Here is a 52731-nt window from a genome sequence, read left to right as displayed (position 1 = left end):
GCCGCCGTGCTGATCACCGGACTCGCCGCGCCGCCGACCTGCACGGGGCCTCTGGTGATCGACCGTCGCGTCCTGGCCGCCCGCGGGGCCGTGGCCCTCCGGGCCGAGACCGAGGGCTTCACGGCGCATTACGCCCGCGACGGCGGCCGCTCCCTCCCCTGGCGCCCGCGCCCGGCAGAGCCCCCGGCGATCGCACGTGCGGATGGGAACGGTGCCGCGCGAGAGCCGGTGGCGGCAACTCCGTCAGAGGCCGACGCGTCCGGGGGCAGGATCATCCCCGATGACGGGCCGGCCGAGCCGCCTCAGTAGCGGCGGACGAGGCTGACGAGCCGGCCCTGGATCCGGACCCGGTCGGGACCAAGCACGCGCGTCTCGTAGGCCGGGTTGGCGGCCTCGAGGGCGATCGAGGAGCCGCGGCGGCGCAGGCGCTTGAGCGTCGCCTCCTCGTCGTCGATCAGGGCCACGATGATGTCGCCGGTGTTGGCCGTCTCCTGCTTGCGGATCACCACGAGGTCGCCGTCGAGGATGCCGGCCTCCACCATCGAATCGCCCCGCACCTCCAGGGCGTAGTGCTCGCCGCCCGCCAGGAAGTCCGGCGAGAGGGTGATGGCGTGGCTCTGGTTCTGGATCGCCGAGACCGGCGTACCGGCCGCGATCCGGCCCATCACGGGAATCGAGACGGCGCGGCCGGCCTCATCGATCATCCGCGTGCTGGCCGGCATCGGCGGCTGCTTGGACTTGCCGCCCTCGACCACGCTCGGGGTGAAGCGGCGCGGCTCCGCCGCAGGTGCGGCGGCCTGACCGGTCAGGCTCTCGGGGATACGGATCACCTCGATGGCGCGCGCGCGATTCGGGAGGCGCCGCAGGAAACCGCGCTCCTCCAGGGCCGTGATCAGCCGGTGGATGCCCGATTTCGACTTGAGGTCGAGCGCGTCCTTCATCTCGTCGAACGAGGGGGGGACGCCGCATTCCTGCATGCGACTCTGGATGAATCGCAGGAGGTCCAGCTGCTTGCGCGTGAGCATCGACGGGGGCCTCGCGGCTTGGCGGACCGCCTCGGGACGGTCTCGGAAACAAATCACGAACAGGCTAAACGTTCCGCAAGTGTTCCGCAAGCACAATACGGCCACGCTCGCGCTGCCGCGGCCCGGGCGTGGCGAGAAACGATTTGACGGCGCAAGCGGAGCCGTTTCAATGCATCCCGGTGTCCCGCCAGAGAGGGCGGCGGATCCGGGACGGGCTGGAATCGGGCTGGGATGACGAGGATGCGACGACCCGCGGCTCTGCTGCCCCTCGGCTTGGTCGCCCTGGGCTTGGCGCTGGCCGGCTGCACCACCGGCTTCGCGTACATCTCGCGCAACTACGTGGCCCTCACGCCGCAGGTGGTCACCATCGGCTGCAAGGAGCCCTACGAGGTCTATGACAACCGGCAGTTGCGCAGGATGCTGATCGTCTCGAACGCCCTGCGCGAATATGCCGGCTGCAATCTCAGCGAGGCCCGGATCGATCCCGAGCCGGAGGCGACCCGGGTGAAGCGCTTCCGCACGGCCGCCCGCGCCTATCTCGACGAGACCGTGCGCGAGGATTGCCGGATCACCGGCGAGACGGTGTTCGATCCGCTGAAGACCGAGTTCGCCTACGCGTGCGACGCGCCCATCGAGAAGCGCGGCACCGTGGTGCCGCGTCTGCCGGGCCGCAATCCGGGCCTGATCCTGCGCTGAACCGCGGCCCGGCGCTGCCGCGCCGGTCAGGCACCCGGCTTCGGGAAGGTGCGCTCGGCCGCGTCGCCGGCCGCCGCCAGCAAGGCGCGGGCGAAGGCGCGGGCCTCCGCCCGATCGAGCACGATCGCGGCCGTGACCGGGCTTCCGCCGAGATCGGACAGGGCGAGTTCCAGCCGCACCCCGTCGGGCACGGGACTCGCCTGGAGGCTCCAGCCGGCGCCCCGATCCGTGCTCTCCGCCATCACACATCCTCCCGCGCGCCCCGGGAAAACGCCGCAGGCTCCCGCCCGGAACTGCCCGCGCCCGGGACTGTTCCCGAGCCGTGCCAAGCGCTTCCCTGCCTCGCCTGAACGCGTTCCTCAAGACCGCCGGCCCTGGACTCCTCGTGATGCTCGCCGACACGGATATCGGCAGCCTCATCGCGGCGGCCTTCGTGGCGCTGGACGTGGTGGCCCTGGCGCTGGCCTGGGGCTTCGGCGACGTGACCGGCAAGCCGCACTCCCTGGAGCAGTCGCCCCTGGAGGCACCGGCCTTCTACGGCGCCTTCACGCCCGTGGTCGTGGCGGGGCGGTCGCCGTGCAGCTCGTGCCGAACCTCGTGGCCCGCAACGTCGCCGTGGAGGTGATGAACGCGCTGCTCCTGCCCCTGGCGCTCGGCTTCCTGATCCTTCTGGCGACACGGGCTCTGCCGGAGGGGAAGCGGGTGGCGGGGACCTACAAATGCGTGGTCTACACCGTCTCGGGGATCACCATCGCCTTCGCGCCGGTCGGCGTGCTCGACGGGGTCGGCCTGCTCTGAGCTCATTGACGCGGGCGGCGCGATGATGTCTCCCGCGGGCTCCGATCAGGTGGAGTTCGAACATGCAAGAGATCTGGTTCCGCGCGGGCGAGGCCACGGTGCTGGCGGCCGAGGGCCAGTACACCGACGCCATGCCGGAGGTGCTGATCGGCTCGGTGCGCGGGCCGGTGGGCCAGGCCTTCGCGTCGATGATGGGGCAGGTTCAGGGCCACACCCGGATGTTCGTGGTGCGCGACCTCAACCAGCTGGTGCGTCCGGCCACGATGATGACCACCAAGGCCACCATCCACACGGCCGAGTACGTCGAGCTGCTCGGCGGCGTGGTCCAGGCGGCCACCGGCGACGCGATCGTGGACTGCATCATCGAGGGCATCCTGCCCAAGGACGGGCTCGACGAGCTGTGCATGATCATCATGATCTGGCTCGATCCGCGCTGCGCCGAGGACGACAACCTCGACCAGAAGGACCTCTACCGGACGAACTACGAGGCGACGAAGCTCGCCATCGCCCGCGCCCTCAAGGGCGAGCCGACGGTGGACGAGCTGATCGCCAACCGGAAGACCGTGAAGCACTACGCCCTGGACGGCGTGATCGAGTACTGAGCGGCCCCGCTTCCGCACGCATCCTGCCGGGTCAGGCCCGCCTCATTCCGGCGGGATGCGCCCCACCGAGCACAGGGTCCGCATCGTGGTGCTGCCCGGGTCGGTGTAGCAGGAGGCCGACCAGCCGTTCTGCTGGATGAACGACTTGCGCCGCTCCGACAGCGAGGTCCGGTAGGCGTTGGCGATGATCGGCTCGACGGTGGCGGCGGACTCGCCGATCAGGATCTCGGAGGCCGTCGACAGGTCGCGGAAGAAGGTCGCTGACGGGGTCGGTTCGGCGGATGTGGCCTGCACGATCGGCTCGGCCCGGCAGGTCACGTCGAACTTGATCGGGCCGGCCATGCGGATGTCGATGCTCGGCCCGGCGCGCTTGCCGACCTTGCCGCCGATTGCGCCGGCGATCTGGCGGGCGAGGTCGTCGCAGCTGTCGGCCCTGGCTTGAACCGCCAGGAGCGGCAGGGCCGCGCAGGCGGCGAGGAGGAGGCGCGGGACGGCGAAGCTTGACATGCGGGCACTCTACGCGCGGCGCAGGGCCTGTCGAGGGGCGTTCATCAGTGGAAATCCCGGCTGCGGTACACGCGCCGGTCCGGCGGGACGCCGAAATCCGTGTTCTCGGGGGGCAGCTTCATCCCGGCCTCGCGCAGGTCGCGCAGGGACGCGGTGAGATCGCGAAACCCCTCCGCCACGATATGGACCACGCCGCCCGCCCGCTGGATCCGGCCGCGCACGGCGAGGAACCGGGCCTGCATGGCGACCCGACGGTTGGCCTCGAACACCGTCTTCCAGACGATCACGTTGGCGATGCCGGTCTCGTCCTCCAGGGTCAGGAAGACCACGCCCTTGGCGGTGCCCGGCCGCTGGCGGATCAGCACGAGGCCCGCCACCGTGACCCGCGCGCCCTGGGGCAGGGCCGGATCGAGATGGGCCCGGGCCGGGATCGCGCCGATCCGGGCGAGCCGTCCCCGGAAGAAGGCGGCCGGATGCCCCTGCAGCGACAGGCCGGTGGCGGCGTAATCCTCGGCTACCGCCTCCGACGGGGCCAGGGACGGCAGGTCCACCGCCGGCTCGTGCCGGAACAGGCCGTCATCGGCGTGCCACGCGAAGAGCGGCAGGGGCGCGTCCAACAGGTGGGCGCGGCGCTCGCTCGGATCGGCCTTGGCGGCCTTGCGGGCCGAGGTCCCCTCCAGGGTACGCACCATCCAGAGGGCGGCGCGCCGGTCGAGGCCGAGCGACCGGAAGGCGTCCGCCTCGGCCAGCCGCTCCAGGGTGTTGCGGGGCAGGGCGAGGGCCGCCTGCAGGCCCTCGATGCTGGCATAGCCGTTGGCCCGCAGCCGCACGAGCCGACGCATCGCGGCCTGGGGCAGGCCGCGCACCAGCCGCAGGCCGATCCGCACGGCGTGCAGCGCCGGATCTCCGGCCGGCTCCAGGGTACAGTCCCAGTCGCTGGCGTTGACGCAGACGCCCCGCACCTCGACGCCGTGGGCGCGGGCGTCGCGGACGAGCTGGGCGGGCTGGTAGAAGCCCATGGGCTGGGCGTTGAGGATCGCGGCCAGGAAGACGTCGGGGTGCCGGCATTTCATCCAGGCCGAGGCGTAGACGAGGAGCGCGAAGCTCGCCGCGTGGCTCTCCGGGAAACCGTAGGTGGAGAAGCCCCGGATCTGCGCGAAGCAGCGCTCGGCGAAGTCCTTCGGGTAGCCCCGGCGGGTCATGCCGCCGACGAACTTTTCCGCGAAGCCGCCGATCGAGCCGACATGGCGGAAGGTCGCCATCGCCCGGCGCAGCCCGTCGGCCTCGGCCGGGGTGAAGCCCGCCGCCGTGATGGCGATCTGCATGGCGTGCTCCTGGAAGAGCGGGACCCCGTAGGTCTTCTGCAGGACCTCCTTCAGCTCGTCCGCCGGCCCGTGGTCCGGGTGCGGCGCGGGGTACTCCACCGGGTCGATCCCGGAGCGGCGGCGCAGGTAGGGATGGACCATGTCGCCCTGGATCGGGCCGGGGCGCACGATCGCCACCTGCACCACGAGATCGTAGAACTCCTTGGGCTTCAGGCGCGGCAGCATCGACATCTGCGCCCGGCTCTCGACCTGGAACACGCCGACGGAATCGGCCTTCGCCAGCATCGCGTAGGTCTCGGGGTCGTCCTGCGGCAGGTCGGCCAGCGTCTCGTAGAAGACCCCGTGGTCCTTCTCCAGGAAATCGAGGCCGCGCTTGAGGCAGGTCAGCATGCCGAGCGCCAGCACGTCGACCTTCATCAGGCCGATCGCGTCGATGTCGTCCTTGTCCCACTCGATGAAGGTGCGGTCCGCCATGGCGCCGTTGCCCACCGGCACGGTCTCGTCGAGACGGCCCCGGGTCAGCACGAAGCCGCCGACATGCTGCGACAGGTGGCGGGGGAAACCGATCAGCTGGTGGGCGAGGTCCAAAGCCTGCCGGATCGCGGGGTTCGCCGGATCGAGGCCGGCCTCGCGCACGTGCTGGTCCGGCATGCCGCTGCCCCAGGAACCCCAGACGGTGTCGGCGATCGCCGCGGTCACGTCCTCGGAGAGCCCGAGGACCTTCCCGACCTCGCGGATCGCCATGCGCGGCCGGTAGTGGATTACCGTGGCGCAGAGCGCGGCGCGCTCCCGCCCGTAGCGGGCGTAGAGGTGCTGGATCACCTCCTCGCGGCGCTCGTGCTCGAAATCGACGTCGATGTCGGGGGGCTCGCCCCGGTTCTCCGAGATGAAGCGGGCGAAGAGCAGCCGGTGCTTCGACGGATCCACCGCGGTGATGCCGAGGCAGAAGCAGACGGCGGAATTGGCCGCCGAGCCGCGGCCCTGGCAGAGGATGCCCTGGCCGCGGGCGAACTCGACCACGTCGAACAGGGTCAGGAAGTAGCGGGCGTAGTCCATCTTGGCGATGAGCCGCAGCTCCTCGCGCAAAGTCGCCGCGACGGAGGCCGGGATGTCGCCCGCGTAGCGCCAGCGCGCCCGCTCCCAGGTCTTCTCCTCCAGGTATTCCTGCGGCGTGCGCCCCGGCGGCACCGGCTCGTCGGGATACTCGTAGCGCAGCTGCGACAGGCAGAAGTCGCAGGCCTGCGCGATCTCGACGGTGCGGGCGAGCGCCTCCGGATGATCGGCGAAGAGCCGCGCCATCTCGGCGGGGGGCTTCAGGTGGCGCTCGGCATTGGCCTCCAGGCGGTAGCCGGCCTCCCCGATCCGGCAGCCCGCACGGATGCAGGTGACCACGTCCTGGAGCGGACGCCGCTCGGGAAGGTGGTAGAGCGCGTCCGAGACCGCGACCATCGGGGCGCCTGCGGCCGCGCCCAGCTCGGCGAGGAGCCCGAGGCGGCGCCGCTCGTCACCGCAGCGCGCGTGACTCGCCCCGAGCCAGGTCCACCCCGGAGCCGCGGCGGCGAGCGCCTCCAGCCGCGCCCGGAACCCCTCCGGCAGGCGCCGGGCCGGCGGCATCGCGATGAACATCTGCCCCTCGGCGGCCTCCAGCATCTCGGCGAAGCTGAACCGGCAGTCACCCTTTCGGACGCGCCGGTTGCCCAGGGTGAGCAGCCGGCAGAGGCGGCCCCAGGCCGCCCGGTCCATCGGGTAGGTGACGGCCTCGAACCCCTCCTCGGTGACGAGGCGCACCCCCGGCAGGATCCGGATCCGCGTGCCCTCCGCTTCGAGCGCCCGCGCCGCCGCGTGCGCCCGCACCACGCCGGCCACGGTGTTGCGGTCGGCGATGCCGATGGCCGCGAGGCCGTAGGCCGCCCCCTGCACGACGTATTCCTGCGGGTGCGCGGCGCCGTGCAGGAACGAGAAGTTCGTGGTGACGGCGAGTTCGGCGTACGGGATCTCGGAGCCGCTCACGCGAACAGCCCGTGGACGTACCACGCGGCCGGACGGTCGGGGGCGTGCGGCCCGTCGCGGTAGAGCCAGAGCCGGTGCCCGGCCTCGCACTCGATGCGGTAGTAGTCGCGGTCTTCTCCAGGCTCGCGCCACCATTCGGCGGCGATCCGCTCCGGCCCCTCGGCATGGGCGACCCGGTGGACCTGCGCGCGCCAGCGGAAGCGCCGGGGCGGTCCCTCGGGCACGGTGGAGAGCACGTCGAGGGCGGCCTCGCCGCGGGGGAACAGAACCAGGGGCCGGGGCGGCAGGTGGTCGGGCCAGGATGGGTCGGCGCCCTGAGCCTCGGATGGCCTGAGGCGCGCAGGGTGGTTCACCTCGGCAGCGGCACGTGCCCTTCTCCCCTCTGCGGGGCTGCCGGATTCGCACATTGGGTCCGACAACACCGGCTCAGAACGGAGCGCGGGCCCCCTCTCCCGTACGGGAGAGGGGACCGGCCGCGCTTTGGCAGTGCCGATGTGTGAGTCCGGTAGCCCCGCAGAGGGGGGAGGGCGACGCGCACGTGTCCGGCCACTCTCTGTCGCCGCTAATCCTCGCCCCTCGTCGGCAACCCAGTCACGGGCGCAGGCCGCCCGCTCCGGGAGATGGCTCGCCCGCGGCTCCAGGCGCAGCAGCGTCCGCCCGAGGCGCTGCGCCAGGGCGTCGGCCAGGAACCCGACCCCGTCCCCTTCCATCGCGGCACCGAGATCCGTCTGGCGGGCCGGCAGGGCGCCCGTCACCGTGGCGGCGAGCGCCACCGTCTCGAAGCCGAAGCCGGCATCGAGGGCGGATCCCATCCTGTCCAGGCGCAGGGAGACGAGGGCCGCGACCCGCTCGGAACAGCGCTCGGGGCGGGACAGGCCGAGATCGAGGGCCCGCACGACCCCGTCGACCCGGTGGAGGGCGAGACGCAGGGCGCAGGCGCCGAGCCCGTCCCGCTCCAACCGGGGGGCGATCTCCGCCATCAGGTCCCGGGCGGTCCGGACGATGTCCGACTGCCGGCCGATCGGGTCGAGGAAGCCGCGGGCGGCGGCGTAGGCAGCCTCGTCCGGCAGGGACGCCAGCGGCTCGGGCCGGCGCGCCAGGGCCTGGTCGAGCCGCAACAGCAGGGCCTCCCCGAAGCGGCGGGCGAGGGGGCCGCGGGGGAGGGCATCGAGCTCGCCGATCCGGCGCAGGCCGAGCCGCTTCAGGCCCGAGACCGTGCCCGGATCGAGCCGCAGGGCCTCGACGGGGAAAGCCCGCAGAGCCTCGGCTGCCCCGCCCGGCGGCACGACGCTCCGGTCGACCCCGCCATGGCTGGCCAGCGCGAAGGCGGCACCGGGCGTGTCGGCGAGCGCGATCCGCGCGGGGATCTTCGCCCGCATGAGGCGTCCGGCGAGATCGTCGACGAGGTTCGCCTCGCCGCCGCGCAGGTGGCTCGCCCCGGCGACGTCGATGTAGAGGCCGTCCGCCGCCTCGGCCGGCCCGAACGGCGCCACGAGCGGCGCGTAGCCCCCCGCCCAGCGGCAGAGGCGCAGCAGGGAGTCCCGGTCGGCAGCCGGGTCGGCGGGATAGACCTGGAGCGGCACGCCGATCCGCGCCCGGACGCGGCCGAGGGGTTCGCCGGGCCTCAACCCCAGGGCACGGGCCTGCGGGTCGAGGGCAACCAGTCGCAGGCCACCGGCTCCCTCGGCCGTAACGACCAGGGGTCCCTCCTCAGGCGCGAGACCGGCCCGCCGCAGCCGCGTCACCGGCCAGTGGCTCAGGCAGATGCAGACGATGCGCGGCATGGTCCCACTCCAGAAGCCAGTCGCCGCCCCGCCCGTTGCGGCAGCGTTCGAGCCGGGCCCGCCAGCGCGGCCTGTCGAGGGTGCCGAACCGGTCCCGCGCCGCCGGCGCCGCGGCGATCCGCCAGCGGGTGGCGGCCCCGTTGGGCAGCCCGGCCGGCGCCGGCCGCAGGATGAGCAGAAGCGGCGGGGAGGGACCCTCCGCGGCGAGTTGCAGGCGCCGACCCGGTTTCAACGGCAGGCCGTCCCGCAGGAGGCCGACGACGGCCGTGAGGCTGCGCGCGTGCAGGGCCGACTCCAGCGCGCGGAACACCTCCGCGTCGTCGCCGGCTTCCAGCAGCAGCAGCCGGGCGGGGTCGAGACCGAGGCCGGCCAAGCCGTGGCCGTAGGGCAGGGGCTGGCCGGGCGCGGCGGCGATCAGTGCCTCCCCGGGCCTCGCGGCGAGGTGACGGGCGCAGAGCGCCAGGGCGAAGCCGAGGGCTGCGACCCCGTCCGCGGGCTCGGCCGGCGCGATCTCGTGGGGCGGCCCGAGGACGAGGCCTCCCCCCGGCAGGTGAGCGTCGAGGGCGGGCAGATCCAGCGGGAGGACCGGACGCAGGTCCCGGCCGCCGACCGGCGGCGCGAGGCGCGCCCGCAGGGCGGCCAGACGCGCCCGGGGATCGCCCTGCGCGGGGTCCCGCTCGGTCTCGTCCGCAGGGTCCAGCCCCATCTCCGTCAGCTCCGGTCATGGCGGACGATACGAACATAACAAGAACATATTCAAACCGTTTCCGCGGGGTGTTGGAATCCCGCGTCGGCGCAGCCGCTTGGCCTGTGGATGGGTGTGGACGCGTGTGGACTCGGCTGACCCACAGGGTCCGACAGCCACGGTTGACCCCAACCATGGCGCGAGACCAAAGTCGGGAGCCGCGTGCGTGACGCGGTCGATACGGACCGCGCATGCGCCCAGTTCTTGCCCTGACGATCCTGCTCGCCCTGTCGGGGGCGGCTTTCGCCCAGCAGCCGGCGGATCCGGGAGCCGCGGCACCGGACGCGTCCGCTGCGGCGCGGCCGCGCCCGGCCCGGCCGCGAGTCCGGCAGACGCAGGCCCCGAGCCAGCCGATCATGGTCTACGACGCGCGGATCGAGGCCGGGGACCTGCGGATCTCGGGCTCGGTGCGCAAACCGGGCGCGATCGTGGTGCTGGACGACGACATCTCGGTCCAGGCCGACCGGCGCGGACGCTTCACTTTCCGGCTTCCCTACCGGCCCTCGACCTGCGTGGTGACGCTGAAATCCGACCCGGACGAGCGCGAGGCGGTGGTGGCGAATTGCGCCCCCGAGGGACCGCCGGGACCGCCCGGTCCCCAGGGCGTCGCAGGGCCGCCCGGCGAGACGGGTCCCAAAGGTGAGCAGGGCGCCAAGGGTGAGCCGGGCGCCAAGGGAGACCAAGGGCCCAAGGGAGACCAAGGACCTAAGGGAGACCAAGGCCCCAAGGGTGATGCAGGCCCACAGGGCGAGCCCGGTCCGAAAGGGGAGACCGGTCCCCAGGGCTCGGTCGGTCCGCAGGGCGTACCGGGTCCGAAGGGCGAGCCGGGAGCCCCGGGCATCCAGGGGCACCCGGGTCCCAGGGGCCAGGCCGGACCGCAGGGTGCGCCGGGCCCGAGGGGTGAGGCCGCGGCCTCACCCTTGCGGCCGGTGCGCAAGAACGACTGTGCGGGCGGCTGCGCGGTGACCTGCGAGGCCGGTGAGACGCTGGTCACCGCCCACTGCCTCAAGGGCGGCGCGCCGGTCTATGACGGGGAGGGCGCCAGCTGCCCGGCGGAGGCGTCCGGCATCGTCGGGTTCTGCACGCGGCCATAGAGCATCGTCCCGAAAGGTGGCCGCCGGGTTTCGGGACAGGACGATGCGGATCGGAAACCTGGCGTCTCAGCCGCCGGTCTCGCGCAGCCAGTCGAGCATCCCGGCGGCGGCCGCCCGGCCGCCCGCGAAGGCGCCCTGGAGCAGGTAGCCGCCGGTCGGGGCCTCCCAGTCGAGCATCTCCCCGGCCAGGAACAGGCCGGGATGGCCGCGCAGCATGGACCGCCCGTCGAGGGCGTCGAGCCGGACGCCGCCCGCCGTCGAGATCGCCCGCTCGATCGGCGCGGAGGCGGTGAGGGTCAGGGGCGCGGCCTTGATCAGCCCGGCGAGCGCCTCGGGATCCGCCGGGAGGGCGGCGCCGGCCGCCTCGCGCAGCAGGCCCGCGGCCACGGGGGCGAGGCCCGCGGCCTTGCGCAGCCGGGTCGCGGCCGAGTCGCCGGGCCGGGCGCCCGACAGGCGGCGGGCGAGGGCGTCCCGGGTCAGGTCGGGACGCAGATCCACGACCAGCCGCGCGCTGCCCCGGGCCGCGATCGCCTCGCGCACGACGCGCGAGAGGGCGTAGATCGCCCCACCCTCGAGACCGGATGCCGTGACCACGGCCTCACCCCGCACCGTGAAGCCGTCGCAGGCGAGGGCCACCCGCTTCAGCGGCGCGCCGGGAAACCGCTCCCGGAACAGATCGGACCACGCCACCGCGAACCCGGCATTGGCCGGGCGCAGGGGCGCCACCGCCACGCCGAGCCTTTCGAGGAGCGGCACCCAGCGCCCGTCCGAGCCGAGCCGCGGCCAGCTCGCCCCGCCGAGCGCCAGGAGGGCTGCCCGGGGCCGGACGGAGAGGGGACCATCCGGGGTCTCGAACCGCAGGCCCTCACCGATCGCCGTGAGCCGGTGGCGGGTGCGGATCCGGACGCCGAGGCGGTCGAGCCGCGCGAGCCACGCCCGCAACAGCGGCGAGGCCTTGAAGCTCTGCGGGAAGACGCGCCCGCTCGAGCCGACGAAGGTCGGTTCGCCGAGCTCCGCGCACCAGGCCCGCAGCGCGTCGGGCGGGAACGCCGCGATGGCGGCGTCGAGGTATCCTGGCGGATGGTAGCGGGCGAGGAAGTCCGCCCGCTTCTCGCTGTGGGTGATGTTGAGGCCGCCGCGCCCGGCGATCAGCAGCTTGCGGGCGACCGACGGCATGCGCTCGTAGACCGCGACCGCGCGTCCGGCCTGGGCCAGCACCTCGGCCGCAGCGAGGCCCGCAGGCCCGCCGCCCACGATGGCGATTGCATTCGTGTCCTCCGGCATCCGCCCGGAGAGCGACAGGCCGCCGGTCCCTGTCAAGGGAGAAGGGCCGACACGCACCGCGCGCCATGGGCCGCCCCGCGGCGTTGCGCTAAGAACCGGGCACGCCCGACCATAGGTTCTTCCCGATCCCGGGCCGCGTGGATATCGGCGGCCCGACGCGCGGCCGCGGGCCGTCCGCGTCCCCTCCTCACGCCGCCCAGGCCCCGTCCGCCCCGGACGACCGGCAGGCGCGGCCCGGATCAGAGGCTCTCCGACACGTGGCCAGCCCCGTCGCCGTCACCGAGATCCAGGCGCAGATCAAGGCGCAGCCCGGCACCCCGCAGGACCGCCTCGGCCCCGCCGAGATCCGCGCGATCGTCTTCGGGCTGATGACCGCGATGCTGCTCGCGGCCCTCGACCAGACCATCGTGGCGACCGCGATGCCGACCATCGGGCTCGCGCTCGGCGACGCCGCCAACCTCCCCTGGATCGTCACCGCCTACCTGCTGGCCTCCACGGCGGTGACGCCGCTCTACGGCAAGCTCTCCGACATCCACGGCCGGCGGATCATGCTGCTGATCGCCATCACGACCTTCGTGCTCGGCTCGCTCGCCTGCGCGCTGGCTCCCACGATGGTGACCCTGGCGCTGGCCCGGGGCCTCCAGGGCATCGGCGGCGGCGGGCTGATCGCCCTGGCGCAGACCATCCTGGCCGACATCATGTCGCCCAAGGAGCGGGCACGCTACCAGGTGGTGATCGCGGGCGTGTTCGTGGCGGCCTCGGTGGCGGGGCCGCTGCTCGGGGGCTTCTTCGCCCAGCACCTGCACTGGTCGCTGATCTTCTGGATCAACCTGCCGATCGGCGTCCTCGCCTTCGCGCTGACCAACGCCAACCTGAAGCGCCTGCCGCGCCACGACCGCCAGCACCGGCTGGACTGGCCCGGGGCCGCCCTGATGGTGCTGGGCTCGATCACCCTCCTGCTCGCCCTGAGCTGGGGCGGCGTGCGCTACCCGTGGAGCTCGGCGCCGGTCCTCGGCCTCCTCGCGCTGGCGACGGTGCTGGGCGCCGGCTTCGCGGCGCGGCTCGCCACCGCGCCCGAGCCGCTGATCCCCACCGAGGTGCTGAAGAACCAAGTGGTCTACAGCGCGACGCTCGCCGCCTGCTTCGCCATGGGCACCTTCATCGGGCTCACCATCTACGTGCCGATCTTCCTCGAAGGCGTGATCGGCCTCTCGGCGAGCGAATCCGGCGTGGCCCTGGTGCCGCTGATGATCGGCACCGTCACGGGCGCCACCCTGTCGGGTCGGTCGATGATCTATTTCCGGCACTACAAGCGCGTGCCGCTGGCGATGATGAGCGTCAGCCTCGCCTGCTGCGCCCTCATCGCCTGGCAGGGTCGGGCGCTGCCCTTCTGGCTGATGGAGGTGCTGTTCGCGCTGCTCTCCATGGGGATCGGAACGATCCTGCCGCTCTCCACCATCGCGATCCAGAACGCGGTAGCGCGCCACCAGCTCGGCATCGCCACGGCCTCGATGAACTTCTTCCGCTCGCTGGGAGGCGCCCTGATCGTGGCAGCCTTCGGCACGATCCTGCTCGGCGGGGCCGCGGGCGGTGCGGCGGGAGGCCACGACGTGGAGAGCCTGATCCGCGGCGCCGATCCGGCCCGCCTCGCCCTGACCTTCCGCTACGTCTTCCTGGCCGCCTGCCTCGGCCTGCTGGCGGCCTTCGCGTTCCTGGCGCTGATGGAGGAGCGCCCCCTGGGGGAGCGCACGTCGCCGAAGCCCGACGCCCGCCCGTCCGCCGACAGCCACGCGTGAGAGCCAAATCTCGGCTTGGCTGATCCTGCGCGCGGCGGGTCTCTTGGAGGTGGTCTGGACCTGCGCGACGAAGCGCTGCCAGGGCTTCACCCAACCCGTCCCGAGCGTCGTCACGGTGGCGGCCGCGCTCGGCAGCTTCGTGCTGCCGGCGCTCGCCATGCGCAGCCTGCCGCTGGGCACCGCCTACACGGTTTGGACAGGCATCGGCGCCATGGGCGCCTACCTGCTCGGCCTCCACGGCGGTCCTGATCGTCACGGCTTGGTGCTGATGAAACCGTCCGGAGACGCGTGAGGCGCAGCGTGCCCGGCCCCGATCGTGCCCTTGATTCGCCCGGATCGCCTCTTACCTCGAACCCATCGGCTGCGGGCCCCTCTGGCGGGCGCTTCCCAGCGCCCGTGATGTCGGAGCCGATGCTTTCCGTCCGGAATCAGCATCAGGTCCCGCCCATGATGGACGTCCTCACCGTCGAATGGCTCGGCAAGCCGTTGTGGATGTGGCTCGGCTTCCACGTCCTGATCGCCTGCCTGCTCGCCTTCGATCTGGGGCTCCTGCACAGGGACAAGGAGCACGAGATCGGGGTGCGGGAGAGCCTCCTGCTCACCGGCTTCTACCTCGCCCTCGGCCTCGCCTTCGGCGGCTGGATCTGGTGGTACCTCGGGCATCAGGCGGGCGAGGAATACGTCACCGGACTCGTGGTCGAGAAGTCGCTGTCGATGGACAACGTCTTCGTCATCGCCATGATCCTCACCGCCTTGGGCGTCCCGCGGGTGGCCCAGCACCGGGTCCTGCTCTGGGGCATCCTGGGTGCGGTCCTGTTGCGCGGCCTGATGATCGGGCTCGGCGCGGCCCTGGTGCATCAGGTCCACTGGGTGCTCTCGCTCTTCGCCGCCTTCCTGATCTACGCGGGCCTGAAGATCCTGCTCTCGGGCGGCGAGGAGGAAGGTGACTTCCGCAACAGCGCCGTCGTGCGCTGGTTCAAGACGAGCTTCCGGGTCACCCCCGACCTGCACGGCCAGCGCTTCACGGTGCGCAAGACCGACCCGAAGACCGGCCGGGTGGCCCTGTGGTTCACGCCGCTGGCGCTCGCCCTGGTGCTGGTCAACGGCGCCGACGTGATCTTCGCCGTCGACAGCGTGCCGGCGATCTTCGCGATCACCACCGACACGTTCGTGGTCTACACCTCCAACATCTTCGCGATCCTGGGGCTCCGGGCCCTCTACTTCGCCCTCGCCGCGATGGTGGACCGGTTCGCCTATCTCAAGACCGCGCTCGCCTTCATCCTGATCTTCATCGGCGCCAAGATCGTGGTCGCCGACACGTTCGGGCTCCTCACCGTACCGCCCTGGGTCTCGCTGGTGGTGACCCTGGCGCTGCTGGCCGTCGGTGTCGCCTACAGCCTGTGGCGGACGCGCGTCGACGCGCTGCCCCTGGACGTCCCGGAGCGGGCGCCCCGGCACGAAGCTCGGGCCCACCGGGCCTGAGCGGTCACCTCGACCGTCGAGTCGCCGCGGACCCTCAGGCCGCCGGCAGGGCCGCGATGAGGTCGCGCAGGGTGGTGATGGTCGAGGCGTCGGCCACGCCATCCACGCGCGCCTGCCGGAAATGGCGCTGGAACGCCGTGACGACCGCGTGCGTGCGCGCCTCGAAGCTCCCGGACACCGGAAGGTCGTAGCCGTAGAGGGCGAACATCGCCTGCAGCGCCTCCACGGGCTGGCCGGCATCGCCCTGCGCGAGGAAGCGGCCGTCCCGGAGGCGGGCGGGTGGCACGAAATGGCCGACCCCCGCGGCCGCGAGGCGGTCCCACGGAAAGGTCTCGCCCGGATCCTCCTTGCGCTCGGGCGCGATGTCGGAATGGGCCAGCACCCGCTCCGGCGGGATCGGCCAGCGGCCGAGAATGTCCCGGGCCAGCGCGATGATCGCCTCGATCTGCGCCTCCGGGAAGGGCGGCAGCCCGCCGGCATGGCCCGGATGGACGATCTCGATTCCGATGGAGCGGGAATTGATGTCCGTCTCGCCCTTCCAGGCGCCCGCGCCCGCGTGCCAGGCCCGGCGGGCCTCCGGCACCATCTGGACGATCCCGCCATCCTCGAACACGAGGTAATGCGCGGAAACCTCGCTCAGTGGGTCGCGCAGCCGCGCCAGCGCGGCGGCCCCGCTCTCCATGCCGGTGTAGTGCAGGACCAGCATGTCGGGACGCGCCGTGCGGCGCGCGCCGTGGTTCGGCGAGGGGGCGACGCGGCGGGCGAGGGAGCTGTCCGGAACGAGGCTCACCGCAACCCGCGCTCCTGCGCGATCCGGTCGTAGGCGGCGTTGATCGCAGCGAGGCGCCGCGTCGCGATCGCCACGGCCTCCGCGGGCAGGCCGCGGGCCAGGGCCCGGTCGGGGTGGTGCTCGGCCACCAGGGCGCGGTGGCGCGCCTTCAGGGCCGCCTCGTCCACGTCGCGGTCGAGCCCGAGGACGAGGTAGGGATCGTCCGGCAGCCGCACGTGCCGGGCGGCGATGCGCTGGAACGCGGCCTCGTCGAAGCCGAAGATGCCCGAGACGGCGCGCAGGTACCGCTCCTCCGCCTCATGGAGCGCCCCGTCGGCGCCCGCGATCTGGAACAGGCCGTCGAGCACATCTTCGAGCAGGGCGGGCTCGTCACCGAAGGTCGTGGCCAGTTGGCGCGCGTAGGCCTCGAAGCCGTTCGTGGTCTTCTTCGCCAGATCGAACAGCCGCTCGACGCCCGGCCGCGCGGCGGGCTCGACCTGCACGACGCGGCCGAAGGCTTCCACCTCGGAGGGCAGCACGACGCCGTCGGACTTGGCCATCTTGGCGGCCAGCGCCACCAGACCGGTGGTGAACACGACGTCCCGGGGCGTCCGGCCGAAGGGGGCACCGACCCGGTCGAGCAGGAAATGCCCCGCGACGCCCCCGAGCAGCGCCCCGAGGGGGCCGCCGATCGCGAGGCCGATGCCGGCTCCGCCGATCTTGCCCCAGACCCCCTGAGCCTTGGTGCCCGGGGTCATCGGTCCGCCGATCCCGGCGTGAATCGTGGATTCGGTGCGGTCATCGTGGGCGGCATGCGTCCGGCACCGGGGACGCGCCCGGCCGAGCGCCGGGATAGCCGCTCCTCAAGCCGTGAGGAAGGGCCGGGACGCGCCCGGCCCCTCCCGCGGCTCAGCGGCAGTAGATGTTGCCGTAGGCGTCGCGGTAGGTCCCGTAGGGGCAGCGCGGCGCGGTCGAGGCGCCCACGATGGCGCCGCCGGCGCCACCGATCGCCGCGCCCGCCAACGCACCGCCCGCCCGGCCCGTGGCGGCCGCGCCGATCGCCGCGCCGGTGAGCGCGCCGAGGCCCGCACCGCCGAGCGCCCGGTCCTCCGGGGTGTTGCAGGCGCCGAGCGAGAGGGCGGCGATGGTGGCGAGGGCGGCGGCGGTCAGCTTCTTCATGGTCCCCAGGACTCCCTTGTGCATCCGGTCCGGCTCTTGGCCGTGATCGTGGCGGATCGCGCCGAGCTTAGCAGGAATCAAATGTCGACTATATGGCCAAGGTTCCACACCGCGCGTGCGCAGTTGCGCCCGGTTCCCGTCTCGCCCTATGCCACCGGCCTGAGGCGGTGCTCCTTGCGGGGCGCCGCGGCACCCTGTCCGAGGATCCCATGCCCACAGCCACCACGATCGTCCGCCGGGCCGCGGTGCGGGCCGACCGCGTCGCCGATACGGTGAGCCTCGACCATGCAGGCCGGACCGCGACCGCCGGATCGCTGGTCGCCGAAGGCGGGCTCGGCTTCGCGGTGGCGCTCGCCAAGGCCGCAATCCTTGAGGACGGGGACGCGCTCCGTCTCGACGATGGCCGTCTCGTCGCGGTGCGGGCTGCCGCGGAGGCGCTCCTTGAGGTGCGCGCCGAGAACCCGGCCCGGCTGATGCGGCTGGCCTGGCAGCTCGGCGGCAACCATGTGCCCGCCGAGATTGCCGCGGACGTCCTCTATGTCCCGGCCTCTCCGGCCACCGCCGAATTGATCCGCGGCCAGGGCTGTGTGGCGACCCCGGTCTCCCGTGCCTTCCGGCCCGAGCGCGCCGCGCACGACCACAGCACCTGCGGCCACGATCATGGCCATGACCATCACGGGCATGATCACCAGGCGCACGGTCACAGTCACGACCATGGCCACGCCCATGACCATGCGCCCAGCCACGTGCATGCCCACGACCACGATCACCACGGGCACGTCCACGGCCCCGGCTGCAAGCACGACCACTAGAGAACGTGCCACCGGAGCGCATGCCGTTCCGGCGCAAGACGGCACATCAAGGCTCAGGATTTGAGAGCGGCGCCCGATCGAAGTCCGATCGGGCGCCGCTCTCGCTTCTGCACCATGCCGTGCTGGATCGGCATCGGCGCCCTCGACGCCTCAGAATGTTCGTCCGACTCACGAACTGTACAATGTAATCATCAACCAGAATTATTACCCAAAATTAGAGGGATATTTGCGGAATTTAACCAAATATATAAGTTTACAGGCCTAATATTTTTCGAATATACTTCAGAATAGATGTTGCGCATGCGACACAGACTCTCGCGCGTAATTACCCACGGGGTGGATCGATCGTCGGTTGAACGCCCGCGGCTGCGCTCCTTGCCGAGCCGAGCTTGCCTCTTGCGCTGGTCGGCTCTTGTGCGCGTCGGATTTCGCTGATTCCCTTGTGAGATGGGCCGCAGCGAACTGGAACGGCTGAGCCGCGAGGAGCTAATCGAGCTGGTGCTGCGGCTGCAGCGGCCAGAGAAGACTTCGCGGACCTCGTCCAAGCCGCCCACGACGGATCGCAAAGAGCAGCGCGCGCAGTCCAAGCCCGGCGGCGCCAAGCCCGGTCACGAGGGTCACAGCCGGGTGCTGAGCACCGATCCCGGTACGATCGTCGAGCATCGTCCCTTGGCGTGCGCGTGCTGCGGCGGCAGCCTACACGCCGCTCTTCCGGCAGAGATCGTCAGCGTCTCTGAGCAAATCGAGCTGCCCGCGGTGGCGCCGCTCGTGACGCAGCACCGCCGGCTCGCGGTCCGTTGCCCGAGTTGCGGGGAGCGGGTCGTCGCACCGGTGCCGGAAGCGGCGCGCGCCACCCCGTTCGGCCCACGGCTGCACGCGGTGGCGACGTACCTGAAGACCTTTCAGGCGCTCTCCTACGAACGGCTGCAGGCGGCACTGTCCGACCTGTTCGGCCTGGCGCTGAGCCAGGGCGGGCTGATGAACCTGCTCCGCCGCGCGCAAGGCTGCTTCCGTGCCGGTCGTGACGCAGCCATCGCGACCCTGCGCAAGGCCGAGGTTGTCGCCTGCGACGAAACCGGCGTGCGGATCGAGGGCTCCACCGCCTACCACTGGCTCTTCCACTCGGCGCAAGCCGTGGTGCACACGGCCTCCCCGACGCGCGGCGCCGTCGTGGTGCGGGAGATGATGGATGGCCACCGACCGGCGGTGTGGATCTCGAACCGCTACACGGCCCAACAGGGCCACGCGGCCGAGCACCAGACCTGGCTGGCGCATCTGGCCCGCGATGTCGCCTATGTCGTCGAGGCCAGCGACGATCCCGTCCCCTGGCGCCTGCAACTCTGGTTGCAGAGCGTGTTCGCCCTGGCCGAACGCGTCACCGACTTGGCTGCCTCGACGCTCTCGGCCAAGCGCCGCAGCTTGGATCGGCAACTCGGCGCCATCCTGGCCACGCCGAGCCGCTGTGACCTGACCCGCGACCTGCAGGCCAAGATCAGCCGCGCGCGCGATCAGCTCCTGGTCTTCCTCGCCTATCCCGGAAAGGTCGAACCGACGAATAACGGCTCCGAGCGGCTGCTTCGTCCGGCCGTCGTGCAGCGGAAGGTGACCAACGGCTACCGCGCCATGTGGGCGGCTGAGGGCGAGGCCGCCATTCGCACCGTCGTCGACACCGCGCGCCTGAGCGGTGCCAATCCATTCGGCACCATCCTCAAGACCATCGGCGCTGGAACCCTGCCATAAAACGCGTGGGTAATTACTCTCGCGCAATGTTTCTGTACGTCGGCCCAGGTTTTGTGTTCCTGGAAGGTCAGACGTGAACAAAATCATTCCATCGGCGGCAATCTTTGCAGCCTTGACGGCCGCTGCCTCGGCCGCAGATCTGCCCCGCCGCGCTCTGCCACCGGCCCCGGTACCTGTTCCGGTCTTCACGTGGACGGGCGCATACTTCGGCCTCAACGCCGGTTACATCGCCTCAACCAAGGACGAGGCGAACACGGAAGGCGTGTTCCGGTGGTCCGATGGGTCTCCGATCGGCAGCTACACGAGCACGGTCACGCTGCCGCGCGACGGCTTCACCGGCGGCGGCCAGCTCGGCTACAATTACCAGCTCACGCCCGGCTCGGGCTTCGTCGTCGGCGTCGAGGCTGATGCGGCCTACACCGATCTCCGGCGCAACTACGGCTTCAGCAGCACCATCCCCGGCATCAATACCTACCGCCAGTCCGGCGACTATCTCGGGACCGTGCGCGGGCGCGTCGGCTACGCCGTCGACCGCACCCTGTTCTACGCGACCGGCGGCTTCGCCTATGCGGGCGAGACTTACCGCACCAGCCCCTTCCAGCTGTCAGACCAGCCGATCTTCCTCGGCAACCGCTCACGCACCGAGACCGGCTACGCAGTCGGTGGCGGCGTCGAGTACGCCCTGCCCACCGATTCCGTCCTGAATGTCTTCCGCTCCAACGCGGTGACGGTGAAGGGCGAAGCGCTCTACTACGATCTCGGCGGCCGCACGATCCCGGTCCTGCCGGTCGGGCGGGGCGCCAGCACCTTCGCGACGCGCTTCCAGAACGAGGGCGCGCTCGGCCGCGTGGGCGTCAATTACAAGTTCGGCAGCTACTGAGCGGTCCTGCCCTGGCCTTCGGCTGGGCATCCCCAGCCCGATCGAACCGGTCGCTCCGTCGAAAGCCGCCCCAGGCGCCGTCTCCTGGGGTGGCTCGCGTTTCGGTCCCGCCTCAGATCGCGTCGCAATCGGGACCGCATCACAGCCGCTTCGGCACCGGACGCCGGCAGTAGCGGCGCGCGTCCTCGGGCGAGAGGCCGTCCTGGGCGGCGGCACATTGGCTGAGCGTCAGCCCGATGCTGGCCGCGTAGGGCTCGTTCGGTGAGAGCGCGTCGCGGGCGAGGTTCGCCACGTAGAACAGGAACGCGGCGGCCGCGAGGACGAGGATCGCGATCACGGCACGGTTCAGCATCGCGCCCGGTCCCCCGTCGCGAGGCGGTTTCGGACGATCATGGGAGCCCGACCAGCAGCAGGGCGAGGGCGAGGATCGCGAGCCCCGTGCAGATCAGCGCGAGCGCGGTGCGGTCGAGCCCGGATCGACGCAGGGCGGCGCGACCGAGCCGGATCAAAATTCGCACTCCGCAGCGACATCCCGCGCCCAGTTCACTGCAGCAGGCCCCAGAGACCCGTGGCCAAGCCAAAGGTGAGCGACAGCATCGCGGCACCGAGCAGGACGCGGTCGATCATGCGGGCAGTCCGGTCCTCCGGTTGGATTTCGACCAATGTGGCGTCTCCTCTGCAGGAGACTGAGACGCGCCTGTTGCTGACCTGTGTCAGCCTGCCGGGCGGCACGCGATCTGAGTGTCCGCGCCGGGATCCCCATACCCGACCCCGGAACGACCGGGTCGGGCACGGCGACGCGGCATCGGAACACCCGGGGGACCCTGCCGTTGGACCGGCATTCCCACCGGAGACGACGCGTGACCACCGATCCGCTGCACAAGTACCCCCGCCCGCCGTTCGAGGCGCAGCCGCAGAGCTTTCCCGGCAAGACCGGACGCATGGCGCCCGAGCCGGATCACGGCGAGGCGAGCTACAAGGGATCGGGCAAGCTCACCGGCAAGGCCGCGCTGATCACCGGAGGCGACAGCGGCATCGGCCGGGCGGTGGCCATCGCCTTCGCCCGGGAGGGTGCGGACGTCGCCCTCTCCTATCTGACGGAAGAGCAGGCCGACGCGGAAGCGGTGGGCGGCTGGATCGAGAAGGCGGGCCGGCGCGCCCTGCTCCTGCCAGGCGACCTCAAGGATGCCGCCTATGCCCGCCAGATCGTCGCCCGGACCGCGGAGACGTTCGGGCGCCTCGACGTGCTGGTCAACAACGGCGCGTTCCAGCAGCCGAACGAGGACCTTGCCGCCATCGAGGATTCCATCTTCGAGGACCATTTCCGCACGAACGTGTTCGGGCCGTTCTACGTGACCAAGGCCGCGCTCGCGCACCTGAAGCCCGGCGCCTCGGTGATCTTCACCTCCTCGGTGAACTCCAAGCATCCGATGCCGTCGCTCATGGCCTACAGCGCCACCAAGGGCGCCCTGAGCAACATGGTGCTGAGCCTCGCGCAACTGCTCGCCGAGAAGGGCGTGCGCGTGAACGGCGTGCTGCCAGGCCCGATCTGGACGCCGTTCATCCCATCCGGGATGAGCCAGGATTCGGTGAAGTCCTTCGGGAGCCAGGTTCCCTTCGGGCGCCCGGGGCAGCCGGCCGAACTCGCTTCGGCCTACGTGATGCTGGCCTCCGAGGAGAGCAGCTACACGTCGGGCGCGCTCGTCACCGTCGCCGGGGCCATGCCGGTCTTCTGAGGAACCGTCCGTACGCGGGCGTGAGCCGTACCGACGGATTAGGACAACGCGCGGGGCCGCCCCCGCTGTCGGCGGATCTCATCGGCGGCGCGCATCGCTCACGGCCCCTTTCAGGCTACGGTCCCGGGTCCAGGCAAGCGTTTCCCGTTGCCGGAATGCCGTTCCAGCTCGGCTCCACCTTTTCAGCACCCTCGTCCTTGCCGGGACGGGGGTGTTGGCTTTTCAGGGTCTATCTCGCGGCGGTTGATCTCCTGAATGGCCGGCTCACGAACCACCGAAGCGGATCGGGCCGTGACCGCCCATGTCGGCCGGACAGCACGGTTAAGTCAACGTTGCGGGGCGATCAGCGCGTCCATGGCCGCCGAACCGCGAACCGCCGCCGAACTGCGCAAGGCTGGCATCATCAGCAGCCAAGAGGTTGTCGCGGCAATCGACGCCTACATGCACAATCCGAACGTAGGCCCTTACCACTTCGCCAGCGGCCACAGCCTCGACATCGCAGCCCTCGTGAATGCTTCGCATGCCTTCGATGCTGGAGCGGTCCGGGCCGCACGAGAGAGCGTTCCGGATAGCGTTGGCGGCCGCCATCATGACGGCTCATCCGACCAAGCCTTACCCTCGACTGAGCCGTGCGACTTCGGCACGTTCGCGCAAAGGGTCACTTCCGCACGCTGGGGTCGCAATTCGCCTGGGCACGTTGACGATCAGGAAGATCGCTCGATGCAGTGGTTCTGGCTCCTTGTGATCTTGGCTGTCGTCGGAGCCGGGGCCCTCGTCTTAGGAACGGGACTGATCGAGATCGGCGGCGTGACGCAGCCCTCGAACTGGCAAGCAAAGTGAGCACCCGACTGAGCGGCCAACCGAGGAGGATGCGGTGGTCTACGTGCTCACCATCATGCTGGCGGGATCCGGCTCGGCAATCGGGTCGGTTGAATTCAACAGCAAGCAGGCGTGCGAAGCGGCGGCCAAGTCGATTGCAGAGGCTGGTCGACCCTCTGCTGGCGCCTCCGCGATCACCATGTGCGTAGCGAAGGGGTAGGCTCGCACCGCATGCTCTCGCGGCGTTCGTGAAGGGTATGCTCAGATCTGAGCGGACCACTTTGGCCCTGAGGCCGTCCGCCGCATTTCGTTGCTTCGAAGCTGGGACCACATCCCAGTCCGCTCGTCCTGAGCCTTCGACATCGGCCGCGGCGTGATCGCCGGTTCAACTCCATGGCTTCCATCAAAATTCGTGCGGCTGGTGACGGGACCTATGCGGTCTGTCGTAACGGAGCCGCCGTCGCCTCTGGCCTGACCCGAGCCCAGGCAGACCACTTAGTGGCGGTGCTCGGCTGGATCTCATAGGGCACCTGCAATTCCTACTGCCGCCCGCACCGGACGCGCGAGCGGCGTTCGTGAGGTCGGCGGATCAGGCGCATTCGCCACAGCTACAAGCGTCACCAATCAGCGTACCCGGCTGGTGTCGGCACGCCTGTGAGGGGGCGGTTTGTCGACAGTCCACGCCCGTCTCAAGCTCGCCCCCCAAGCAGTCAGGGCGGGCGTGGATGCCGAAGGCCCACCAATGCGAAACGGTTTCGCATTTGGCTGTCCCAAGCTTGGGGCCGCTACCCAGATCTGGGGGAGCGGCGGGCAGCTTAGGATTTTCGCCAACGGTTGAACCTACCGGCCGGCCGGTTGTACCGTCGCTGAGCCGGCACTTGCCGACCTCCGCGCCCTCTCGGAAGCTTCTCCCCCCCCTCAAGGCCGACGAGAGGGCGTGGATGCTGTCACTGAGAAAGTCTCTAGGGAGCCGACTGTCTCAGGTGCGCGAGTGGTGCAAGCGTGGCAGCATATTTCCGAGCCCGGCTTATCCTGCTGGCTCGAGGGTGACTGATGACTTCGCTGCCGTCCCTCCAGAGCCGAGGTTTGTCGGAGGCCGTCTATGGCACGGAAGGATCAGATATGATCGCCGAGCCTGCCTCACCTGAGCGGCTCTCCGAGGTTCTACGCCTCTGCACCATGCTCGCCGACCGGGCGCTCGACGCAAGGATCATGGACCGGGCGGTTCCGCCGGATCAGGCCGTCGCATTGGCGAAAGCCGCGCGCCTTCTGCAGGATCACGGCGTGGACTGGCCACCTCTTCTGACGCAGGTGCTGCACGAGCTGGCGGGCATGGACGGCCAAGATGTCACTGACGAGACCCCGTCAGACGCTCCGCGGACCCTCCCAGATGTCGACCTGCACGGTTTGACGCGCTTCTTCGCAGGCTTCCGCAAGGAGCGGGGATGACCGCCGGTCCGGAGGTGATCCCCGAGAATGGCGGCAGAGCGGGGTTCCGGTTCCAGGAGTGGGAGGGACAGGAATGATCGCACGTCGCCTGTCCGCGATGGGCGTCGCCATCGTCTTCGTCGGCACGACGAGGGCCCTTGAGGCGGCAGGCGTCGAGTATGCCGTGGGAGATTGCCTCGTGGCCGCGGCCGTGGCGACCCTGCTCACGGCAGCATGGCCATCCGCATGAACGCTGGCTCGGAATTTCTCCCCGAGAACGGCGCCGGGGCCGGGATCCGGTTCCGGGAGCGGAAAGGGTAGGCATTGGGGCCGTCAGGACGTACTACTGAACACCTGAAGGGGAAGGGCTCTCTGAAATGAGCGATCCGGAACCAGATACCATCTTTCGGAAGCGGCTAATCTGCCTCGCCTGCGATGAGCTGCGCCCCTTCGTCAGAATAGCGACTGGATCGGAGCTTGATGCCATCGGCCGCATATACGGTCGCTTCAGGACCGGCGTGCCGCTGAAGGGCTTCGACACTGGGCGGGATCGCCCGTGAGCCAGCTCAGATCCGATCTCGCCCTTGCATTCCAGGCAGCGGTGGCGCGCGTCCAAGGTTTCTCAGCCGCCGACGGTGACTTGCTCGAAGCGGTCCACCGAACGATCAGCGCTCCGATGCGCTTCGTGGATCCAAACCCCGACATACAGGACGCACAGGCTCACTTGGCCGAGCGGATTGATGCCCTACAGGAGCTTCTCAGATCGCCAGACGGAGCCAGCCAGAGGCTTCAGGATCAGACGCGGCGCGATGCGTATGGGGCTGTCGAGGCGCTACAGCTGGCAATCTTCGAGCATGGATGCGCGTCGGCCGCTGCTGATCGCGTGGGGCTTGGCGTTCAAGGCAAGCGGATCTGACCACATTCCCGCCTCGTGGAAGAGGCGCTGAAGCGATGTGCCAACCCGCGGAGGTTCAGTCCTGCAGGGGACCGAACTCTGCTTCGAGCATAGCTATGTGGGCGCGGGCTTCCAGGATGCGGATCCGGTGACAGCGGCATACCGCGCGCAGGGCTTCGATTTCACCGTGCCGGCCGTTCCTATCCTCCGCGTACGCGATACGGGCGAGCTCCGCGACCGTGACCTCATCAGCGACGATGCCGCCAACGAGAGCCCGGATCAGGGTCAGAGCTTGTTCCCGCATAGGTGGCCCCGGCGTTCCGCGCCCAGCTCTCTGCCAGATCAGGTACGACCTAGCGCGAGCGGCTGGAACTTATCGGGCTAACCTCAGCGCATCGTCTTGTGTTCTCGCAACCTCGCGTCCGGCGGCATGGCTTCCCGAGTTCGTGTGTCGTGGCTCGGCCTTATGTCTTCCGGCCTCACACTCACTATCCAGGAGCCATCGGTGATTAGGTTCTTGCAAGAACGCGTCTTAAATGACAGCGGCCCAGAGTTTTCTCGCTTTTCTGAGCGCACAGCATAGAGATCCTGCCGTATCCGCAGATGCAACTGACATAGCATATTTTGCGCCGCAGAAAGCCAGTTTCAGCCAACGGCTACGCCTGCCTCATCTCACACTTAATCGGCCAATCTATCGGCACTGAAAATCTCTTTCTGGAACGCACAGCGGCGTCGATGTGTTTTATGCGTCTTAGACAGACGGAGCCTGTGATGCGTACCTCTATCGCTGCCATCCTCCTCGTGAGCACGCTCGGCTCGGGCGCGCTCGCCCAAACGACGACGACAGGTTCGCCCGCCTCGCCGGATGCGAAGACCAGCCAACAATCCGGCGGTCAGCAGAGCGTCACGCGACCCAACACCGACAAGATGACCCCGGACAGCACCTCCCCTGGCAGCGCCGCCAACACGAAGCTGGAGAAGGGCGCAAACAGCTTCACGGAAGGCGAGGTCCGGTCGCGGCTCGACAAGGCCGGGTTCAAGGATGCCAAGGACCTCAAAAAGGATGCCGACGGCATTTGGCGCGGCACCGCCACGCATGGCGGCCAGCAGGTGAGCGTCGGCCTCGATTTCAAGGGCAACGTCGCCGCGCAGTGATCCAGAGCTCACCGAGGAGATTTCCCATGGCCCAACAGACCATCACCGCGCTCTTCGACCGCTACGAGGATGCCAGCACCGCCGTTGGTAAACTCGAAGCCAGCGGGATCCCGCACGCTGACATCAGCATCGTCAGCAACAACGAAGGAGATCGCCACAGCGCCTTGTTGAGGGGTAACGAGCATCACGTGAGTGACGATACCCGGGAGAAGGCCAAGGATGGCACCGGAACAGGCGCTACGCTGGGGACTGTGGTCGGCGGTGCGGCCGGTCTACTCGCGGGTCTCGGCTTGATCGCGATCCCCGGTGTGGGGCCGGTCGTCGCCGCGGGTTGGCTCGTCGCCACCCTGACGGGTGCAGGGATCGGTGCAGCAGCTGGCGGCCTCGCTGGCGGACTGACGGGTGCCGGTGTCAGCGAGAAGGATGCCCATGCTTACGGCGAGGGTGTCCGTCGCGGCGGCACGCTCGTCACGGTCCGTGCCGACGAGGCTCGCGGTCCGATGGTGATGGACATCCTGGAGCAGCATGGTTCGGTCGATCTCGACCGGAAAGCCAATGCGTGGAGGGCGGAAGGTTGGTCGCCGCCGGTGGCGACGGATGCCACCGCTACACCGGGTGCAGGTCTGACCGCCGGCCGGGGGCGTGTTCGCTCCTACCCAAACGCTGGCGGATCGTTCTGAGCCGGGGTTCAGGCACGTATCTTGGCAATGATGGCCAGCGCCATCCCTGCCCATGAAGGCATTGGCGCTACCGATGCGCGCGAAGGCCCCCAGCCGTAAAGCTATGGGGCCTTTTGCATTCTACGCCTCGGCAGGCTCGTTCGCCTTCCGCGTCCGACCGGCGCGGTTCGGCTTCTCAGAAATCGTCCCCTCGACGGCGGCAGCCTTCGGAGCCGCCTTCCGACGCCGATTACCCAGACCCAAGCTCTTGGCTAGCGCCGAGCGCTTCTCGGAGTAGCTGGCCGCCGTCATCGGGTAGTCGCGCGGCAGCCCCCACTTCTCACGGTAGGCTTCGGGTGTGAGACCCCTGATCGTCAGGTGACGGCGCAGCGTCTTGTAGGGCTTTCCATCCTCGAAGCTGATCAGCGCGTCGTGGGAGATCGACTTCCGGATCTGCGCAGGGGTCAGCTTCGGGGCCGGCTGAGTGCCGGTCGCGCTACCCTGTCCGAGCCCGGTGAGCGCAGCGTGCGTGCTAGCAATCAATGCCGCCAGTTCTGAGACGGGAACAGGGTTGTTCGCCACGTAGGCTGAGACGAGGTCCGCCGTCAGCCCGGTGTAGTCGACGCCTTCCGGCTCGATCCCCTCCACGACTGCGTCCACGATGCACCTATTTTCGAGAGAACAAGCACATTGCGCCGGCAGACCCGAGGATGCAATGCAATACCACCTGTATTGTTCATTTCTTTAATCCGCTAAGCTGAAACGATGCACGTCCCTGACGTTGAGACTGCCGCCATGATCATCGCCGAGAAAGTGATCTCGGCCTTCGAGCGCGAACGAGGAGGGGCGGGCGGGTTCATCGGCGCTGGTCGCGACATGGCCCTGGGCGGCTTGATGCGCGAGCTGTTGGGCGTCATGCCGACAGACGACAGCGACGTGCTCGCCGCGGCCTACAATCGCTTCTTGGACAGGCTCGCGGCCATGAGCACGCCGGGCCCGCGGGTCGAGGCCGTCGACCCTGACGATGGCTCCGTGACGATGCGGCAGGGGTAGGCGGCGGCCTCACTGCGCCCAGACCGACCCGCGCTCCGGTCGGATCGCGCGGCGCCGGTGGCGGCCGTAACGGTCATCAGACGCGCCGTGTTCTTGGGTTGGGTGCCCACGGCATCCAGGCTACGGCGAGCAGATGGTTGCCGGCTCGCCATGACAGGACCTATCGGCGGCGCTCCTGCGTTGAGCCCCACGTGTCTTCAGCAACGCGCAGGTGAACCATGGCGGTCGATGTCCGGTCCGAGCTGCGTCGCCCCGTAGCCTTCAGCTTCGCCGTGGTCGCGGCCGTGCTGCTGGTCTGGCTGCTCGTCGTCACCGCCGTCCATTCGAAGCACCGCAGAGCCTTCGAGCAGCAGATCAGCATGCTCCAGACGGAGCAGGTCCGGCTGCAAAGCGAGCTTGCGCAGCAGCAGCTGGCCACGGGCACGCTGTCGGCTTTGCAGGCTAAGATCGCGGCGGCGGAGCAGCAGGGGCGCCAAGCCACTCAGGAGGTCGAGCAGCTGCAGGCCCGCCTCGCGACACTGCGCCAGGAGCAGCAGGCGGCCGAGCAGAAGACGGGTGCAGCGACTAAGGAGCAGCAGGCGCAGACACAGCGCCTCAGCGAGTTGCAGACCCAAGTTCAGCAGGCCGAGCAGAAGATCGCGCCGCTGCGTGAGGCGGCGGACAAAGCCGATCAGGCTGCTAAGGCTCGCACCCAGGATTTGGCGAATATCGGTGCGCGGCTTGAGGAGGCGCGCCAGCAGGAGGCTAAGCTGCGCGGCGACCTCGCGGCCTTGACGCAGGAGAGCGCCGCCAAGTCGGCTGAACTCGCCCAGGCCGAGCAGAGCCAGCAGGCCGCTCGCGAGGGGACCGCAGCCGCACAGAAGGCCCTCTCGGAAGCAAAGGCTGAGACCGAAAAGGTGTCGAAACAGCGCGCTGACTTGGAGCAGGCGATCAGCGGTCTGAGCGCGAACCGGGACAAGCTGACGGCCGACGTCGCTCGAACCGACCAGCAGCTTCAGCAGGCACGCGACAGCCTCGCTTCTGCGCAGAAGGATGCGGCTACCGCTCAGGCGGACCGGGATCGTGTCACCGCTGAGCGCAGCCAAGCTGAGGCCGCGGTCAAGAAGCTCCAGGACGCCCGAGACGGATTGAACGCCGAAGTGACGGCTCTGCAGAAGCGGCAGGCTGACGCTCAGGCTCAGCTCTCCACTCTGAGCCACAGCTTGGCTACACGAAACAAGGAGCTGGCCGAACTCGACAGGCAGGTACAGTCGGCTCGCCAGGAGCTAGCAGACCTTCAAAGCCAGCTGGCGGGTGGTCGTAAGCGGCTCTCTGATCAACCTGCGCCCGCAGCGCCGGTGCAGGCTCCAGGTGCCGAGCCGAAGCCGCAGTGAGCTACTAGGGCCTGAACCCAATCAGCTTGACCGTGAGGTGTCTGCTCTCGACCCATTGCAGACGGTGCGTATGCCTCCAGAGAACTTACCCATCAGCTGGTTCAGTTGCGAAATTCGCCAGCTCGCGCGAGGCGAAACCCCAGTATCAGAACGCAGCCGCGGCCAGGAAGCAGAGGATGCCCGCTGCCAACATCACCAGCCCCGGCCAGTTTGCCCGTGGGCTGAAGCCGGCCGCGCTATCCGTCCGGCTCCTGGCTTTAAAGCGCCCACCCCAGAGTGCCGTAAAGGCCGTGAGCAGGAGGCCGCTGATGAAAAGCAGCACACCAGCCCAGACAAGGATCAGCCTTGGCTCAAGGGCAGCGGCCGCGCTCATCGCAGACACTCGTGCTTTGGTTTCGGTCCTCGCATGACTACAGGACCGCTGAACGGTTCAATCAGAACGCCCCATTCAGCCAGCGCCCGCGCCTGAACCCTCGAGCAGGAACGAGATTTTCACGTTGACCCGGAACTGGGTCACCTTGTCGTTCTCCACGACGGCTTCGAACTCCTTGACCCAAACGGACTGGATGCCGCGGAGGGTGCTGGATGCGCGCTCGACCGCTTGCTTGATCGCGTCTTCGTAGCCTTGCGGTGATTGAGCTGAAAGTTCGAGGAACTTCACCACCGACATGGTTGCCTCCCTTGCGGGTGAGACACGTGATGCTATGCCCGACCCAACAGGGAGGCAATCCTCTGCTGAACAGCGGCTTTCCACCCTTCTCGGACGTCGCCACGGCCAAGCTGATTGAGTTCAGACCCTAACGCCAAACCGTTGGCCCCCGCTGCGTCTCTGGGCCGCTTCACAGCATGCCCTTCCGGTGCATGACGCTGCTCGCCCATTCCATCCGGGCGGGGTCGACCGCCTCTCCGGCCTCGATCTGGCGCAGGACGCCGATCATGCCGTCCAGCTCCTCGTCGGTCATGCGCTCGGGACCGGGCTTCAGGTCGGGGTAGAGCTTCTCCAACCGCACCATGCGGGCTTTCAGTGTCGTGGACACAGCCGGGCCTCCATCTCGATGTAGTGCTCGCGAACGTCGCGATCATGCGCCCTGATCTCTACAATCAGGGCCCGCTCCTCCGGGTCGGTTGCGGCGTCCCACTCCGCCATCAGCTCGTCGATGCCGCCAGCCGCGGTCACCAGTCGGTGCAGCCGGTCGAACAGCAGCTGCTCGACCTCCTCGTAGGACAGGTGATCGTATCGGCCGGTACCACGCTGCGCCTCTAAGCGGGCGAGGCGTGCTTCTAGCGCTCGGAGCCTCATCTTCCCCGCGCCTCCAGTGCCGCCATCCGTCGATGCAGTTCGGTCGCCTCAATGGCTCGGACATGTACATCGAGGGTCTTGCTGATCTCGGCCGCTTCGGCGGGGGTCAGCTCGCCCGCAGCCACCGCAGCCACGATGGCGCCCGTGGCTTTCGGCAGATCGTCTGTGGTCACGATCTCTGGCAGGTCGAAGCTAATCGGCCGATCCTTGCGAGGCGGCAGTATCCGGTCGAGGCATAGCCGGAGCGCGGTCGGATCCCCGTCCTGCGCCATCTCCACGGCCTTGCGCAGGATGCTCTCGGCATCGCCGTCGAGGATCTTCTCCAGGGCCACGGTGGCGCGATTGCGCGAGCCCTTGGGGCGGCCGGCGGGATTGCCGCTTCGGCCCGGCTCGAACTGGGTGTCCTCTCGCGGCATCGATCAGCGTCCAGTCAGGGCGACCTGTAGACATCAAGCCAATATCAGGTCAGATATATAGCATATGCTATAATTTTTCACGTCCGGGTCCTCAGCTGTCAACGTCCGCAGCCTTTCGGTCAGCCATCGCCGTGCTGCAGCGGCCGCTTGCCGGCGGACCTCGTGGGTGCTGTACCAACCGTCCCGCCGCGCAAGCGTCACGTCAAAGCCCGCCGATCCCATCAGGTTGATGAACGAGCCAACCTGACTGGGTTCACCACGCCGGTCGCATCCTCCCCTCATCTGGTCCGACGGCTTCGGACCGAGGCTCTCAGGAGGTCGTGTCATGGTGCGGTCTAGGATGCTGGGAATGGCGGCGGTGCTCGCGGCGGGTCTCGCCACCGCCACGACTGCGAATGCAGCGCCGTTCGGGTACGGGCGGCCTGATGGCGACGGGCTGCTTGAGCGTGTGGCCGGCGGCTGCGGCCCGGGCTTTCACCCGAACCCGTGGGGTCATTGCCGCCCGAATGGTTGGGGGTGGGGCGGTCCGCGCGGTCCCTACGGTGGACGGCCGGGCTACGAACACGGCGGTTACGAACGCGGCCCTGGCGGCTACGAGGCCCGCGTCGGTTTCATGGCAGCTGGTGACCTCAGCGGTTGGGCTGGTCAGGGCGTCATCCTGACAGCCCACCCCTGACGCACGGGCGACGTTCGGTCGCCTACGCCGCGGATCAGCCGGCGATGGCGGCTTGGAACCGCGCTATGCGGGTGACCATCAAGAAGGCGAAGGCCGCCCTGCGCGTCATGGCCCGATTAATCCGGTTCGAGCTTTAGGTCCGGGGCAGTAAGCACCTCAGGCGGCAAGACGCCATGGTTAGGCTCAGCTCGCCGTGCGGTTGCCCGCCGTCCGTTTCATGTCGAGACAGTGATCGTAGGACGCGTTGAAGTCGTGCGAGGTCAGGCCGGGAAAGACTTTTCTCACCTCCGCGTAGAGCGCCTCGAAATTAATTTCGCCATCGCTGGCGTGAGGAAAGGGCCAATCCATCGTCAGCATGTGCTTGGCGATGTCGTCGATGGTGTAGGGCGCGGTCATCGCATCACTCCGTCAGGTGGGCGTCGAGGTGTGCGCCGACCACCATCAACAGATGGGCAGCCTCGGCGAATTCCTGAAGCGCCGCAACCGCCGCGTGATGCTGGAGGCGGCTCGCGTCATCTCCGACCTCGATACTCACAGCTGCTGTGGGCGCCATCTGCCGTACCGCTTCGATGCCGGCGGCCAAAGCGGCTTCCTCGCGCAGGGTCATCTTCCGCCCTCTGTGATGCCGGACCATGCCGCGGCCAGAACGGCAGCGCGGGTCTTGGCCCGGCGAGGATCTGCGGCCGTGATCTCCCGCTGTAAGGCGGCAAGGGTTGCCGGCCCGCCGGCCGCGTGCGCCTCGCGGCCCTTGCGGATGAGGGCTGACCGGAAGGCGAGGGCGGCCGGGGCCTCGACACCGTGACGCTCAATGCTCTCGACGAGGGCAAGAATGCTGGCGGCGGTCATGCGCTTACCTCATCAGCATGGCGTAGGACGGGAAACCAGAAGCCGTCTGGTCGGCATCTTGCCTTGGAGAGGATATCAAGCGGAGGTCGACCATGCTCATCCGGTGCGGCTACACCGTCGCCCTCGACACGTTCGGCCCCACGCCGATGGTGCTGCTCCTCAACGTGCGGCCGGAGCGGCAGCCCGACCTTCGCAGCCGCGAGGTCATCACCTTCGACCCGCCGGTCGCGGCCAGGGAGTTCCGCGACCCGTTCGGCAACGTGGCCACGCGCATCCTCGTCCCAGGCGGCCGCATCACCATGACCGCAGACTTCCAGATCGAGGACCATGGTCGGCCGGACGCGCACGCACCCGAGGCCACGCAGATCCCAGTGCAGGACCTGCCGGACGAGGTGCTGCCGTTCCTGCTCGCCTCGCGGTACTGCGACACCGACAAGCTCTCGCAGACCGCCTGGGATCTGTTCGGCGGCACGCCGGAGGGCTGGCCGCGTGTCCAGGCCATCGTCGATTATGCGCACGGCCGACTGCGCTTCGACTACATGCAGGCCGACGCCACCCGCAGCGCCTTCGACGGCCACGCCCAGCAGGTCGGTGTGTGCCGTGACTTCGCGCATCTCGCCATCGCCCTGTGTCGGTGCATGAACATCCCAGCGCGCTACGCCACTGGCTACCTCGGCGACATCGGAGTGCCGAAGGATCCCGCCCCGATGGACTTCTCCGCGTGGTTCGAGGTCTTCCTCGAAGGGCCGGAGGGACCGCGCTGGTACACGTTCGACGCGCGGCATAACCGGCCCCGCGTCGGCCGCATCGTCATGGCCTACGGGCGTGACGCCATCGACTGCGCGATCACGACGAGCTTCGGCCGGGCGCCGCTCGCTGGCTTCACCGTGCACACCGACGAGGTGACCAGATAAGATCATGGTGCGCAGATGGGCGCGCTGCTCGGCTTGATCGGAGTGGCTGCGGAACGGCCCCCAGGCTTCGGACGCGGGGATCACGCAGCGCTCTCCGGAGCCGGGCTACGACCCACACCACACGCACCTCGGATTTGCACACTCCCACACCACCCACACCCCCTAATAGGGAGGTGTGGGGCCTCATTCGCCGGCCCATGCGCCCACCTCCACGAACGGGGTTGGTCGGCCCTTCTCGTTGGTGCCGGAGACCACCGCGAACATGCCGTTCTCGATCCAGATCTTGAGCAGCCGCTTGATCTTCTCGCGGTGCGCCTTGTCGGTTGGGTCCAGTTTCAGGACGCGGGCAATCGGCTTGCCGACCCAGTCGTTGGCCTGGACGTTCTCGCGCCAAGGTCCCGTCGACCGGACCTCGGTCTGAACCGCTCGCAGGTCGGCCGTGGTGACGCCGGCCAATGGGTCTGGCCATTGCCAAGCCGTGACCACGCCCACGCTGTCGCTGTCCAACTGAGTGCCAATACCGATGCCGCCGACTGTGAGCGGTTGCCCGTTGCCGAGGTCGACCGACGCCATCTTGAACCAGGAGGAGCGGTCGGTGAGCGGCGGCGCGAGGTTGGCCTTGCCGTTGTCGACCCGGAAGTAGAGGCGCCGCTGCTCGACGCCGGCACGCTCAGCTTCCTCGTTGGAGATGGTGTTGAGGACACGGCCGGACCGGGCGGCCGAGAGCAGCGCCACCGCACCGCGTATGTCCTCCATCACGGTGTCGTTGCCGCCGGTCTTGCGGGTGTGGTGCACAAGCTCGATTGCGCAGCCAGTCTCGTCGGCAATCTTGCCCCAGAGCTTCGCAACCCGGTCGATGGCGCCGTTGTCGTTCTCGTTGACGGCGTGGCAGCTCACGAACGGGTCGATCTGCACCACGTCGATGCCGTTCTCTCGGATGGTCGCCTTGAGCGCCTCGACCACCGGCACGGCGATGGTCACGCCGTCACGCTTCTGTTCGGCCACGATGATCGGGTCGTCCCGGCCAGAGTTCACGAACAGGTGGCCTTCGACGTCCTCCTGGCTGATTTCGTACTGGATGCAGGCTGCCATGATCCGGCGCTGCATCTCCTCCAGCGGATCCTCGCCGTTCCAGATCAGCACCTTGAACCTGCCGTGCGGCTGGTGCCCGATCAGATTGCGGCCAGTCGCCATCGCAAGCCCGTCGGCCAGCACGAGCGACGACTTCCCGACGCCCCCCGGCGCGGCCGTCACGCTGATGAACTTGCGGATCAGGTGTCGCTCCAGCACCCACTGACGGCGTGGGATGGTGGCGGGGTCGGCCCAGACGAAGGGCCGGGCCTTGAAGGTCAGGGGCGGCGGGGCCGCAGTCGCGCCGTGATCCGCCCCCGCATCCATGTCCGGACCCGCGCTTGCGAAGTCGGTTCCCTCGTCCCGGCGGCTGCCGCGCCAGCCCAGATCTTCTGGGCGCACGCCGATCCGGTCGCACAGCCAGTGGGCGGCCTCGGCGGCCGTACTAGCGCCGCCGTGCTCCAACACGAGCGAGATGGCCGTGCGCTTCCCTTGGTTCGCGTCGCCCATGTCTCCGACGCCGAAATCCTTGGCGCCGGAAGGGCTGATCGACAAATCTTCTTCAAGGTCTCGGCCAAGATCGCGCGAGGACACGCGCCACGCACCGTTGTTCGACTGATAGGCGGTCGGAAAAAGCGCCGGCACCCACGCGCCGAGATTGGCGAAGGCGCGGTCGTTGACGTTCTTCCAGAAGGGGTTGGCCTCGTTGGCGCCGAAGAACGTGCTGTGGACCCGACCGCCGCTGGCCGCCTGCTGCGCGCGCTGGCTGGTCGTCCCGCGGGCCGCGTTGGCGGCTCCGGCCTGCTCCCGCTTCTCGTTCTGCTTGCGCTCCTGCGCCCGCACCATATCGGCGGCCGCTTGCTGTGCCGCTTGGTACTGTTCGGCACGTTCAGTCAGGTATGCGAGGCTGCGAGGCGCCTCACGGATCTCGGTCGGCGTGCCCGGGACGTGCTGGCCGGTGATCGTGAGATACCGGCCGTCCGCGTAGATCTCGACGCCTGCCGGGTGATTGACCACGCAGTTGGCCTTGCCCTTCACGATCAGGCGCAGGCCCTCACCTGATGGGGAAATCTCCGTGTAGGTTTCGGCGAAGTCGACCACGACTTGCGCCCAAGCCTGGATCTTGCCGGTTTCACGGTCTCGGCAGCCGTCGAGGTCGATCCCGCTAAGGGGCCTATCCTTGGTCAGGACGAAGCCGACGCCGGGCAAGCCGTCGCGCGAGGCTCGGTTGGCGGCCACGTCGTAGCTGGTCCAGGTCTCCGGGTCCGTTGAGGATCCGAATTGACCCGTCCGCGCGTTGAGCGGCGGCTTGTCCCACTTCGACTTCTTCTCCTTCCAGAAGTAGTCCCACGCGACCCAGTGGGGGAGCGTGCGCAGCTCCTGAAGGGCCGGAGTATCGGGTAGGCCGCGGAACGGCGGAAAGGTCGGCTTCGGCGGCCGGGTGGGCTGAGCAGATCCTGCCATCAAGCAGCACCTCCGAAACGCGGGGAAGGTTCGTTGAAGGCACCGCCGACCCGGTGGGGCGCAGAGTGTTCGCTGGGGTCGCCGCGCAGCTCGAAGTGACGGCACCAGTCTTCAGCGCCGACCACGGGCCACGCCGCATTCTCACCACCGAACGCCTCGGGATTGATCCGCGGCGGGTTGGCGCGACACTGGCCGGTCGGCCTGCGACCGGTGATGGTGAAGCCGCCAGGGCCGTTCCGGACGACACTGACGTGATCCCAATGGCTCCAGGCGGTGCAGTTCGCGCAGGCGAGCGCCCCCACGGGCGGGCGGATGATGCGCGGCTGTGTCATCGGCCGTCTCCATCAACAGGGCGCAGGGTCTCGGCGGCTTTGGTAGCGGCGAGGATCGCCCGGCCGGCGCACGCGAGCGCGTGAACCATCCCGGGCGTGTCGCCGGTATCCGCGAGGTTGCTGGCTGCAATCGCGTAGGACGCGGCAACCTTGGCGTACTCGGCGACCGCGTCTTGGATGAGCGGTTCTCCGGTCCAGAGGCGTGAGGGGGGATGAAGCGCCGACATCAACGCGCTTCCCTCACCTGCGGGCCGATCCCGGCGAGGCCGGAAAGGACGGCGGCCACGGGCACCGAAACGCCCCAGCGATGGGCAAGGCGCTCGTTGACGCGGGCCTGCATGGCCTCGGCGTCCGGGATGCTCTCTGTCGGCCGGATGACGATGGAACGGCTGTAGGTCTTGGATTTTACGATGGCTCTCCTGCGTAGGGAGCCGGTCGAAAATCAGTGGCGCGGAGCGCGCGGATGTCCTATCTGAGCGTTGTCCAGGCGCTGATAGCCATTCGCCGCCGGTCCTGATCTTCGGGGCCGGCGGTTTCGTTATGCGGCGAGGGTCTGCGGAGCCGGCGAATGTGCGGGCAGGCCAAGCATCTCGCGCAGCTTTGCGGTCGGGACGCGGTACTGCCGCCCGATCTTGATTGACGGGATCTCCCCAGTCTCACGAGCGCGATAGGCGGTCTTCCGGCTGATGCCGAGGACGCGGCCCGCCAGCTCCACATCCACTGTCGGCTCTGTCAGCACCCGCATGATGTCTTCGGACATCCGAACCTCGCTATTAAGCACGACATTTGCCGCGCAATTAATTGCTATCACACCTCAATGACCCTAGTCACTACTTCTTGCGCGGCGCGCATCGTGCGTATATTCGGCGACCACCAGATGGGAGCCGTTGTCATGAACGAGCCTGCGCAGAGGAAGAGGGGTCGGCCGCCGAAGCCCGCTGACGAGCGGAAGGGACACAACCTGACTTTCCGAACCCGCGCAGACTTTCGGGATCGGCTGGAACAGGCCGCAGCTCAATCTGGTCGATCCGTCACCGAAGAGGTTGAGCTTCGCGTCGAGCGGTCATTTGAAATTGACCGAATTATACGCGGCTACAACGATCTTATGAGCGTTTTCATTGAGAACGGAGAGAATGCACGTAAGCTTGCAACGTCGTTGATGGCTGTTGTCTCTATAGTACAAGACCAGAAATCAAAGGACGGCCGTCAAATCGGAAGTGAGAATTGGCTTAACAGCCCGGCGACTAGAGCCGGGGTGCGACTTGGTGCTATTTCGTTGATTGAGCACTATGCGCCAGCGATAGACGACGAGGAACTATCGAGGCTTGACGCCGAGACCCGCTCCGACATTGCTCGCGCCGAAACTATCGCAAAGCTTCAAGTGATGATGGCGACGGGTAGAGCCAGCGAAATGCTTGATCTCGTTGCGCATCAGAATGATACACTCACTTAATACCACAGCCAATCACTAGAAGATATTTGAGCTGAGATTGCATCATCTCAATTTCTTACGTTCTAGTATGCCTCCTTTACTCTGGTGAGTAGCAACGGAGGCATCCCATGCGCCCGCTCGTCTATTCCGATACGATCACGATCCGCACGGATGCGGATCTGCGCCGCGCGATTGACGCTGCGGCCCAGCGCGAAGGCGCCTCGGCCAGCGAGTGGGTAAGGCGGGCCTTGGGTCCATCGTGCGATCCGATAGCCCGCCCCGCACGCCTACGCCTGCCGCCCCGGCGACACGCCTGCCAGTGGCCGCCTGACCGATGGACCTGCGCTCCGACATCCTCACGGCCTGCCTGGATCGGGTCGACGGCGACGTAGAGCCGGCCACGCCGCTCCAAGTCCGGACGATTGCCCGCCAAGCCGAGAACGCGGCGCTGCTCCGCGCCCTTCGCGATACCGCGGAGGAGATCGTTGAGACCTGGAGGGGCCGGCGGCTCCAGCGGCTTACGAGTGCCTGCGCCGCCGCTTGCGTGGCGCGGACGACTTAGGCTCACCGGCCGCTATCGCCGCACGGCAGGCTGGGCTCACTCGCCCTCCTGCTCAGGAGGCAGGCTCTAACCCGCCCGGCATCGGGAATGTAGTCCTGACAGAGGCTCATGGCGTCGGGCGTGCAGGCTTGTTGCTGCTCGGGCGTGCCTTGGGAGAACGCCGGGCCCTGGGAGAACGCCGGAGAGGCCAGGGCAAAAAGGGATAGCCCAAGGCAGGTGGTCATCATCTTGATCTTCATGGCCCCTCACGCGCGGCGCTTTGTCGACGCAGGCCAGGATACGAAGCTTGAGCGCAAAAGCGAGGCTCGTGGCCCGTCAGCGTTGGAACGGAACCCGGTTTCGGGAGCGGAAAGGATGCTGACCGCTCTTGAACATTACAGCCACTGGTCGGCGGCAGAGAAACTGGGCCGAACGGGAAAAGCCCAACGCGTGTTGAGGTCACGGCAGGGCTTCCCAAGAGCGAACGGGAGGAGGCCAAGTCCGTTCAACCATTAGCCTGATGCGGCATAGTTAATTGGTCGCTGCCGCACGTGTTTCTGTCCTGACGAATGTCCCGTCCAAACGCTATGCTATACGCTGTTCGGAACAGCTACCTGCCGAGATTGTTGTCCGCTCTTATACGGGAGGACAACCATGAAGCATCTCCTCGCAGGCGCGCTGATCGCAGCCGGACTACTCAGCGTTCCAGCTCTTCCGGCAGCTGCGCAAAGCATCGACGTTGGGCCCGGTGGCGTGAGGGTTGATCCGCGCTCGTCGCGGGAGCGCGACCGGGACGAGATCCGTCGCGAGGAGCGTCGTGAGGAATTCCGCGACGGGCGGCGCGATCCGCTCCGCCGTGAGGAGCGCCTCCGTCGCGAGGATGACGACGATGATTGATCCGCATTGAGAGCGGACGACTGATCTATGTGCGGCGGGGTGAGTGCCCCGCCGTATCGATGTCAGTAGCAGCCCCGACGGTGGGGTCACTCAGTTCAAGCGCTTGCCCCTGCCCTGACCTCAAAAGCCGCCGCCTCCTATGCTGCGGTCGCAGGGCATCACTCGGTAGCGGCTCACTCCGCCGCAGCACCGACGCTGTCGGCCATCTTTGCTCCCCGCGTGCCGAGAGGCTGGGGCTCGCCCACAGTCGTGTCCTCGGCGGTTTGGTGCTCCATCTCGGCGTTCACCTGAGCGCCCAGCAGCACGATGATCGTCGAGATCCAGATCCAGGTCATGAACCCAATGGCCGCTCCTAGCGACCCGTAAGTTTTGTTGTAGCTGCCGAAGTTCGACACGTACCAGGAGAACAGCAGCGAGGCGGACAGCCACAGCACGGCCGCCAGGGCGCTCCCCGGCGTGGCCCAACGCCACCGCGGCGCGTCCCGGCTCGGGCCGTAGCGATAGAGCAACGCGAGGCCGCCCAGCACGGCAAGCAGCAGTACGGGCCAACGCAACAGAGAGAGCCACCACGCGCTTTTCCCGATGCCAACGAAGTCGAGTACAATCGGGAGCACGACGACCGCGCCGAGCGCGAGGATCAGAAACAGCAGCGCGCCCGCCGTGAAGCCGAGCGAGACGAGGTTCAGGACGAAGAAGTTGCGCTTCTCACGCTCGTTGTAGACGAGGTTCAGGGCGTCGAAGACGTGCTTCATCCCGCCGTTCGCGCTCCAGACGGACAGCCCGATGCCCAGGACCAAGCTGAAGCCGAGTGTGGCGTTGCCGTTCTCGTTCAGTCGTTTCACCTGATCGCCGACGATCTCCAGGGCACCGGACGGCAGGATACCCTGGAGACTGGCGAGCTGGTCGTTGATCGTCGAGGCATCTGCCAGGAGGCCGTAGACGGACACCAAAGCAGCCACAGCCGGGAAGATCGCGAGCAGCGCGAAGAAGGTGACGCCGGCTGACACCAGCATAATCCGGTTCTCACCGACGTCGCGGTAGGTGCGCAGGGCGATGTCTTTCCAGCCCTTAGCCGGGATCTCGGTCGGACGTGTAGCTTGGCGTCCCCGGTCGGCCTGAGTGTGGGCTACCTCGTGAGCATCGCTGCCAGTGTGAGAGGGTGAAGTCTGGCGCGCCGCTCCGGCCTCGCCGTCCGGTGCCCCTTTAGCGTCGGCGGATCCTCTGCGGGCCACACGCCGTGGCAGCGCTACGAAGCCAAGAAGGGCCGTGGCCAGTGCCAAGGTCCAGGCGAGGGAGTTCTCTTGCTTAACAGGAGCCGACCGCGTGCGGTCTGGGCGGGAGGATGTCATCGAAAGCTCCCGCGTATCTCAGGCTGTGCCGTATCGTCAGGTGTGACAACGAGGGATTGCCTCGGATGTTGCAAGGACCGGCTTCAGGGCGGGTCGACAGGGCCAAGGTAACATACGATGCCGGCTCCTCCTGCGGATCGTAGGTCTGGCCGTGCTGCGCGGGCATACGGTCAAGATGGCGAACGTCAGGGCCGGTGTCGAGGTTCACCCGCGCCTTAGGATGCCGGGGACAAGCCCCGAAATCCTCCTGTCTTTGGGGTTGGGTCACACCGGCGCAGTGCCCTGCGATTACCAAGGCCCGGCGGGATGCTAACCGTTAGGGCAGCTTCCAGGTCGCCTTGTGGGGCACGATGGCCATCGGGCGCGCGCCTTCCGGTACCTTCACCGGCTGGAAGGTGTAGTCGGCCGATCCGGATATGCCCTGGTATTTCCCTGTACCGCCGACGAACACATGGCGGCCGCTCTTGGCGTTTGCCTCGTAGGTGGAGAATACCTGATCGCCGTCCTTGTCGGTGTCGATGCAGCTGCCGCGGTTGACCACGTCGTTGCCGTTGGCCTCGCGCATGCCGATGCAGCGCGTACCCATGTCATTGAACGGGGCCTCTCCCGCGTCATTGCGTGTAATACCGGCACTCTCATAGATGGATGAACTCCGCTCACCCATCTTAATCGGCGTTGCAGAGACATTGACGTAGTTAGTCGTATACGACGCGGCGCCTTGCTTTGGAAAATCCCCTGCCATCGCACCAGAACAGGCGCCAACCATCACGATAACAGCCCATCTTATTTTTGTCACTAACCCCTCCCGTTATTTAGAAGACAATTATTTTATTGAATTACGGAATAGATTGGCTCGCTCCCACAAGGCGGCTACTGATCATGCACGGCACAGACAATGGATACAAGCCAGAAACATAGGCGCGCTCCTCCGCACTCGAACGCGCCGTCGGATCGTCCTTTGCCGCTCCACACCCGCGTGAATTCTCGTCTGGCCTGATCGGTCGAGGTCGCCCGCCGCCATTGCGGTGGCCTATCGCCAACACGACATGAGAGAATCCGCATCCGCGGGCCGGAGAAGCATCAGTGGTTCGTCTTGGTGCCTGCGGCGGGGGCCTGATCGTGGCCGCACTCCTCGCCCTTCCGGCGCTCGCGGTCGAACCCATCGTCGGCCGTGCCTCGGTCACCGATGGCGACACGGTGGTGATCCGCGACACCCGCATCCGCCTCCACGGGATCGACGCACCGGAGAGCGCTCAGTTGTGCCAAGACGCGGCGGGCAAGGACTATCGCTGCGGGCAGAAGGCGGCGCTGGCGCTTGCCGGCCACATGAGGGAAGCGCCAATCACCTGCGAGCCTCGTGACATCGACAGGTACGGGCGCACCGTCGCGGTCTGCCGAAAGGACGGCGAAGACCTGAGCGCCTGGATGGTCGAGCAGGGCTATGCCACGGCCTACCAGCGCTACTCCCGGGACTATGTGCGGGTTGAGATCACCGCCAGAGCGTTGAAGCGTGGCCTCTGGGCGGGCACCTTCGACCCTCCTTCGGATTGGCGACGCGCGAAGCGGGCGAATGGGGTCGAGACCCGACCCGAGATGGCAAAGACCGCCGTGCCCCCCGCACCGCTCTCGCGAACCACCTGCGCAATCAAGGGCAATGTCTCGCGCTCGGGCGAGCGGGTCTACCACCCGCCCGAAAGCCGCGACTACGCGCGTGTCGTCGTCGACGAGAAGGCTGGCGGGCGGATGTTCTGCTCCGAGGCCGAAGCGCAGGCGGCTGGCTGGCGAGCGCCGCAGCGGTAGCCACTATTGCGCTCCGAAGCTACAGCCGGCCGATGTCCGACAAGCTCAACGTCCTGCTCGAACGTCTCAAGGCGCACCAGCGCGACCTCATCCTCGCGATGGCCGAGCACGATGGCATGCCGGCCGGGAGCGTCCTTCGTCAGGTCGCCGAACTGGAGAACGTGATCGCCGCGGTTGAGGCGGTTGCGGCCGAGGAGGCGGACCGGGAACGGTGGTCATAAGGCGGGCCGGCGGTATGGCATTGCGGCCCCCATCAGCGGAAAGGGGCTCAAAGTGAGCCACGAGACAGTCAAGCAGGTGCTCGCTTCACGCGGTCACAGCCGCTGACCGACGGGATTGCCGCTAGGCGAACAGCAGCTTGGAGCCGCGGGACCTTTTCGCACCAACGTGGCAGCCCGGCAGCAGGATTGGTGCATCGATCCGCTTGCCGACGATGCTGAGGGTTGCGGTGAACACCACACGCTCAGCCTCGTCCCGCACCAGCGCCAGCAGGTTGCTGCAGCCGTTCTGGTGGGGATCATGCAGCGCGATCTCCGACAGGATCTGCGCCGCGCGCCGGCCAGCCGCGTCAGGGGTGGCGCACACCTCGCCCTCGGTGTCGCTCACCGCCGACACGTCGTCATGGATGTCGAAGAAGTAGCGCGGCATCTTGAGCGTCCTTTCGGTGGCCAAGGTGGCCGATCAGGCGAGACACGCCGTATGCGCGGCGGTCCGACGTTTGCCGGGCTGCAACCCGCCCCTCCGTCGTGCAGGACGGCTCGGCTTTGGATCCGCAGCGCAACTCCAACTCGGAGCCGGTCTGGCCTGGGCCGATCCGACCTGCTCCGAGCCGTGTAGGACGGCGCGCAGCAACGCGAGGCCGTCTGTGTCGCTGTCGAGCGCTGAGGATGTGAAGACCGGCATCGTCCTAACTTCAGCGCTGGGCAAGGGCGGGATGCATAGCCACCCGCACGGCAACCTGGGTGAGCTTGGCGGGATGAGCAGGGCTCAGTCGCACTCCTGGACGCGGCGGATCACGAGCTTGCCGGAGCGGCCGGTCTGGGGATCGTCGAGGTAGTAGCAGTTCGGCGCCAGCTCAGCCGAGCCGCAGCCCTGCATGCAGAGAGTGGTCGCCTTCGCGTTGCTGTCGGGCGCGCCCGCACGCGCCGCTTGGCTGACCAGCAGGGTGCCGAGCGCGGCGATGGCGAGTGTACGGATGAGGGTCTGGGCCGTCAGGATCATGGGTGCGCTCCTCTGAGCAACGGGAGACAGGGGCGAGAGCTGTCGGCGCTGTTGTTGTTGCGCTAACCGGCCTGCACCCTGACCGGCTGCCTGTGCTGCGTGAGCCCGGCTGCCTAGAGCACGGACGAGCGGCGGGGCAGCTGCCAGAGGTCGTCCTTGTTCGGGAACGCCTCCAAGCGCTCTCCCGCCGCCAGCGTTACCGCGGTCAGGAGAACCGGCATGAGGAGGAGCACAGCGGTCGTCATCATCACACCCGCCTCATCGCTGGGCGTAGTGGCCCGGGTAGACCACCCGCACCGTGCGCCCGGAGCGGTCCTGGGCGGCGGCCCCTTGAGGGTCGCGTGCGCTGGGAGCCGGCAGGGCGGGGGCGCGACCTTGGAGGGCCACCATGGCCGGGAGCGGCTTGATAATGAGCGTCTCAGCGTGGCCAGCACCGCCGAAGGCGAGAACCCCGAAGATGGTCAGGCCGATGCCAGCACCAGCGGCGGCAGCGAGCGTGAGCGGTCGGGCGGTGCGCGGCATGATCTGGTCTCCCTTGCATTTGACAACTAACGATTAGAACTCCAATCGTTAGTTGTCAAATCGTAAGATCGATATGCCTTAGTCCCCTCACCATGCTAGACGGAGCCCATGACCCAGACCGCTCGCCACCCTCAGACCCAGACCACCGCTGGCCAACCCGATGAGGGCCCGCCCAGTCCGGATGTCGTGCCGCTCGACCGGCAGCTGTGCTTCTCGGTCTACGCGGCGGCTCATGCGTTCGCGGCCGCCTACAAGCCGCTGCTTGAGCCGCTCGGCCTCAGCTATCCGCAGTACCTCGTTATGCTGGCGCTCTGGGAGAAGGACGGGCAGAGCGTGAAGCAGATCGCCGCTCGGCTCCGGCTCGACTCCGGCACGGTGACGCCGCTGCTCAAGCGCTTGGAGCGCAATGGCTTGCTTCGTCGTGGGCGGGATCCGGCCAATGAGCGGCTCCTGCGCGTGGAGCTGACCGACGCGGGCCATGCCCTGCGACGGAAGGCTGGTGCTGCTCGGGAGCAGATCGTGTGTGCGCTTGGCGGGACGGAGGAGCCCATCCAGGCGCTCAAGCGCGAGATCGACAGGGTCACCACCCTGCTGGAGCGCTCTGAGAACGGCTGAGACGCCGCGCCAAGTTGAGCGCTATCCGAACAGGCCCAGGGCACCCATGCGGCTCACCCTGCCCGCCGCGGTTGCTCTAAGACGGCGGCAACGGGGGGCCGCCGTCTCGGTGAGTTTCTCTGGGGCTGGCAGCGCTGAGAGATCTGTTCAGCATTTCACCACATCGCCGAGCGGCGAACCGGCGGCCACGAACGCCTGTTGTGACGACTGCGGACCGGCCGCCGAGATGGGAGGGGGAGCTTTGCTCGCCTGTCGTGGCGGTCGGTCTGCACCATCCTCGCGATCCATTTGGTGCAGGCCACACTGGGGCACGCCTCGGTGGCGACGCCGGGCCGGTATCTGCATGCTCGGCCGTCGGAGAGTTCAGCTCGGTTCCTGGGATTGTGAACGGGGCTCATCAGGGCGCGGTCTGTCTGCCGAAGCTCAATCTCCCGGCGTGACGCAGGTCCCCATGAAAGCCTTACGCTCTGGCCCTTCCTTGAGCTTCTGGTTATCCGCTCGTTGCCGACAGCGGTCCAGCACTGCCGGGTCAACGGCCGACGCAGCTTCCTCACCGGCTGAGGTCGTGCCCGAAGCTGGCTTCCGTGTCGGCTCGGACGTGCTCTGCGCGCCCCCTGCTGCAGAAAAGCAGGTGAGGGCGGCTAGAGCGGCAAGAAGCGCGAGAGAGCGTTGCATGGGTGTCCGCCAGTGCTTCGGGTGTCGAGCTGGCATCGTGAGCACCATCTGAGGCGAACGTATAGCGCCGCAATCGCGTCCGCATCATGGACCTGTCCGGCCACCGGGACCACGACACCTCGAACAACGCAGACGACAACACGGCTGCCTTCTGCCAACGCTGCCAAGCGAATTCTCATTCGAGCTGATCGGCCGAGGTCGCGGTTATCGAATGCTCCTTGATAGTAAAGGGCTGCCCGGCAGGAGCTTTGCTCTCAGCTCATGGCCGTCCTAGCGATTTGCTGTTGACGGATAGCTACATAGGCTGGCTGAGACCGAAGCTTAAGCATATACGTAAATTGCATTCGTGACGCCGTTCTGCCCCAATTCGAGAAAAGTTAATGACTTGTTAACCACTGCCGGCGCTGGTTCGGCGGGTTCAAAGGAGCCTGTTCCATGATCTCAACCGGCCTCCTCTTCGTGATCAGTGCAGCGCTCACAGCCGCTGCGGCGGGCGCCATAAGCGACCCAAACGCCCGCAACGAGCAGCAACATCCTAACCGCCCTAATCAAGTGTGACCGGCCCGCGACAAGCTCGGTTTCTTGCTCTCCTGACCCTTTTCAGCCCTCGAACGGGCATAGTTCAGCTGCCACACTGATCGGACCAAACGCCATCTCCGGTCCTCGCGATGATCGCCACAGCCCGCACCTTTTTCCTTCAGAACCGCGAGGGTGGCGCGGTGCTTGGGTCCTCCGCCTTGTTCATGACCGTGGCTATGACGCTGATCTGGTTGCTCGGCTGAGGTTACAGGTCCCGCCGATGTCGCAACCGTAGCGCCAGGATCAACGCACCCGGCCAGAACACGAGGCTGAGCAGAGCAACCGGCACGATGGCGCGGCCCTTCCACCCTGTGATCGCAACAGGCAGGAACAGCCCGAACACCGCGACGGCGAGAAACGCCCAGAATTCTAGGTCGGACAGGTCCACGGGTACTCCCTGCAGGCACCCAACCGCTACGCTTTCTTCACGGCCGGTGGCACAGTGCCGTCCCATGCCGATCCGGCGCGAGCATCGCTTCTTCTACCCCATTGACTGGCCGCAACTCTCGGCCGTGATCCGGTTCCGTCGCGCTCGGGGTCGCTGCGAGGGCTGCGGACGGCCGCACGGGCGGATTGGTCTACCATCTTGGTGACGGCCGCTGGTGGGATGCTGAAGCCGGGCGATGGCGCGATGGTTGGGGCAGGCGGATCCGGATCGCGTCGGGGACTGACATCCTCGGCCGCGCCCGCCGGACCCGGGTCGTCCTAGCCGCGGCCCACCGGGATCACGACACATCGAACAACGCGGACGCCAACCTCGCGGCCTTCTGCCAGCGATGGCATCTGATCCATGACCGGCCGGAGCATAAGCGAAGGCGCTGGCGGACGCTGTTCCGGCGCAAGGCACTCGGCGACCTGTTCGGCGGACCCTACGGCTGATCGCGAAGACCCTGGTGCTCACGTGATGGGGCCAGGACCAACCGGATCCCCTGGAACCAAGTCTGGACCCGCTGGATCGCCGGGCACTGGATCGGGTGATGGTGCCGGCATCGGCGGGTCGCCGGGTACGGGTTCAGTCGGTGGCGGCTCGCCGGGTGTGGGCAGGTCGGGACCGCCGGGATTGGGGGTGCCAGGATTGGCCATCGTGCAGAACCCATGAGGTGGGAGGTCAGCGGCGCACGCCGGGCGCGGTCGGTGCGCCCGGCAGGCGGTCGGGCAGCCGGCTCGGATCCGGGGGCTCGCCAACGTCGGTATCAGGTCCCGGCACGCGCGGTCCGGTCGGACCCGTGTCCGGATCGTCCTCAGGCTCATCTCCAGGCAGCGGGGGCGGTATCTCGCCAGGGTTGGGCGGTATCGGACTGCCGGGATCGACCGCATGCCATGATAGGCGGTGTACGGTCAGCTGGTCGCTCATGGCTGCCTCTCGACACGAAGCCCTGGATTATGACGCGGCGTCGGATTTTCTCGACAATTCAGGTCCGCGAGAATGGGCCGTCTCTGGGTTCAACCTCTTTTCGATCACCGAGGATATGACGCCCTGAAGCGATGATCTGGATTGCGTTCCGTGTAGGGTCTGGGGAGATCATTTCACCGCGGCCAGGGCCCGATCGATGCGGTAGTCCGGATGACGGATGCGCTCTTTGGCCGGGTTGAACAGGGCTTCCACCTCTTCTCGGAGCGGCGTCTGGTCCGAGCGTTCAGCCACCCGGTCGATGGGAGATGCGCCATCAAGCGCCGAATGGGGACGGTTCCAGTTCCAGTGGTGCTGCCACTCGGCCACGCGGTCGGCGATGTCGGCGGATTTCGGATCCATTGTGGTCCAGAACTCTTCGAGAACGGCGCGATGGCTCCGCTCGACCTTGCCGTTCAGATGGGGCGATCGTGGAGGGATCGGGCGGAACTTGATGCCCCAGTCGATCAGCCGCTGCTGCACAGCCTCGGCAAAGAATTCGCGTCCGCGGTCGGTCTGGATCCGCTGAATGGCAAACGGCATCTCCTCGATCACCCGATCGAGAAAATCGAGAGTGTTCGCGGCGGTCCGGCATGGATAGATCCCAAACACGGCGTAGCGCGAGCAGTCGTCTATGGCTGTGTACTGGTACACGCCCGGGCAGATTTTGCAGACGTCCATCTGCACCCAATCGCCCGGCACGGGTCGACTATAGCGGAGCTTTCCTCTGACGCGCCGCCGCGGCCGCTTGAGCACCTGCTCGCCGTGACGGACGAGCACGCGATGGATGGTGTCGAGCGACAGCGTCAGATCGTGTTGACGGACGAGCTCATTGCGGAGCTGCTTGATCCCGAGCTTGCGGTCGCGCCGGAGGCTGAGGATCAGCGTCTCGTGCTCTGCAAACACCTTCTGATACCAGCGGCGGGTTATGCTGACACGTTTGCCCATGTCCGGTTTGCGATGGCGGTGATGGTGTCTGGCGCGGCAATGAGCCAGTTCCAGGCGTCGCAGCACGCTTCGACAATGGCCTCGTAGCTGTCGTAGAGGCGATGGGCGAGTTTGTTGCGGCGTAAGTATTGCCAGATGTTTTCGACCGGATTGAGTTCAGGTGCGTATGGCGGCAGCATCAGGAGCGAGATGTTGCTGGGAACGACGAGATCAGTGCTCTTGTGCCAGCCAGCACCGTCCAGGACGAGAACGGCGTGGGCCCCCGGCGCCACGGTTCGAGCGAGTTCGGCCAAGTGCGCGTTGAGACCTTCGGTGTCGGCGCGCGGCATCACCAGGCCCGCGCCGACGCCGCGCTGCGGACAGACGGCACCGAACAGGTAGGCCGAGGCGTAGCGCGTGTCCTGCACGGCGCGCGGGCGCGTGCCTCGGCGCGCCCAGACGTAGGCCAGCGTGCCCTTCTGGCCGATCCGGGCCTCGTCCTGGAACCAGATCTCAAGCGGCTGGCCGCGGGCTTCCTCGGGGATCACCTGCGCGACCCGCGCGGCGAAGGTTTTTTAAAATCCGCCTGGGCCGCCGCGTCACAGTTCGGGTGACGCGGCCGCACCGAAACGTGGCGGAAGCCGCGGGCGTGCAGCAGATCCCCGATCGTGCGCTCGGCCATGACCACGCCGAAGCGAGCCTCTACCACCCGCTTGAGATCGCGGCGGCGCCAGCGCACCACCCCGTCCGCCGCCACGTCTGGACCCGCCTCGACGATCCGGTCGAACTCCGCCCGTTGCGCCGCACTCAGCAGGCCGGGACGTGCTGGACGCGGCCGATCCATCAGCCCTGCAACGCCGTCCACATTGTAGCGGTGCACCCAGTCCCGCAGGGTTTGTCTCTGCATCCCGGCGCTCTCCGCTGCCGCCGTACGCGATTGGCCATCCAGGACGGACGCAATCGCAAGACAGCGACGGGCTTGGGCAACACTCCGGCTCGACCGCGCCGCACGCCGAAGATCCTCGGCCGTCAGATCCAGGCGTGTGATCGCAAGTGTCATCGTACCGCTCCCGCCACTCAGCAGGACGCACAGAGTCACGCCAAACCCAGTCCGTCATTCAAAAAGGAGTCACGCCCGGCCGCCGTTGGTATGAGCTGCCAAGCGGCGCGGACGGCGGCTCTGTTCCACCAGCCCAGCTGGACCAGCGGCCTGATACCTCCGCCACCATTTGCGCAACGTCGGGCGTGAGATGCCGCAGCGGCGGCAAACGAGGCCGGCGTCGCCGGTCCGATCATAGAGTTCAACCCATCCCAGACGCGCCTTCGTCAGATCCATGGCCGTGTCTCGCGCGGGCTGGGGATCTGATGGACAGCGCGTGCCGCGCTGCCCACAGCTCCACAGCAGAAGCAGCAATCAGGATGCCAGATCGGCCGGGAGCGCGGGCGGCGAGGTTGAAACGATGTCGCCGAACCTCACACGTTCCGGCTGTCGCATTCGCGCCGGGCCAGGGCCTCCAGATCTCGCAGGTAGGCGATTATCGGTTCTCGGGCGCGCTGTTTCTGCCGCAGCGCCGGCTCGACCTTGGCGGCGACATGCTGGGTGACCGTGTCCCAGAACTGCCGCCCTTTCGCAACGCTTTCATGCATCGTGCCCACTCCATCGGAGAAGGGCGGTCCCGTCGATGGCGACAGGGGAACATCAAGATCACGGTCGACGGGACCGGCTGGGAGCTTCGAACACCCTAGTCTTGTCTAAAGGCAGCCAGCCTCAAACACATCTGGGCTAAGGGCATTGCTGCTCCAGATCGGGTTGCGCGTTCGACATACCGTCCGTCCACACAACCTCAGCGCATGGCTCTGACTGCTCTATCACCCGCGCGAATTCTCGCCCGGTCTGATCGGTCGAGGTCACCCGCTGCCCCTCGGCAGCCTTGTGTGCGTTCATACCCGTCGATGTCGGGCCAGAACGGGCCCCAGCACCCGGACGCTGGGATCATCGGCCGAACCACCTCTGGGACCTGGAATACGGTCGTTTTCTTTACAACTCCGGATAACAAAAAGGCGGCCTATAGGTCGCCTCTGGATCTCGCGTGTCCGCCGGTTACGGCTTCGGTGGCGCGTTTCCAGATCCCGTGTTCGCGCTGCCTGTGACTGGCAGCGACCGTGCCTTGTCGAGCAGGGTGGTGGCCGCGTCCACGCAGTCCTTCAGGGTTTCGCGCGGACTGCAGCGAACATGGATCTTCGCGTCGCCAACCCTCATGTGAAACGAGAAACCGCCCCTCGCTACATCATCCCCATTGCCGCGCCAGTAGTCCCGATCTCGATCCTCGTTGGGGTGATATCGTCCTTCGTCCTTTCCTCTGTCGCTGTGGTCGTAGGACCTGTCTCTGTCGTCGTCACGCCACGAGCCTTGTGCGAGTGCCGAGACAGGCAGCACAAGGAGGCATGCTGCGGTGATGAGAGCCTTACGCATCTGAGCGCTCCGCATATTGGGCCTGAGAAAAGACGTGTGCGTTAGCGGTAGGTCTCGCGATACTCACAGCATTTGCTGGGCTCCCTGCTCGGTGGTCCTTACGCCCGAAGGCGCCACTGCGGTTCGTGAACCTCGAACGAGAACCGTCCGCCCCATTTAGATCAGGCGCTTAGCTGCCCGCTGGGCGTTCAAGGCCCACTCTGGAGCGGACGTTCATCGGCACCGCTCGCGGTACCGTCGGCAGTTGCCCGCTCCCTCCTCGCCAAGCTCCTCCTTGTGAAGACAGGCTTGGCGCAGTTCGCGACACATCTCTCGGTAGCCGCCACCTCGGCGCTCCTCGTAGTAGCCGCGGCGACCATCATCGACACGCACGCCGCCGGGACCGACGGAGAAGCCCTGGGCAAAGCCCGTGTGAGGCACCGCGATCATGGCAGCCAGGGCTGCCGTGCTGAGGACGAGCTTACGCATAGGCGCCTCTCCGCTACTTTTCTGGATGTTGTTGGGCGAGCAACGCCCGGCAATGCCGAACCGTTCTCCGGCAAACGGCCTCGTTGCCGCCGAGCGGCCGCCTTGATGTGCCGCAACCAGAAGCGTCCGCGGACTACGACCGCCGAGCTGCTGAACTGGCTCCGCGGACTGGCCTCAATGCTTGCGGTCAGCTGGTGGATCTTCCTCCGGCGCTGGAGTGTACAAGCCTGCCACGATCTTCCAGAAATCCGGACACTCACCCGCATGCGCCTGCAGCCGCGCATCGATGATTTGTCGTGCCGCCTCTGCGAATTCTTCGACGCGCTCTGCGGGCACTTCCGGTGGCGATGTGGGACCGCTGTTATGCATAATCGTATCAACGCGGGCCCGCGTATTTTCGATCCGAGCACTGTTCGGCAGACTGTACGACCGCAGACCCTTAGCGCATGGCTCTGCCCGTTCGACCACCCGCGAGAATTCTCAATGGGTCGGTAAGACCGAGGTCGCCCGCTGCCCCTCGGCAGCCTTGCGACGGTTCCATATCCACAACCTGCCTCTGTGGATCTCCCTTATCCGTGGGGTGCAGCGTTTTGCACCCTATGCTGCCCAAGAGCGCGGGAGCTGCGGATCGCCCTCCCCGCCGGAGCCACGCCAGCCACTCCCGGCTGATAATGCGGAGCACGTTCGGGTCTGACTTCCGGCCCTGGTGGCGTCGCTCCTGGATGGTCAGCAACCCGTCGCCCTCGGCCAGCCGGATCGCGGCCTGTGCCAGCCGCCGGCAGACGCCAGCCCTCGCCGCGACGGCGTCCACAGGCAGCCCGCACGCCCCATGCCGGGCAACCTCGTCCCCGACGATGCGCAGAACCGCGAGTTGCCTGGTGGTGAACCTGCTGGCCAACGCGGGCGGCATCGGACCCGAGCAGGCCAGCCGGCGGCGGCGTTCGATGGCAACGGATCGCTCAGGAGCCCGCTGGAGGCGCTTGGGCGGGAACAGCGTCACACGGCCGAGCGGGATGCCGACGGGCACCACGGCCTCTCTAATCGCACTCCTGCGGTCGTGCAGCAGCTCGGCGAGGCTCTGCGCCTCGGCATCGGTCACGGTCACGGCGGCGTGGGCCTGCCAGATCCGGCGCGACAGGTCGTCGAGCTGCGCGAGCGTGCGCGCGGCGTCGACCGC

The 52731-nt window shown here is 67.9% G+C and carries 66 protein-coding genes and 4 pseudogenes (2 of these 70 cut by a window edge); 31 read left to right on the top strand and 39 right to left on the bottom strand.

Annotated features, from left to right (window positions below; genetic code table 11):
- Nucleotides 1-309, top strand: partial view of a ComEC/Rec2 family competence protein gene (locus tag ACYCO6_RS19710; RefSeq protein WP_459762458.1) — the end only. 1971 nt of this gene lie to the left of the window's left edge; only the last 309 of its 2280 coding nucleotides appear in the window; its start codon lies off the left edge, out of view; it ends in the stop codon at nt 307-309.
- On the opposite strand, the gene lexA is transcribed toward ACYCO6_RS19710, so the two are convergent.
- The gene (gene lexA / locus ACYCO6_RS19705) at nt 303-1025 is read right to left on the bottom strand and encodes a transcriptional repressor LexA (RefSeq protein ID WP_459762456.1); all 723 of its coding nucleotides are present in this window, start codon (nt 1023-1025) and stop codon (nt 303-305) included. The genes ACYCO6_RS19710 and lexA overlap by 7 nt on opposite strands.
- A 240-nt stretch (nt 1026-1265) precedes the next feature.
- Here lexA and ACYCO6_RS19700 point away from each other — a divergent pair, with 240 nt between their 5' ends.
- Nucleotides 1266-1721 carry a hypothetical protein gene (locus ACYCO6_RS19700; RefSeq protein WP_459762454.1) on the top strand — a complete coding sequence of 152 codons (456 nt, stop codon included), beginning with the start codon at nt 1266-1268 and terminating at the stop codon, nt 1719-1721.
- A 26-nt stretch (nt 1722-1747) separates the two neighbouring features.
- On the opposite strand, the gene ACYCO6_RS19695 is transcribed toward ACYCO6_RS19700, so the two are convergent.
- Complete coding sequence (locus ACYCO6_RS19695) at nt 1748-1963, bottom strand: hypothetical protein (protein WP_459762452.1); 216 nt, start codon at nt 1961-1963, stop codon at nt 1748-1750.
- 80 nt (nt 1964-2043) lie between these two features.
- Between ACYCO6_RS19695 and ACYCO6_RS19690 the strand changes: the two genes are divergently transcribed.
- From ACYCO6_RS19690 to fae, 3 genes are all read left to right on the top strand, one after another.
- Nucleotides 2044-2346 (top strand): hypothetical protein, encoded by a 303-nt coding sequence (locus ACYCO6_RS19690; protein WP_459762450.1) that lies wholly within the window; start codon nt 2044-2046, stop codon nt 2344-2346.
- Nucleotides 2346-2519 (top strand): hypothetical protein, encoded by a 174-nt coding sequence (locus ACYCO6_RS19685; protein WP_459762448.1) that lies wholly within the window; start codon nt 2346-2348, stop codon nt 2517-2519. The genes ACYCO6_RS19690 and ACYCO6_RS19685 overlap by 1 nt, the downstream gene beginning before the upstream one ends.
- Before the next feature lie 62 nt (nt 2520-2581).
- Nucleotides 2582-3121, top strand: coding sequence for a formaldehyde-activating enzyme (gene fae, locus ACYCO6_RS19680; RefSeq protein WP_012318995.1), 540 nt, complete (start codon nt 2582-2584; stop codon nt 3119-3121).
- 42 nt (nt 3122-3163) lie between these two features.
- Here the strand turns inward: fae and ACYCO6_RS19675 are convergent, their stop codons facing one another.
- From ACYCO6_RS19675 to ACYCO6_RS19660, 4 genes are read right to left on the bottom strand one after another with little or no spacing between them, the layout of a single operon-like run.
- Nucleotides 3164-3628 (bottom strand): hypothetical protein, encoded by a 465-nt coding sequence (locus ACYCO6_RS19675; RefSeq protein WP_459762445.1) that lies wholly within the window; start codon nt 3626-3628, stop codon nt 3164-3166.
- A 44-nt stretch (nt 3629-3672) separates the two neighbouring features.
- A complete protein-coding gene (locus ACYCO6_RS19670) occupies nt 3673-6963 on the bottom strand; it encodes an error-prone DNA polymerase (RefSeq protein WP_459762443.1) in 3291 nt (1096 codons plus the stop codon).
- Nucleotides 6960-8747 carry a DUF6504 family protein gene (locus ACYCO6_RS19665; protein WP_459762441.1) on the bottom strand — a complete coding sequence of 596 codons (1788 nt, stop codon included), beginning with the start codon at nt 8745-8747 and terminating at the stop codon, nt 6960-6962. The genes ACYCO6_RS19670 and ACYCO6_RS19665 overlap by 4 nt, the downstream gene beginning before the upstream one ends.
- Nucleotides 8674-9453, bottom strand: a complete 780-nt coding sequence (locus ACYCO6_RS19660; RefSeq protein WP_459762439.1) for an ImuA family protein — start codon at nt 9451-9453, stop codon at nt 8674-8676. The genes ACYCO6_RS19665 and ACYCO6_RS19660 overlap by 74 nt, the downstream gene beginning before the upstream one ends.
- Before the next feature lie 230 nt (nt 9454-9683).
- On the opposite strand from ACYCO6_RS19660, the gene ACYCO6_RS19655 reads away from it, so the two are divergent.
- Nucleotides 9684-10586 (top strand): collagen-like protein, encoded by a 903-nt coding sequence (locus ACYCO6_RS19655; RefSeq protein WP_459762437.1) that lies wholly within the window; start codon nt 9684-9686, stop codon nt 10584-10586.
- Between the two features lie 66 nt (nt 10587-10652).
- On the opposite strand, the gene ACYCO6_RS19650 is transcribed toward ACYCO6_RS19655, so the two are convergent.
- Nucleotides 10653-11870 (bottom strand): TIGR03862 family flavoprotein, encoded by a 1218-nt coding sequence (locus ACYCO6_RS19650; protein ID WP_459773622.1) that lies wholly within the window; start codon nt 11868-11870, stop codon nt 10653-10655.
- 257 nt (nt 11871-12127) lie between these two features.
- Here ACYCO6_RS19650 and ACYCO6_RS19645 point away from each other — a divergent pair, with 257 nt between their 5' ends.
- The 3 genes from ACYCO6_RS19645 to ACYCO6_RS19635 all read left to right on the top strand — a co-directional run bounded on the left by ACYCO6_RS19645 (nt 12128) and on the right by ACYCO6_RS19635 (nt 15148).
- Nucleotides 12128-13666, top strand: a complete 1539-nt coding sequence (locus tag ACYCO6_RS19645; protein ID WP_459762435.1) for an MDR family MFS transporter — start codon at nt 12128-12130, stop codon at nt 13664-13666.
- Between the two features lie 7 nt (nt 13667-13673).
- A complete protein-coding gene (locus tag ACYCO6_RS19640; protein ID WP_459773620.1) occupies nt 13674-13958 on the top strand; it encodes a DMT family transporter in 285 nt (94 codons plus the stop codon).
- A gap of 155 nt (nt 13959-14113) precedes the next feature.
- Nucleotides 14114-15148, top strand: a complete 1035-nt coding sequence (locus tag ACYCO6_RS19635; RefSeq protein WP_459762433.1) for a TerC family protein — start codon at nt 14114-14116, stop codon at nt 15146-15148.
- A 34-nt stretch (nt 15149-15182) separates the two neighbouring features.
- Here the strand turns inward: ACYCO6_RS19635 and ACYCO6_RS19630 are convergent, their stop codons facing one another.
- The 3 genes from ACYCO6_RS19630 to ACYCO6_RS19620 form a co-directional block, all read right to left on the bottom strand.
- Nucleotides 15183-15938 carry a peptidoglycan recognition protein family protein gene (locus tag ACYCO6_RS19630; protein WP_459762431.1) on the bottom strand — a complete coding sequence of 252 codons (756 nt, stop codon included), beginning with the start codon at nt 15936-15938 and terminating at the stop codon, nt 15183-15185.
- The gene (locus ACYCO6_RS19625) at nt 15935-16675 is read right to left on the bottom strand and encodes a TerB family tellurite resistance protein (protein ID WP_459762429.1); all 741 of its coding nucleotides are present in this window, start codon (nt 16673-16675) and stop codon (nt 15935-15937) included. Before ACYCO6_RS19625 ends, ACYCO6_RS19630 begins: the two co-directional genes overlap by 4 nt.
- Nucleotides 16676-16826: 151 nt before the next feature.
- The gene (locus ACYCO6_RS19620) at nt 16827-17096 is read right to left on the bottom strand and encodes a hypothetical protein (protein ID WP_007560631.1); all 270 of its coding nucleotides are present in this window, start codon (nt 17094-17096) and stop codon (nt 16827-16829) included.
- A 209-nt stretch (nt 17097-17305) separates the two neighbouring features.
- On the opposite strand from ACYCO6_RS19620, the gene ACYCO6_RS19615 reads away from it, so the two are divergent.
- From ACYCO6_RS19615 to ACYCO6_RS19605, 3 genes are all read left to right on the top strand, one after another.
- Nucleotides 17306-17908 carry an urease accessory protein UreE gene (locus tag ACYCO6_RS19615; RefSeq protein WP_459762426.1) on the top strand — a complete coding sequence of 201 codons (603 nt, stop codon included), beginning with the start codon at nt 17306-17308 and terminating at the stop codon, nt 17906-17908.
- Between the two features lie 447 nt (nt 17909-18355).
- Nucleotides 18356-19648 carry an IS66 family transposase gene (tnpC, locus tag ACYCO6_RS19610; protein ID WP_459762424.1) on the top strand — a complete coding sequence of 431 codons (1293 nt, stop codon included), beginning with the start codon at nt 18356-18358 and terminating at the stop codon, nt 19646-19648.
- 73 nt (nt 19649-19721) lie between these two features.
- Nucleotides 19722-20528 (top strand): outer membrane protein, encoded by an 807-nt coding sequence (locus ACYCO6_RS19605; protein WP_459762422.1) that lies wholly within the window; start codon nt 19722-19724, stop codon nt 20526-20528.
- Between the two features lie 139 nt (nt 20529-20667).
- Here the strand turns inward: ACYCO6_RS19605 and ACYCO6_RS19600 are convergent, their stop codons facing one another.
- Nucleotides 20668-20880 (bottom strand): hypothetical protein, encoded by a 213-nt coding sequence (locus ACYCO6_RS19600; protein WP_459762420.1) that lies wholly within the window; start codon nt 20878-20880, stop codon nt 20668-20670.
- A gap of 37 nt (nt 20881-20917) precedes the next feature.
- A complete protein-coding gene (locus ACYCO6_RS19595) occupies nt 20918-21046 on the bottom strand; it encodes a hypothetical protein (RefSeq protein ID WP_459762418.1) in 129 nt (42 codons plus the stop codon).
- A gap of 342 nt (nt 21047-21388) precedes the next feature.
- Between ACYCO6_RS19595 and ACYCO6_RS19590 the strand changes: the two genes are divergently transcribed.
- The 8 genes from ACYCO6_RS19590 (at nt 21389) to ACYCO6_RS19555 (ending at nt 27241) form a co-directional block, all read left to right on the top strand.
- Nucleotides 21389-22264 carry an SDR family oxidoreductase gene (locus ACYCO6_RS19590; RefSeq protein ID WP_459762416.1) on the top strand — a complete coding sequence of 292 codons (876 nt, stop codon included), beginning with the start codon at nt 21389-21391 and terminating at the stop codon, nt 22262-22264.
- 291 nt (nt 22265-22555) lie between these two features.
- Nucleotides 22556-23104 (top strand): hypothetical protein, encoded by a 549-nt coding sequence (locus ACYCO6_RS19585; RefSeq protein ID WP_459762414.1) that lies wholly within the window; start codon nt 22556-22558, stop codon nt 23102-23104.
- A gap of 34 nt (nt 23105-23138) precedes the next feature.
- Entirely contained in the window at nt 23139-23303 is a 165-nt protein-coding gene (locus ACYCO6_RS19580; protein ID WP_459762412.1) for a hypothetical protein, read from the top strand.
- A 902-nt stretch (nt 23304-24205) separates the two neighbouring features.
- Nucleotides 24206-24532 carry a hypothetical protein gene (locus ACYCO6_RS19575; protein WP_459762410.1) on the top strand — a complete coding sequence of 109 codons (327 nt, stop codon included), beginning with the start codon at nt 24206-24208 and terminating at the stop codon, nt 24530-24532.
- Nucleotides 24533-24605: 73 nt separating this feature from the next.
- Complete coding sequence (locus tag ACYCO6_RS19570; RefSeq protein WP_459762408.1) at nt 24606-24761, top strand: hypothetical protein; 156 nt, start codon at nt 24606-24608, stop codon at nt 24759-24761.
- Between the two features lie 306 nt (nt 24762-25067).
- Nucleotides 25068-25427 (top strand): hypothetical protein, encoded by a 360-nt coding sequence (locus tag ACYCO6_RS19565; RefSeq protein ID WP_459762406.1) that lies wholly within the window; start codon nt 25068-25070, stop codon nt 25425-25427.
- Nucleotides 25428-26207: 780 nt separating this feature from the next.
- A complete protein-coding gene (locus ACYCO6_RS19560) occupies nt 26208-26561 on the top strand; it encodes a hypothetical protein (RefSeq protein ID WP_459762404.1) in 354 nt (117 codons plus the stop codon).
- Nucleotides 26562-26587: 26 nt separating this feature from the next.
- Nucleotides 26588-27241, top strand: coding sequence for a hypothetical protein (locus ACYCO6_RS19555; RefSeq protein WP_459762402.1), 654 nt, complete (start codon nt 26588-26590; stop codon nt 27239-27241).
- A 120-nt stretch (nt 27242-27361) separates the two neighbouring features.
- Here the strand turns inward: ACYCO6_RS19555 and ACYCO6_RS19550 are convergent, their stop codons facing one another.
- Nucleotides 27362-27880 carry a Ros/MucR family transcriptional regulator gene (locus ACYCO6_RS19550; RefSeq protein WP_459762400.1) on the bottom strand — a complete coding sequence of 173 codons (519 nt, stop codon included), beginning with the start codon at nt 27878-27880 and terminating at the stop codon, nt 27362-27364.
- Nucleotides 27881-28015: 135 nt separating this feature from the next.
- On the opposite strand from ACYCO6_RS19550, the gene ACYCO6_RS19545 reads away from it, so the two are divergent.
- Complete coding sequence (locus ACYCO6_RS19545) at nt 28016-28273, top strand: hypothetical protein (RefSeq protein WP_459762398.1); 258 nt, start codon at nt 28016-28018, stop codon at nt 28271-28273.
- Between the two features lie 284 nt (nt 28274-28557).
- The gene (locus tag ACYCO6_RS19540; RefSeq protein ID WP_459762396.1) at nt 28558-29646 is read left to right on the top strand and encodes a chromosome partitioning protein ParA; all 1089 of its coding nucleotides are present in this window, start codon (nt 28558-28560) and stop codon (nt 29644-29646) included.
- Nucleotides 29647-29791: 145 nt separating this feature from the next.
- Here ACYCO6_RS19540 and ACYCO6_RS19535 read toward each other — a convergent pair whose 3' ends face one another.
- The 5 genes from ACYCO6_RS19535 to ACYCO6_RS19515 all read right to left on the bottom strand — a co-directional run bounded on the left by ACYCO6_RS19535 (nt 29792) and on the right by ACYCO6_RS19515 (nt 31362).
- Nucleotides 29792-30019, bottom strand: a complete 228-nt coding sequence (locus ACYCO6_RS19535) for a hypothetical protein (protein WP_459762394.1) — start codon at nt 30017-30019, stop codon at nt 29792-29794.
- Nucleotides 30020-30094: 75 nt separating this feature from the next.
- Nucleotides 30095-30316 carry a dodecin family protein gene (locus ACYCO6_RS19530; RefSeq protein WP_459762392.1) on the bottom strand — a complete coding sequence of 74 codons (222 nt, stop codon included), beginning with the start codon at nt 30314-30316 and terminating at the stop codon, nt 30095-30097.
- A 169-nt stretch (nt 30317-30485) separates the two neighbouring features.
- Nucleotides 30486-30683, bottom strand: coding sequence for a hypothetical protein (locus ACYCO6_RS19525; protein ID WP_459762390.1), 198 nt, complete (start codon nt 30681-30683; stop codon nt 30486-30488).
- Nucleotides 30668-30946, bottom strand: a complete 279-nt coding sequence (locus ACYCO6_RS19520; protein ID WP_459762388.1) for a hypothetical protein — start codon at nt 30944-30946, stop codon at nt 30668-30670. The genes ACYCO6_RS19525 and ACYCO6_RS19520 overlap by 16 nt, the downstream gene beginning before the upstream one ends.
- Nucleotides 30943-31362, bottom strand: coding sequence for a DUF5681 domain-containing protein (locus ACYCO6_RS19515; RefSeq protein WP_459762386.1), 420 nt, complete (start codon nt 31360-31362; stop codon nt 30943-30945). The genes ACYCO6_RS19520 and ACYCO6_RS19515 overlap by 4 nt, the downstream gene beginning before the upstream one ends.
- 325 nt (nt 31363-31687) lie before the next feature.
- Here ACYCO6_RS19515 and ACYCO6_RS19510 point away from each other — a divergent pair.
- Nucleotides 31688-31989 (top strand): annotated as a pseudogene (locus tag ACYCO6_RS19510) (GCG_CRPN prefix-to-repeats domain-containing protein).
- A 232-nt stretch (nt 31990-32221) separates the two neighbouring features.
- Here ACYCO6_RS19510 and ACYCO6_RS19505 read toward each other — a convergent pair.
- From ACYCO6_RS19505 to ACYCO6_RS19495, 3 genes are read right to left on the bottom strand one after another with little or no spacing between them, the layout of a single operon-like run.
- On the bottom strand, nt 32222-32434 hold the full coding sequence (locus ACYCO6_RS19505; RefSeq protein WP_459762384.1) for a hypothetical protein: 213 nt from the start codon (nt 32432-32434) through the stop codon (nt 32222-32224).
- Between the two features lie 4 nt (nt 32435-32438).
- On the bottom strand, nt 32439-32645 hold the full coding sequence (locus ACYCO6_RS19500) for a hypothetical protein (protein ID WP_459762382.1): 207 nt from the start codon (nt 32643-32645) through the stop codon (nt 32439-32441).
- Nucleotides 32642-32884, bottom strand: coding sequence for a hypothetical protein (locus ACYCO6_RS19495; RefSeq protein ID WP_459762380.1), 243 nt, complete (start codon nt 32882-32884; stop codon nt 32642-32644). Before ACYCO6_RS19495 ends, ACYCO6_RS19500 begins: the two co-directional genes overlap by 4 nt.
- Nucleotides 32885-32976: 92 nt before the next feature.
- Here ACYCO6_RS19495 and ACYCO6_RS19490 point away from each other — a divergent pair, with 92 nt between their 5' ends.
- On the top strand, nt 32977-33798 hold the full coding sequence (locus ACYCO6_RS19490) for a transglutaminase-like domain-containing protein (protein WP_459762378.1): 822 nt from the start codon (nt 32977-32979) through the stop codon (nt 33796-33798).
- A gap of 183 nt (nt 33799-33981) precedes the next feature.
- Here the strand turns inward: ACYCO6_RS19490 and ACYCO6_RS19485 are convergent, their stop codons facing one another.
- From ACYCO6_RS19485 to ACYCO6_RS19470, 4 genes are all read right to left on the bottom strand, one after another.
- Nucleotides 33982-36333, bottom strand: coding sequence for an AAA family ATPase (locus tag ACYCO6_RS19485; protein WP_459762376.1), 2352 nt, complete (start codon nt 36331-36333; stop codon nt 33982-33984).
- Entirely contained in the window at nt 36333-36665 is a 333-nt protein-coding gene (locus ACYCO6_RS19480; RefSeq protein ID WP_459762374.1) for a hypothetical protein, read from the bottom strand. The genes ACYCO6_RS19485 and ACYCO6_RS19480 overlap by 1 nt, the downstream gene beginning before the upstream one ends.
- Complete coding sequence (locus tag ACYCO6_RS19475; protein ID WP_459762372.1) at nt 36662-36892, bottom strand: hypothetical protein; 231 nt, start codon at nt 36890-36892, stop codon at nt 36662-36664. The genes ACYCO6_RS19480 and ACYCO6_RS19475 overlap by 4 nt, the downstream gene beginning before the upstream one ends.
- 311 nt (nt 36893-37203) lie before the next feature.
- Entirely contained in the window at nt 37204-37425 is a 222-nt protein-coding gene (locus ACYCO6_RS19470) for a helix-turn-helix domain-containing protein (protein ID WP_459762370.1), read from the bottom strand.
- Nucleotides 37426-37557: 132 nt separating this feature from the next.
- Between ACYCO6_RS19470 and ACYCO6_RS19465 the strand changes: the two genes are divergently transcribed.
- Both ACYCO6_RS19465 and ACYCO6_RS19460 read left to right on the top strand, forming a co-directional pair.
- On the top strand, nt 37558-38118 hold the full coding sequence (locus ACYCO6_RS19465; protein WP_459762368.1) for a hypothetical protein: 561 nt from the start codon (nt 37558-37560) through the stop codon (nt 38116-38118).
- A gap of 313 nt (nt 38119-38431) precedes the next feature.
- Nucleotides 38432-38659, top strand: coding sequence for a hypothetical protein (locus ACYCO6_RS19460; protein ID WP_459762366.1), 228 nt, complete (start codon nt 38432-38434; stop codon nt 38657-38659).
- 2 nt (nt 38660-38661) lie between these two features.
- Here the strand turns inward: ACYCO6_RS19460 and ACYCO6_RS19455 are convergent, their stop codons facing one another.
- A complete protein-coding gene (locus tag ACYCO6_RS19455; RefSeq protein ID WP_459762364.1) occupies nt 38662-38898 on the bottom strand; it encodes a hypothetical protein in 237 nt (78 codons plus the stop codon).
- A gap of 394 nt (nt 38899-39292) precedes the next feature.
- On the opposite strand from ACYCO6_RS19455, the gene ACYCO6_RS19450 reads away from it, so the two are divergent.
- A complete protein-coding gene (locus ACYCO6_RS19450) occupies nt 39293-39535 on the top strand; it encodes a hypothetical protein (protein ID WP_459762362.1) in 243 nt (80 codons plus the stop codon).
- Between the two features lie 173 nt (nt 39536-39708).
- Here the strand turns inward: ACYCO6_RS19450 and ACYCO6_RS19445 are convergent, their stop codons facing one another.
- Nucleotides 39709-40884 carry a YihY/virulence factor BrkB family protein gene (locus ACYCO6_RS19445; protein ID WP_459762360.1) on the bottom strand — a complete coding sequence of 392 codons (1176 nt, stop codon included), beginning with the start codon at nt 40882-40884 and terminating at the stop codon, nt 39709-39711.
- Nucleotides 40885-41200: 316 nt separating this feature from the next.
- Nucleotides 41201-41653, bottom strand: a complete 453-nt coding sequence (locus ACYCO6_RS19440) for a hypothetical protein (protein WP_459762358.1) — start codon at nt 41651-41653, stop codon at nt 41201-41203.
- A 314-nt stretch (nt 41654-41967) separates the two neighbouring features.
- On the opposite strand from ACYCO6_RS19440, the gene ACYCO6_RS19435 reads away from it, so the two are divergent.
- A complete protein-coding gene (locus ACYCO6_RS19435) occupies nt 41968-42684 on the top strand; it encodes a thermonuclease family protein (protein WP_459762356.1) in 717 nt (238 codons plus the stop codon).
- Between the two features lie 32 nt (nt 42685-42716).
- A complete protein-coding gene (locus tag ACYCO6_RS19430; RefSeq protein WP_459762354.1) occupies nt 42717-42905 on the top strand; it encodes a hypothetical protein in 189 nt (62 codons plus the stop codon).
- Nucleotides 42906-43026: 121 nt separating this feature from the next.
- On the opposite strand, the gene ACYCO6_RS19425 is transcribed toward ACYCO6_RS19430, so the two are convergent.
- The 4 genes from ACYCO6_RS19425 to ACYCO6_RS19410 form a co-directional block, all read right to left on the bottom strand.
- Nucleotides 43027-43332 (bottom strand): DUF6894 family protein, encoded by a 306-nt coding sequence (locus tag ACYCO6_RS19425; protein WP_459762352.1) that lies wholly within the window; start codon nt 43330-43332, stop codon nt 43027-43029.
- Nucleotides 43333-43671: 339 nt separating this feature from the next.
- Nucleotides 43672-43905 carry a hypothetical protein gene (locus ACYCO6_RS19420; protein WP_459762350.1) on the bottom strand — a complete coding sequence of 78 codons (234 nt, stop codon included), beginning with the start codon at nt 43903-43905 and terminating at the stop codon, nt 43672-43674.
- Nucleotides 43906-44018: 113 nt separating this feature from the next.
- Nucleotides 44019-44153 (bottom strand): hypothetical protein, encoded by a 135-nt coding sequence (locus tag ACYCO6_RS19415; RefSeq protein WP_459762348.1) that lies wholly within the window; start codon nt 44151-44153, stop codon nt 44019-44021.
- Nucleotides 44154-44163: 10 nt separating this feature from the next.
- Nucleotides 44164-44427 carry a hypothetical protein gene (locus ACYCO6_RS19410; protein ID WP_459762346.1) on the bottom strand — a complete coding sequence of 88 codons (264 nt, stop codon included), beginning with the start codon at nt 44425-44427 and terminating at the stop codon, nt 44164-44166.
- 108 nt (nt 44428-44535) lie between these two features.
- Here ACYCO6_RS19410 and ACYCO6_RS19405 point away from each other — a divergent pair, with 108 nt between their 5' ends.
- Complete coding sequence (locus ACYCO6_RS19405) at nt 44536-45042, top strand: MarR family winged helix-turn-helix transcriptional regulator (protein WP_459762344.1); 507 nt, start codon at nt 44536-44538, stop codon at nt 45040-45042.
- A 1459-nt stretch (nt 45043-46501) separates the two neighbouring features.
- Here ACYCO6_RS19405 and ACYCO6_RS19400 read toward each other — a convergent pair.
- Complete coding sequence (locus ACYCO6_RS19400) at nt 46502-46684, bottom strand: hypothetical protein (RefSeq protein WP_459762342.1); 183 nt, start codon at nt 46682-46684, stop codon at nt 46502-46504.
- 64 nt (nt 46685-46748) lie between these two features.
- On the opposite strand from ACYCO6_RS19400, the pseudogene ACYCO6_RS19395 reads away from it, so the two are divergent.
- Nucleotides 46749-47175: pseudogene (locus ACYCO6_RS19395) on the top strand (hypothetical protein).
- 643 nt (nt 47176-47818) lie between these two features.
- On the opposite strand, the pseudogene ACYCO6_RS19390 reads toward ACYCO6_RS19395, so the two are convergent.
- The 6 genes and pseudogenes from ACYCO6_RS19390 to ACYCO6_RS19365 form a co-directional block, all read right to left on the bottom strand.
- Nucleotides 47819-48598 (bottom strand): annotated as a pseudogene (locus tag ACYCO6_RS19390) (DDE-type integrase/transposase/recombinase); the annotation flags it as partial.
- A 14-nt stretch (nt 48599-48612) separates the two neighbouring features.
- Nucleotides 48613-49673, bottom strand: a protein-coding gene (locus ACYCO6_RS19385) for an IS630 family transposase (RefSeq protein ID WP_459762340.1) whose coding sequence is annotated in 2 segments (ribosomal slippage) — nt 48613-49172 and nt 49172-49673 — 1062 coding nt in all. Because the reading frame shifts where the segments join, the coding sequence is not laid out codon by codon here.
- A 93-nt stretch (nt 49674-49766) separates the two neighbouring features.
- Nucleotides 49767-49949, bottom strand: a pseudogene (locus ACYCO6_RS19380) (helix-turn-helix domain-containing protein); the annotation flags it as partial.
- A gap of 137 nt (nt 49950-50086) precedes the next feature.
- On the bottom strand, nt 50087-50260 hold the full coding sequence (locus tag ACYCO6_RS19375; protein ID WP_459762338.1) for a hypothetical protein: 174 nt from the start codon (nt 50258-50260) through the stop codon (nt 50087-50089).
- A 1039-nt stretch (nt 50261-51299) separates the two neighbouring features.
- Nucleotides 51300-51554 carry a hypothetical protein gene (locus tag ACYCO6_RS19370; RefSeq protein ID WP_459762336.1) on the bottom strand — a complete coding sequence of 85 codons (255 nt, stop codon included), beginning with the start codon at nt 51552-51554 and terminating at the stop codon, nt 51300-51302.
- Between the two features lie 439 nt (nt 51555-51993).
- Nucleotides 51994-52731 carry the 3' portion of a hypothetical protein gene (locus tag ACYCO6_RS19365; RefSeq protein WP_459762334.1) on the bottom strand. 24 nt of this gene lie beyond the right edge of the window, so only the last 738 of its 762 coding nucleotides appear in the window; its start codon lies beyond the right edge, outside the window — the gene reads right to left on this strand; the stop codon is at nt 51994-51996.

It is taken from the genome of Methylobacterium sp. CM6257, from assembly GCF_054611515.1.
This window is presented reverse-complemented; position numbering and strand designations above follow the sequence as displayed.

Bases quoted from the DNA above. Each gene is read 5' to 3' on its own strand.
- ACYCO6_RS19635 (WP_459762433.1), top strand. From the start codon at position 14,114: ATGATGGACGTCCTCACCGTCGAATGGCTCGGCAAGCCGTTGTGGATG.
- lexA (WP_459762456.1), bottom strand. From the start codon at position 1,025: ATGCTCACGCGCAAGCAGCTGGACCTCCTGCGATTCATCCAGAGTCGC.
- ACYCO6_RS19620 (WP_007560631.1), bottom strand. From the start codon at position 17,096: ATGAAGAAGCTGACCGCCGCCGCCCTCGCCACCATCGCCGCCCTCTCG.
- ACYCO6_RS19685 (WP_459762448.1), top strand. From the start codon at position 2,346: ATGAACGCGCTGCTCCTGCCCCTGGCGCTCGGCTTCCTGATCCTTCTG.
- ACYCO6_RS19655 (WP_459762437.1), top strand. From the start codon at position 9,684: ATGCGCCCAGTTCTTGCCCTGACGATCCTGCTCGCCCTGTCGGGGGCG.
- ACYCO6_RS19600 (WP_459762420.1), bottom strand. From the start codon at position 20,880: ATGCTGAACCGTGCCGTGATCGCGATCCTCGTCCTCGCGGCCGCCGCG.
- ACYCO6_RS19615 (WP_459762426.1), top strand. From the start codon at position 17,306: ATGCCCACAGCCACCACGATCGTCCGCCGGGCCGCGGTGCGGGCCGAC.
- ACYCO6_RS19450 (WP_459762362.1), top strand. From the start codon at position 39,293: ATGAAGCATCTCCTCGCAGGCGCGCTGATCGCAGCCGGACTACTCAGC.
- ACYCO6_RS19665 (WP_459762441.1), bottom strand. From the start codon at position 8,747: ATGCCGCGCATCGTCTGCATCTGCCTGAGCCACTGGCCGGTGACGCGG.
- ACYCO6_RS19455 (WP_459762364.1), bottom strand. From the start codon at position 38,898: ATGAAGATCAAGATGATGACCACCTGCCTTGGGCTATCCCTTTTTGCC.
- ACYCO6_RS19625 (WP_459762429.1), bottom strand. From the start codon at position 16,675: ATGACCCCGGGCACCAAGGCTCAGGGGGTCTGGGGCAAGATCGGCGGA.
- ACYCO6_RS19430 (WP_459762354.1), top strand. From the start codon at position 42,717: ATGTCCGACAAGCTCAACGTCCTGCTCGAACGTCTCAAGGCGCACCAG.
- ACYCO6_RS19700 (WP_459762454.1), top strand. From the start codon at position 1,266: ATGCGACGACCCGCGGCTCTGCTGCCCCTCGGCTTGGTCGCCCTGGGC.
- ACYCO6_RS19505 (WP_459762384.1), bottom strand. From the start codon at position 32,434: ATGACCGCGCCCTACACCATCGACGACATCGCCAAGCACATGCTGACG.
- ACYCO6_RS19480 (WP_459762374.1), bottom strand. From the start codon at position 36,665: ATGACACAGCCGCGCATCATCCGCCCGCCCGTGGGGGCGCTCGCCTGC.
- ACYCO6_RS19555 (WP_459762402.1), top strand. From the start codon at position 26,588: ATGGCCCAACAGACCATCACCGCGCTCTTCGACCGCTACGAGGATGCC.
- ACYCO6_RS19485 (WP_459762376.1), bottom strand. From the start codon at position 36,333: ATGGCAGGATCTGCTCAGCCCACCCGGCCGCCGAAGCCGACCTTTCCG.
- ACYCO6_RS19475 (WP_459762372.1), bottom strand. From the start codon at position 36,892: ATGTCGGCGCTTCATCCCCCCTCACGCCTCTGGACCGGAGAACCGCTC.
- ACYCO6_RS19445 (WP_459762360.1), bottom strand. From the start codon at position 40,884: ATGACATCCTCCCGCCCAGACCGCACGCGGTCGGCTCCTGTTAAGCAA.
- ACYCO6_RS19370 (WP_459762336.1), bottom strand. From the start codon at position 51,554: ATGCGTAAGCTCGTCCTCAGCACGGCAGCCCTGGCTGCCATGATCGCG.
- tnpC (WP_459762424.1), top strand. From the start codon at position 18,356: ATGGGCCGCAGCGAACTGGAACGGCTGAGCCGCGAGGAGCTAATCGAG.
- ACYCO6_RS19675 (WP_459762445.1), bottom strand. From the start codon at position 3,628: ATGTCAAGCTTCGCCGTCCCGCGCCTCCTCCTCGCCGCCTGCGCGGCC.
- ACYCO6_RS19545 (WP_459762398.1), top strand. From the start codon at position 28,016: ATGATCATCGCCGAGAAAGTGATCTCGGCCTTCGAGCGCGAACGAGGA.
- ACYCO6_RS19460 (WP_459762366.1), top strand. From the start codon at position 38,432: ATGGACCTGCGCTCCGACATCCTCACGGCCTGCCTGGATCGGGTCGAC.
- ACYCO6_RS19515 (WP_459762386.1), bottom strand. From the start codon at position 31,362: ATGCCGCGAGAGGACACCCAGTTCGAGCCGGGCCGAAGCGGCAATCCC.
- ACYCO6_RS19410 (WP_459762346.1), bottom strand. From the start codon at position 44,427: ATGCCGCGCACCGCCCGACCGCTCACGCTCGCTGCCGCCGCTGGTGCT.
- ACYCO6_RS19470 (WP_459762370.1), bottom strand. From the start codon at position 37,425: ATGTCCGAAGACATCATGCGGGTGCTGACAGAGCCGACAGTGGATGTG.
- ACYCO6_RS19530 (WP_459762392.1), bottom strand. From the start codon at position 30,316: ATGTCGGTGGTGAAGTTCCTCGAACTTTCAGCTCAATCACCGCAAGGC.
- ACYCO6_RS19415 (WP_459762348.1), bottom strand. From the start codon at position 44,153: ATGATGACGACCGCTGTGCTCCTCCTCATGCCGGTTCTCCTGACCGCG.
- ACYCO6_RS19650 (WP_459773622.1), bottom strand. From the start codon at position 11,870: ATGCCGGAGGACACGAATGCAATCGCCATCGTGGGCGGCGGGCCTGCG.
- ACYCO6_RS19425 (WP_459762352.1), bottom strand. From the start codon at position 43,332: ATGCCGCGCTACTTCTTCGACATCCATGACGACGTGTCGGCGGTGAGC.
- ACYCO6_RS19660 (WP_459762439.1), bottom strand. From the start codon at position 9,453: ATGGGGCTGGACCCTGCGGACGAGACCGAGCGGGACCCCGCGCAGGGC.
- ACYCO6_RS19405 (WP_459762344.1), top strand. From the start codon at position 44,536: ATGACCCAGACCGCTCGCCACCCTCAGACCCAGACCACCGCTGGCCAA.
- ACYCO6_RS19465 (WP_459762368.1), top strand. From the start codon at position 37,558: ATGAACGAGCCTGCGCAGAGGAAGAGGGGTCGGCCGCCGAAGCCCGCT.
- ACYCO6_RS19375 (WP_459762338.1), bottom strand. From the start codon at position 50,260: ATGCATGAAAGCGTTGCGAAAGGGCGGCAGTTCTGGGACACGGTCACC.
- ACYCO6_RS19570 (WP_459762408.1), top strand. From the start codon at position 24,606: ATGATCGCACGTCGCCTGTCCGCGATGGGCGTCGCCATCGTCTTCGTC.
- ACYCO6_RS19500 (WP_459762382.1), bottom strand. From the start codon at position 32,645: ATGACCCTGCGCGAGGAAGCCGCTTTGGCCGCCGGCATCGAAGCGGTA.
- ACYCO6_RS19420 (WP_459762350.1), bottom strand. From the start codon at position 43,905: ATGATCCTGACGGCCCAGACCCTCATCCGTACACTCGCCATCGCCGCG.
- fae (WP_012318995.1), top strand. From the start codon at position 2,582: ATGCAAGAGATCTGGTTCCGCGCGGGCGAGGCCACGGTGCTGGCGGCC.
- ACYCO6_RS19520 (WP_459762388.1), bottom strand. From the start codon at position 30,946: ATGAGGCTCCGAGCGCTAGAAGCACGCCTCGCCCGCTTAGAGGCGCAG.
- ACYCO6_RS19575 (WP_459762410.1), top strand. From the start codon at position 24,206: ATGATCGCCGAGCCTGCCTCACCTGAGCGGCTCTCCGAGGTTCTACGC.
- ACYCO6_RS19495 (WP_459762380.1), bottom strand. From the start codon at position 32,884: ATGACCGCCGCCAGCATTCTTGCCCTCGTCGAGAGCATTGAGCGTCAC.
- ACYCO6_RS19535 (WP_459762394.1), bottom strand. From the start codon at position 30,019: ATGAGCGCGGCCGCTGCCCTTGAGCCAAGGCTGATCCTTGTCTGGGCT.
- ACYCO6_RS19490 (WP_459762378.1), top strand. From the start codon at position 32,977: ATGCTCATCCGGTGCGGCTACACCGTCGCCCTCGACACGTTCGGCCCC.
- ACYCO6_RS19695 (WP_459762452.1), bottom strand. From the start codon at position 1,963: ATGGCGGAGAGCACGGATCGGGGCGCCGGCTGGAGCCTCCAGGCGAGT.